Origin of the sequence: Actinomadura soli (genome assembly GCF_005889715.1) — a bacterium.
GTDB classification, from domain to species: Bacteria; Actinomycetota; Actinomycetes; order Streptosporangiales; family Streptosporangiaceae; genus Spirillospora; species Spirillospora soli.
The window spans coordinates 1-53,649 of record NZ_VCKW01000020.1 but is presented as its reverse complement, the minus strand read 5'-3'; the positions used below and the strand labels follow the sequence as shown (position 1 = coordinate 53,649).

General features: G+C 71.9%; 46 protein-coding genes. 27 read left to right on the top strand and 19 right to left on the bottom strand.

Going from position 1 to position 53,649, the window contains the following annotated elements:
• Positions 1-116: 116 nt before the first annotated feature.
• The 3 genes from ETD83_RS06160 to ETD83_RS06150 form a co-directional block, all read right to left on the bottom strand.
• Positions 117-1,289, bottom strand: a complete 1,173-nt coding sequence (locus ETD83_RS06160) for an acyltransferase family protein (protein WP_138644070.1) — start codon at positions 1,287-1,289, stop codon at positions 117-119.
• Positions 1,290-1,302: 13 nt separating this feature from the next.
• Complete coding sequence (locus ETD83_RS06155) at positions 1,303-2,733, bottom strand: LCP family protein (protein WP_138644069.1); 1,431 nt, start codon at positions 2,731-2,733, stop codon at positions 1,303-1,305.
• 128 nt (positions 2,734-2,861) lie between these two features.
• Positions 2,862-3,701, bottom strand: coding sequence for a TIGR03089 family protein (locus tag ETD83_RS06150; protein ID WP_138644068.1), 840 nt, complete (start codon positions 3,699-3,701; stop codon positions 2,862-2,864).
• A 98-nt stretch (positions 3,702-3,799) separates the two neighbouring features.
• Here ETD83_RS06150 and ETD83_RS06145 point away from each other — a divergent pair, with 98 nt between their 5' ends.
• The 3 genes from ETD83_RS06145 to ETD83_RS06135 all read left to right on the top strand — a co-directional run bounded on the left by ETD83_RS06145 (position 3,800) and on the right by ETD83_RS06135 (position 8,071).
• Positions 3,800-5,821: a hypothetical protein gene (locus ETD83_RS06145; RefSeq protein ID WP_138644067.1), complete on the top strand. Its 2,022-nt coding sequence runs from the start codon at positions 3,800-3,802 to the stop codon at positions 5,819-5,821.
• A 152-nt stretch (positions 5,822-5,973) separates the two neighbouring features.
• A complete protein-coding gene (locus ETD83_RS06140) occupies positions 5,974-6,909 on the top strand; it encodes a glycosyltransferase family 2 protein (protein WP_230420721.1) in 936 nt (311 codons plus the stop codon).
• A 10-nt stretch (positions 6,910-6,919) separates the two neighbouring features.
• Positions 6,920-8,071, top strand: a complete 1,152-nt coding sequence (locus tag ETD83_RS06135) for a glycosyltransferase family 4 protein (protein ID WP_138644065.1) — start codon at positions 6,920-6,922, stop codon at positions 8,069-8,071.
• On the opposite strand, the gene trxA is transcribed toward ETD83_RS06135, so the two are convergent.
• Positions 8,052-8,375 carry a thioredoxin gene (gene trxA, locus ETD83_RS06130; protein WP_138644064.1) on the bottom strand — a complete coding sequence of 108 codons (324 nt, stop codon included), beginning with the start codon at positions 8,373-8,375 and terminating at the stop codon, positions 8,052-8,054. The two genes, ETD83_RS06135 and trxA, sit on opposite strands and share 20 nt — an antisense overlap.
• Positions 8,372-9,352 (bottom strand): lysylphosphatidylglycerol synthase transmembrane domain-containing protein, encoded by a 981-nt coding sequence (locus ETD83_RS06125; RefSeq protein WP_230420720.1) that lies wholly within the window; start codon positions 9,350-9,352, stop codon positions 8,372-8,374. Before ETD83_RS06125 ends, trxA begins: the two co-directional genes overlap by 4 nt.
• Before the next feature lie 65 nt (positions 9,353-9,417).
• Here ETD83_RS06125 and ETD83_RS06120 point away from each other — a divergent pair, with 65 nt between their 5' ends.
• The 5 genes from ETD83_RS06120 to ETD83_RS06100 all read left to right on the top strand — a co-directional run bounded on the left by ETD83_RS06120 (position 9,418) and on the right by ETD83_RS06100 (position 14,662).
• Positions 9,418-10,122, top strand: coding sequence for a class I SAM-dependent methyltransferase (locus ETD83_RS06120; protein ID WP_138644063.1), 705 nt, complete (start codon positions 9,418-9,420; stop codon positions 10,120-10,122).
• An 88-nt stretch (positions 10,123-10,210) separates the two neighbouring features.
• Positions 10,211-11,344 carry a glycosyltransferase family 4 protein gene (locus tag ETD83_RS06115; protein ID WP_138644062.1) on the top strand — a complete coding sequence of 378 codons (1,134 nt, stop codon included), beginning with the start codon at positions 10,211-10,213 and terminating at the stop codon, positions 11,342-11,344.
• A gap of 28 nt (positions 11,345-11,372) precedes the next feature.
• Complete coding sequence (gene manB / locus ETD83_RS45255) at positions 11,373-12,440, top strand: mannose-1-phosphate guanylyltransferase (protein WP_138644061.1); 1,068 nt, start codon at positions 11,373-11,375, stop codon at positions 12,438-12,440.
• Positions 12,441-12,479: 39 nt separating this feature from the next.
• On the top strand, positions 12,480-13,427 hold the full coding sequence (locus tag ETD83_RS06105; RefSeq protein WP_329602676.1) for a DNA-3-methyladenine glycosylase family protein: 948 nt from the start codon (positions 12,480-12,482) through the stop codon (positions 13,425-13,427).
• Positions 13,428-13,717: 290 nt separating this feature from the next.
• Positions 13,718-14,662, top strand: coding sequence for a LysR family transcriptional regulator (locus tag ETD83_RS06100; protein ID WP_138644060.1), 945 nt, complete (start codon positions 13,718-13,720; stop codon positions 14,660-14,662).
• Here the strand turns inward: ETD83_RS06100 and ETD83_RS06095 are convergent, their stop codons facing one another.
• The 3 genes from ETD83_RS06095 to cofD form a co-directional block, all read right to left on the bottom strand.
• A complete protein-coding gene (locus ETD83_RS06095) occupies positions 14,663-17,212 on the bottom strand; it encodes a bifunctional FO biosynthesis protein CofGH (protein WP_138644059.1) in 2,550 nt (849 codons plus the stop codon).
• A 93-nt stretch (positions 17,213-17,305) separates the two neighbouring features.
• The gene (locus ETD83_RS06090) at positions 17,306-18,592 is read right to left on the bottom strand and encodes a coenzyme F420-0:L-glutamate ligase (RefSeq protein ID WP_138644058.1); all 1,287 of its coding nucleotides are present in this window, start codon (positions 18,590-18,592) and stop codon (positions 17,306-17,308) included.
• Positions 18,589-19,542 (bottom strand): 2-phospho-L-lactate transferase, encoded by a 954-nt coding sequence (gene cofD / locus ETD83_RS06085; protein ID WP_138644057.1) that lies wholly within the window; start codon positions 19,540-19,542, stop codon positions 18,589-18,591. Before cofD ends, ETD83_RS06090 begins: the two co-directional genes overlap by 4 nt.
• Positions 19,543-19,909: 367 nt before the next feature.
• Here cofD and ETD83_RS43530 point away from each other — a divergent pair, with 367 nt between their 5' ends.
• From ETD83_RS43530 to ETD83_RS06065, 4 genes are all read left to right on the top strand, one after another.
• Positions 19,910-20,899 carry a hypothetical protein gene (locus ETD83_RS43530; RefSeq protein ID WP_205717512.1) on the top strand — a complete coding sequence of 330 codons (990 nt, stop codon included), beginning with the start codon at positions 19,910-19,912 and terminating at the stop codon, positions 20,897-20,899.
• A gap of 207 nt (positions 20,900-21,106) precedes the next feature.
• Positions 21,107-21,370 (top strand): WhiB family transcriptional regulator, encoded by a 264-nt coding sequence (locus tag ETD83_RS06075; protein WP_021594342.1) that lies wholly within the window; start codon positions 21,107-21,109, stop codon positions 21,368-21,370.
• Between the two features lie 178 nt (positions 21,371-21,548).
• On the top strand, positions 21,549-24,806 hold the full coding sequence (locus ETD83_RS06070) for a glycosyltransferase family 2 protein (protein ID WP_138644056.1): 3,258 nt from the start codon (positions 21,549-21,551) through the stop codon (positions 24,804-24,806).
• Positions 24,803-26,398, top strand: a complete 1,596-nt coding sequence (locus ETD83_RS06065; protein WP_138644055.1) for a DUF5719 family protein — start codon at positions 24,803-24,805, stop codon at positions 26,396-26,398. Before ETD83_RS06070 ends, ETD83_RS06065 begins: the two co-directional genes overlap by 4 nt.
• Here ETD83_RS06065 and ETD83_RS06060 read toward each other — a convergent pair.
• Complete coding sequence (locus tag ETD83_RS06060; RefSeq protein WP_230420717.1) at positions 26,395-26,877, bottom strand: metallopeptidase family protein; 483 nt, start codon at positions 26,875-26,877, stop codon at positions 26,395-26,397. The genes ETD83_RS06065 and ETD83_RS06060 overlap by 4 nt on opposite strands.
• A 167-nt stretch (positions 26,878-27,044) precedes the next feature.
• On the opposite strand from ETD83_RS06060, the gene ETD83_RS06055 reads away from it, so the two are divergent.
• From ETD83_RS06055 to ETD83_RS06025, 7 genes are all read left to right on the top strand, one after another.
• Positions 27,045-27,425: a DUF3499 domain-containing protein gene (locus ETD83_RS06055; protein ID WP_138644054.1), complete on the top strand. Its 381-nt coding sequence runs from the start codon at positions 27,045-27,047 to the stop codon at positions 27,423-27,425.
• 131 nt (positions 27,426-27,556) lie between these two features.
• Positions 27,557-28,912: a phosphomannomutase/phosphoglucomutase gene (locus ETD83_RS06050; RefSeq protein ID WP_138644053.1), complete on the top strand. Its 1,356-nt coding sequence runs from the start codon at positions 27,557-27,559 to the stop codon at positions 28,910-28,912.
• 63 nt (positions 28,913-28,975) lie between these two features.
• Positions 28,976-29,158: a Trm112 family protein gene (locus ETD83_RS06045; RefSeq protein WP_138644052.1), complete on the top strand. Its 183-nt coding sequence runs from the start codon at positions 28,976-28,978 to the stop codon at positions 29,156-29,158.
• A complete protein-coding gene (locus ETD83_RS06040; protein ID WP_138644051.1) occupies positions 29,155-30,300 on the top strand; it encodes a bifunctional phosphoglucose/phosphomannose isomerase in 1,146 nt (381 codons plus the stop codon). The genes ETD83_RS06045 and ETD83_RS06040 overlap by 4 nt, the downstream gene beginning before the upstream one ends.
• Positions 30,301-30,302: 2 nt before the next feature.
• Positions 30,303-31,262: a cation diffusion facilitator family transporter gene (locus ETD83_RS06035; protein ID WP_138644050.1), complete on the top strand. Its 960-nt coding sequence runs from the start codon at positions 30,303-30,305 to the stop codon at positions 31,260-31,262.
• Between the two features lie 424 nt (positions 31,263-31,686).
• A complete protein-coding gene (locus tag ETD83_RS44230) occupies positions 31,687-33,315 on the top strand; it encodes a sensor histidine kinase (RefSeq protein ID WP_230420716.1) in 1,629 nt (542 codons plus the stop codon).
• 42 nt (positions 33,316-33,357) lie between these two features.
• Positions 33,358-34,032 (top strand): response regulator, encoded by a 675-nt coding sequence (locus tag ETD83_RS06025; RefSeq protein WP_138644049.1) that lies wholly within the window; start codon positions 33,358-33,360, stop codon positions 34,030-34,032.
• Between the two features lie 20 nt (positions 34,033-34,052).
• Here ETD83_RS06025 and ETD83_RS06020 read toward each other — a convergent pair whose 3' ends face one another.
• Positions 34,053-34,406, bottom strand: a complete 354-nt coding sequence (locus tag ETD83_RS06020; RefSeq protein ID WP_138644048.1) for a MerR family transcriptional regulator — start codon at positions 34,404-34,406, stop codon at positions 34,053-34,055.
• A gap of 195 nt (positions 34,407-34,601) precedes the next feature.
• On the opposite strand from ETD83_RS06020, the gene ahcY (ETD83_RS06015) reads away from it, so the two are divergent.
• The 3 genes from ahcY (ETD83_RS06015) (at position 34,602) to ETD83_RS06005 (ending at position 38,072) form a co-directional block, all read left to right on the top strand.
• On the top strand, positions 34,602-36,032 hold the full coding sequence (gene ahcY / locus ETD83_RS06015) for an adenosylhomocysteinase (RefSeq protein ID WP_138644047.1): 1,431 nt from the start codon (positions 34,602-34,604) through the stop codon (positions 36,030-36,032).
• A gap of 201 nt (positions 36,033-36,233) precedes the next feature.
• Positions 36,234-37,490: an adenosylhomocysteinase gene (ahcY, locus tag ETD83_RS06010; RefSeq protein ID WP_138644046.1), complete on the top strand. Its 1,257-nt coding sequence runs from the start codon at positions 36,234-36,236 to the stop codon at positions 37,488-37,490.
• Between the two features lie 3 nt (positions 37,491-37,493).
• Positions 37,494-38,072, top strand: coding sequence for a hypothetical protein (locus ETD83_RS06005; protein WP_138644045.1), 579 nt, complete (start codon positions 37,494-37,496; stop codon positions 38,070-38,072).
• Between the two features lie 13 nt (positions 38,073-38,085).
• Here the strand turns inward: ETD83_RS06005 and ETD83_RS06000 are convergent, their stop codons facing one another.
• The 4 genes from ETD83_RS06000 to ETD83_RS45250 form a co-directional block, all read right to left on the bottom strand.
• On the bottom strand, positions 38,086-38,715 hold the full coding sequence (locus ETD83_RS06000) for a hypothetical protein (RefSeq protein WP_138644044.1): 630 nt from the start codon (positions 38,713-38,715) through the stop codon (positions 38,086-38,088).
• Positions 38,712-39,395, bottom strand: a complete 684-nt coding sequence (locus tag ETD83_RS05995; RefSeq protein WP_138644043.1) for a putative 2OG-Fe(II) oxygenase — start codon at positions 39,393-39,395, stop codon at positions 38,712-38,714. The genes ETD83_RS06000 and ETD83_RS05995 overlap by 4 nt, the downstream gene beginning before the upstream one ends.
• A gap of 189 nt (positions 39,396-39,584) precedes the next feature.
• A complete protein-coding gene (gene bfr / locus ETD83_RS05990; RefSeq protein WP_138644042.1) occupies positions 39,585-40,082 on the bottom strand; it encodes a bacterioferritin in 498 nt (165 codons plus the stop codon).
• Between the two features lie 530 nt (positions 40,083-40,612).
• The gene (locus ETD83_RS45250) at positions 40,613-41,707 is read right to left on the bottom strand and encodes an RDD family protein (protein ID WP_138644041.1); all 1,095 of its coding nucleotides are present in this window, start codon (positions 41,705-41,707) and stop codon (positions 40,613-40,615) included.
• Positions 41,708-41,780: 73 nt separating this feature from the next.
• Between ETD83_RS45250 and ETD83_RS05980 the strand changes: the two genes are divergently transcribed.
• The gene (locus ETD83_RS05980) at positions 41,781-42,776 is read left to right on the top strand and encodes a stage II sporulation protein M (RefSeq protein WP_138644040.1); all 996 of its coding nucleotides are present in this window, start codon (positions 41,781-41,783) and stop codon (positions 42,774-42,776) included.
• An 8-nt stretch (positions 42,777-42,784) separates the two neighbouring features.
• Here ETD83_RS05980 and ETD83_RS05975 read toward each other — a convergent pair whose 3' ends face one another.
• From ETD83_RS05975 to ETD83_RS05955, 5 genes are all read right to left on the bottom strand, one after another.
• Entirely contained in the window at positions 42,785-44,077 is a 1,293-nt protein-coding gene (locus ETD83_RS05975; RefSeq protein ID WP_138644039.1) for a DUF58 domain-containing protein, read from the bottom strand.
• Complete coding sequence (locus ETD83_RS05970; RefSeq protein WP_230420718.1) at positions 44,077-45,015, bottom strand: AAA family ATPase; 939 nt, start codon at positions 45,013-45,015, stop codon at positions 44,077-44,079. The genes ETD83_RS05975 and ETD83_RS05970 overlap by 1 nt, the downstream gene beginning before the upstream one ends.
• A gap of 98 nt (positions 45,016-45,113) precedes the next feature.
• Positions 45,114-46,337 carry a DUF4350 domain-containing protein gene (locus ETD83_RS05965; protein WP_138644037.1) on the bottom strand — a complete coding sequence of 408 codons (1,224 nt, stop codon included), beginning with the start codon at positions 46,335-46,337 and terminating at the stop codon, positions 45,114-45,116.
• Positions 46,331-47,038: a DUF4129 domain-containing protein gene (locus tag ETD83_RS05960; protein ID WP_230420715.1), complete on the bottom strand. Its 708-nt coding sequence runs from the start codon at positions 47,036-47,038 to the stop codon at positions 46,331-46,333. Before ETD83_RS05960 ends, ETD83_RS05965 begins: the two co-directional genes overlap by 7 nt.
• Positions 47,035-48,135 carry a glycerophosphoryl diester phosphodiesterase membrane domain-containing protein gene (locus tag ETD83_RS05955; RefSeq protein ID WP_138644036.1) on the bottom strand — a complete coding sequence of 367 codons (1,101 nt, stop codon included), beginning with the start codon at positions 48,133-48,135 and terminating at the stop codon, positions 47,035-47,037. Before ETD83_RS05955 ends, ETD83_RS05960 begins: the two co-directional genes overlap by 4 nt.
• Positions 48,136-48,579: 444 nt before the next feature.
• Between ETD83_RS05955 and mtrA the strand changes: the two genes are divergently transcribed.
• From mtrA to ETD83_RS05935, 4 genes are all read left to right on the top strand, one after another.
• The gene (gene mtrA / locus ETD83_RS05950) at positions 48,580-49,257 is read left to right on the top strand and encodes an MtrAB system response regulator MtrA (RefSeq protein WP_067453668.1); all 678 of its coding nucleotides are present in this window, start codon (positions 48,580-48,582) and stop codon (positions 49,255-49,257) included.
• 177 nt (positions 49,258-49,434) lie between these two features.
• Complete coding sequence (gene mtrB / locus ETD83_RS05945; protein WP_230420714.1) at positions 49,435-51,060, top strand: MtrAB system histidine kinase MtrB; 1,626 nt, start codon at positions 49,435-49,437, stop codon at positions 51,058-51,060.
• Complete coding sequence (locus tag ETD83_RS05940) at positions 51,057-52,886, top strand: LpqB family beta-propeller domain-containing protein (RefSeq protein WP_230420713.1); 1,830 nt, start codon at positions 51,057-51,059, stop codon at positions 52,884-52,886. The genes mtrB and ETD83_RS05940 overlap by 4 nt, the downstream gene beginning before the upstream one ends.
• A 75-nt stretch (positions 52,887-52,961) precedes the next feature.
• Positions 52,962-53,649, top strand: a 688-nt coding sequence (locus ETD83_RS05935) for a ComF family protein (RefSeq protein ID WP_138644034.1), incomplete at its 3' end; no start/stop codon positions are given.

Below are 53,649 nucleotides of genomic sequence, written 5' to 3'. Positions count from 1 at the left end.
GGACGGAGGATGCCGGTCATGTCTCCGGAGATCTCATCGGGTACGTGCACGTGGGAGCACGGCGACTCTAGTCGCCGATCGGGGGCGGCCGTGGCCTGATGTCGTGAGGCGGCACGCTAGCGCATCCGGCCCCCAGGTCTGCGCAGGGGGGTGAACACCCAGGTCATCTTGGGTTCCAGCGCCCAGCTCATGCACCGGACGACCGGCCTGGTGCACAGCGCCGTCCCGGCCGCGACCGCGCCGCCGAGCACGATGGCGACGCCGGGCACGGTGTGCATCCAGTCCGCGTCCCACCAGCCGGTGAAGTCCAGCAGGCGGATGACGAACCCGTGCAGCAGGTAGGCGTACAGCGTCGCCGCGCCGAGCCCGGTGAACCAGTGCCGGCGGCGCGGGATCTGCGTGAGGAACGCGGCGACGAGGACCATCGCGCAGGCGAACATGGCGAGCCGCATCAGCGTGCCGGTGACGTTGCCGACGCCCATCTCGGCGTGCGCGTGCTTCCAGTAGATCCAGTTCCGCGACATGCGGTCCATGGCGAGGTAGGCGCCGCCGAGCCCGGCGGCCAGCACGACCGCGCCGATCGGCCGCGCGACCGGCTTCTTCAGCAGCTCGAAGTGGTGCGGCTTCAGCGTGAGCCCGAGGACGTAGAACGGCAGCAGCCCCAGCACCCGGTGGATGTCGAACGTTCCACCGAGATCGCTCATGTACGACAGCAGCGCGAACCCCACCGCGACCGCGAGCGGCCAGCGGATCTGCTGCCAGACCGGTGTGGAGAGCCGCCACATGAACAGCGCGCAAAGAAACCACGTCAGGTAGTACGGGTTCAGCAGGCTGATCTCCAGCTCATTGCGTCCGGCGAGCCAGTCGTACAGCGAGTAGGCGAATTCGAACACCACGTAGGGGACGCCGACATTGGTGATGAGTTTTCGGGCCTTGCCGCCGGCGAACGTCCAGTTCCGGGAGAAGTAGCCGGTGATCACGATGAACAGCGGCATGTGGAACATGTAGACGAAGATGTACAGACCCTTCGCCAGCGGGACGTTCTGCAGGTTGGCCAGGGAATGCCCCGCCACGACCAGGAGGATGGCGAAGTACTTCGCGTTGTCGAAGAACGGGTCGCGCTGCTTGCGCTGACCTTCCGCGGAGCCCCGCGCCTCCGGGACGCCGTCAGGCCCGTCCGGGGAGGGCCCCGGTGCCTCCGGGACCAGACCCGCCGCAGGGTCCTCGATGAGCGGCCGGTCGTCACGCTGTGCCGTCTCGGCCCCGGAGGGCCTGGTGGTAGAGCTCATACGGGGTGCCCGGTCACGTCTCCTTGCAGATGTTGTCGCTGGCGCGGATCTCGCCCTGTTGCTTGGGGATGCCGCCGCCCGCGCTCTTCAGGTTCGTCCAGTCGCTGCCGACGATCAGGTCCACGACGCCGGGGGTGCCGCCGCTGGTGCGCGCGGCGGGCAGCGGCTTGCTCGGGATCAGCGCGGCGAGCGACCGGGCCTGCTGGTCGGCACCGGAACCGTACATCACCTTGGTGGCGGACGTGGGCGCGGAGGCGTTTCCGCCGACCGTGACGTGGAAGCCCTGCGACTCCAGGTCGTCGGCGACGCGGCCGGCCTGACCGTCGATGCCGCTGCCGTTGTAGACCCGCACCCGGATCTGGCTCGGCGGGATCTTCACGTCGCCGGGCTTCTCTTCCTTGGGGATGGTCTTGTCGTTGCGGACGGCCGCGAAGAACGGCTGCGCGCCGGCGTTGAGCGCCACGCGGTTCGGGTCCTGCGGGTCCGGCCCGGACGGGACGGTCACGAACCGCAGCTTGCCGGAGGTCATGCCCTGCATCTCTTTGGCGATGTCCATCATGACCTGCGGCGTCAGTTCCTTGTCGGTGGTGAGCGACTTGGTGACCGCGTTCATCAGGTCGAGGAGCTTCTTGGGGTTGCTGAGCACGCCGGCGCTCATCGCCTTGTTGGCGAGCGCGCCCATGAACTTCTGCTGCCGCTTGATGCGGTCGAGGTCGGAGCCGTCCCCGAGGCCGTGCCGGACGCGCACGTACGCCAGCGCCTGCTCGCCCTTGATGTTGTGCTGGCCCTTGCCGAGCCTGAGCTTCGACTTCGGGTCGTTGACGGCCCTCGGCAGGCACACCGGGACGCCGCCGACCGCGTTCGTGATGGCCTTGAACCCGTTGAAGTCGACCTGCATGAAGTGGTCGACGCGGACGTTGGAGATGCTCTCGATCGTCTTGATGACGCAGGTCGCGCCGCCGTTGGTGAACGCCGAGTTGATCTGCGCGCGGGCCTGCGCCGGGATGATCTGGCCCTTCCTGCCCTTGCAGGACGGCATCCGCACCATGAGGTCGCGGGGGAAGCTGATGCCCATCGCCTGGCCGCCGCCGGGGGACAGGTGCAGCAGGATCATCGTGTCCGAGCGGGGCGGCTCGCCCTTCATCGACCGGCCGTACTTGGCGTTGGCGCCCTCGCGGGTGTCGGACCCGAGCAGCAGGATGTTCAGCGCGCCGTTCAGCTTCTTCGGCCGGTTCGGCCCGAGCTGGGCGTTGACGTCCTCGTGCGCGATGTTCCCGAACGCCCTGCGGTACAGGCCGTAGGCGGTGAGGGAGCCGGCCACCATGACCGCCGACAGCCCGATGCACACCCATCCGAGGATGCGCCAGCCGCGTCGAGGCGCCGCCGACTGCTGCCGCGGATCGGCGTCGTCGACGTACTCCATGTACATCGGGTTGCTGTTCATCGGCTCCGAGGTCCGGGGTGCGGCCCGCTTTCGGGGGTCTGGATGGGCGTCGGGTGGGCAGGACGTCTGGTCTGGTGGGCAGGGCGTGTGATGGGCACGGGGCGTCGTCCGAGCAAGGGAAGCGTAGGTCAGGCGAGCCGGCGCGGGGACCCGGATGGGTCATTCCGTCCGGGCGGGCCGGCCACCACCGTCACATGTTCCAGGGTCAGGCGTCGATCTAGTGCGGCTTTGTCGAAGTTTCGTTGGATTATGACGGAAGCACCCGAGGCTAGTGGTGCGAGCAAGCCGGTCAGTACCCCGTCCAATGTGGTGAACGGCATGTCAACCAGAAGGCGGTCCCGCGCGTCCAGATCCCATTTTTCGGCCGCGTCACGGGCCGCGCCGACCAGGTCGGCCGCGCTGAATGTGGCCTTTGTCACAGTGAGCGCGGGCGTCTCCGGCGTCGTTTCCGGCCCCGGGACGAACCTGTCCCCGTAAGCGCGGACCTCCAGGGCGTAGTCGGTGACACCGGTCGGGCAGTCCGCGAGCGGGCCGCCGAGCGCGTGCAGCGACAGCCCGACGAGCTCCTCGGCCCCGCCCGTCCGCGCGTCGTCCGCGATCACGTCCAGCACCTCCTGTGCCGCCGCCAGGAGGTACGGCCCGGAGGTGTCGGACGGTTCAGCGGACGCGCCGTTCCGCACCGCTTCCGGGTCGACGGGCTCCGCCACCAGGCCCGCCGACCAGCACGCCATCAGCCACACGGCCGTCTGCCAGTGCGGCGGCAGGACGAGCGCCACCCGCGTGCCGGGTTCGGCGGCGAGACCGTCCACCAGGAAGTTCGCCGTCTTGGCGACCCAGTTGTCGAACGTCCGGGCGGACAGCTCGACGCGCTCGCCCGTCGCGTCGTCGTAGAAGGTCACCAGCGGGCTGGACGGGTCGTCCGCCACCCGCCGCCGCAACAGCTCGGCGGGCCCGGTGTGTGCGCTCATGGGTCAGAGCGTATGCCCGCATGATCGTCCTGGAGCCATCACCCGGCCGGTGCCGCTACGCTCCGCACGGAACAGGGAGTCTTCACGGGGCGGAGTTCATGGACGCGGGTCGGCTGCTCGTGCGGGTCACGGTGGCCCCGGCACTGCTCATCGCGGCGTGGCTGGCCGTCTCGCTGCCGCTGCTGATGGCGGGCGCGTTCCGTCCCGTCCCGGCGGTCGCGCTGTTCGTGCCCGCCGCGGTGGTCGCGCTGCGGCTCGGGCTCCGGGGCCGGACGGACGAGGCGTTCCGCGACGTGCCCTGGTGGCCGGTCGCCGCCGTGCTCGCGATCACGGCGGCGTTCCTGGTGCTCCAGGTCGTGATGTGCTCGGAGCAGATCATCGTCCGCCGCGACCCGGCGTCCTACGTGCAGTACGCGGCCTGGCTGAAGAACGACGGATCGTTGCCGATCCCGCTGATGGAGCAGGCGTTCGGCGGCCCCGACCGGGCGCTGCGCTTCGAGAGCCCCGCGTTCTACCAGCACGACGGCGCGATCGTCCCGCAGTTCATGGCGGGGCTGCCGCTGGTGCTGGCGCTCGGCGGCTGGATCGGCGGCACGCACGGCATGCTGCTGATGGCGCCGCTGCTCGGCGCGTGCTGCGTCCTCGCGTTCGCCGGGCTGGTCGCGCGGCTCGCCGGGCCCCGCTGGGCGCCCGCCGGGGCGCTGCTGCTGGCGCTGACGCTGCCGATGCTCTACGTCTCCCGCAGCACTTTCAGCGAGCTGCCCGCGATCGTCCTGCTGCTGGGCGGGCTGTCGCTGATGCACGACGCCCGGCGGGAGGACGGGCGGCTCGCCGACCTGAAGGCGTTCCTGGCGGGCCTGGCGCTCGGGCTCATCGTGCTCGTCCGCATCGACGGGCTCCGGGACGTCCTCCCGGTCTTCGTCTTCGCGGGGTTCTACGTGGCGCGCAGGCGAGGCATCGGGTACTGGACGGGCGGCGGGCTCCTGCTCGGCGTCGGCGCGGGGCTGGTGCAGGGCTTCACGATGTCGCGTCCGTACCTGACGTATCTGGGCCCGTCCCTGAACCCGCTGCTGGCCATCGCAGCGGCGGTCGTCGCGGCGACGGGGATCATGGTGGCGCTGCTGCGCTGGGACCGGACGGGCCCGCGCCTCCGCCTCGCCGGGGCGGCCATCGCGCGCGGGAGGGCGCCGGGCGCCGCCGCCGTCCTGACCGTGCTGGTGATGCTCGGGTTCGCGCTCCGGCCGCTGGCGCAGACCGTGCGGCGGGCTCCGGCCACGCGCGATGACGAGCTGAACGTCCAGTTCATCGAGACCGTCCAGAAGATCCAGTACCTTCCGGTGGACGGCACCCGCCAGTACTCGGAGCAATCGCTGTACTGGGTGTCCTGGTACATCGGCATCCCGGCGCTGCTGTTCGCGACGCTCGGCGCGGCGCTGCTGGCGCGGCGGCTCATGCGCGGGCACGCCCCGGAGTGGCTGCTGCCCTACGCCATGATCGTCTGGACGACCACGCAGGTGCTGATCAGGCCCGGGATCACGCCCGACCATCCGTGGGCGTCCCGGCGGCTGATCGGGCTGGTCATCCCCGGCCTGCTGCTGTTCACCGTGTTCGCGTCGGCGTGGACGGTGAAGCGCGTCCGCCGCCTCGGGTACGGGCGGCGGCTGGTCCGGACGGGCGCGGTCGCCGGCGTCGTGGGGATGCTCGTCCCGATCGCGGTGACGTCCGGCGGCTTCCTGGCGACCCGGACGGAGCAGCACGAGGTCGCCGCCGTCGACGGCATGTGCGCCGCGCTGCGGCCGCGCGGTTCCGTCGTGGTCGTGGAACGCTCGACCGCCGACCGCTTCCTGCAGGTCGTCCGGGGCATGTGCGGGCTGCCCGCCGCGCGCACCACCGGCGGCGCCGCGCCCGCCGACGTCAAGCGCGTCGCCGCCGCCGTCACCGCCGCCGGGCGGCGCCCGGTGATCATGGCGGCGAAGCGGGAGCAGGTCGCGCCGTACGGGACGCCGCGGCGGGTCATGTACCTGACGACCCGGCAGGACGGACGCACCCTCGCGGACCCGCCCGGCGGGACGTGGGGCCTGATCGTGGAGGTCTGGATCGCCGAGCCGGAGCGGGGTTGAGGCGACGAGGCCCGTCCGGGCGAGTATCCTCGCGCTGCGTGAGCACCCAGTCTGCCGAGCCGACGCACCAGCCCGCTCCCGAGACCGCGACGCAACCGCCGCCCGCGCACGTGCCCGATCCCGCCTCGGAGTTCGAGGTGGACGCCGCGTACGTGCCCGCGCCCGCGGCCGTTCCCGAGGCCGCGGATCCGGCGTCCGGGCCCGTCCACGTCACGATCGTCCTGCCCTGCTACAACGAGCAGGACCACGTGATCGACGAGGTCGAGCGCATCTGCAAGGCGATGGACAGCAGCGGCAAGACCTACGAGCTGCTCGCGGTGGACGACTGCTCCACCGACGCCACGCTCGCCCGGCTGGAGGATGCGGCGCCGCGCTTCCCGAACATGCGGGTCATGGCGTTCCAGCACAACAGCGGGTCCGGCACCGTGCGGCGCATCGGCTCGCAGCAGGCCCGCGGCGAGATCGTCGTGTGGACCGACGCCGACATGTCCTACCCGAACGAGCGGATCCCCGAGCTCGTGGACGTCCTGGACGCCGACCCGTCCGTCGACCAGGTCGTCGGGGCGCGGACGAGCGAGGAGGGCTCGCACAAGGCGCTGCGCGTGCCCGCGAAGTGGTTCATCCGGAAGGTCGCCGAGCGGCTCACCAACACCAGGATCCCCGACCTGAACTCGGGGCTGCGCGCGTTCCGCCGCGAGGTGTCGCTGCCGTACCTGCGGCTGCTGCCGCCCGGCTTCTCCTGCGTGACGACGATCACGATCGCGTTCCTGTCGAACCAGCACCCGGTCCGGTACCTGCCGATCGACTACGCCAAGCGGGCCGGGAAGTCGAAGTTCCACTTCACGAAGGACGCCTACCGCTACATCCTGCAGGTGCTGCGGATGGTGATGTACTTCAACCCGCTCAAGGTGCTGATGCCGCCCGCGCTGTGGCTGATCGTGATCGGGCTGCTCAAGGGCGTGTTCGACATGGTGGTGCACTTCGGCTACTTCGCCAACAACACCATCATGATCTTCGTGACGGGGTTGATCATCGCGTCGCTGGCGCTGCTCGCGGACCTGATCGTCCGGTCGCGCGGCGACGTCTAGCGGACGCGGGATGCGCATCGCGATCGTCGGCCCGGCCTTCCCCTACAAGGGCGGCGGCGCCCACCACACCACCGAGCTGGCGCACCGGCTGGCCGCCGCCGGGCACGACGTGGTCATCGAGTCGTGGCGGGCCCAGTACCCCGGGTTCCTGTACCCGGGGCAGCAGACGATCTCCGAGCCGGAGGGCGAGCCGTTCCCCGGCACCCGCCGCCGGCTCGACTGGCGCCGCCCGGACGGCTGGTGGCGCACCGGCCGCGCGCTGCGCTCCTGCGATCTGGTCGTCCTGGCGGTGCTGACCCCGATCCAGGTCCCCTCCTACCTGGGAATCCTGGCCGGCCTCCGGCGCCCAAAGGTGTTTCCGGGGGGTGTGGGGGGTCGTCCCCCCTCGGGAAGAACGCCGGTGGTGGCGCTGTGCCACAACGTCCTGCCGCACGAGCGCAAGCCGTACGACGAGCCGCTGATGAAGCGGCTGCTGCGCGGCGTCGACGGCGTCCTCGTCCATTCCGAGGCGCAGGCGGATCTGGCGCGCACGCTCACGGAACGTCCGGTGCGCGTCGCGGAGATGCCCGCCCACCTGCCGACGGCGGAGGCCCCGGTGCAGCACGACGCCAAGGTCAGGCGCCGGTTGCTGTTCTTCGGGATCGTCCGCCCGTACAAGGGCCTGGACGTCCTGCTCCGCGCTCTCGCGGAAGGCCCGGACGACGTCGCGCTGACCGTCGCGGGCGAGTTCTGGGGCGGCCTGGACGACACGCGCGAGCTCATCGGGTCACTCGACCTGGCGTCCCGCGTGGAACTGCGCCCGGGGTACGTCCCGGCCGCGGACGTTCCGGGCCTGTTCGCCGCCGCCGACGCGCTCGTCCTCCCCTACCGGACGGCCACCGCGTCGCAGAACGTCTGGATGGCCCACGAGCACGGCCTTCCGGTGATCGCCACCGATGTCGGCGGTTTCGCCGCGCAGATCCGCGACGGGGTGGACGGTCTGGTCTGCACGCCCGACGACGTCGCGTCCCTGGCCGCCGCCCTGCGCCGCTTCTACTCGCCGGGGGAGCCGGAGCGCCTGCGCTCCGGCGTCCGCCCGGTCGACCACGGCCCGCTGTGGGCCGCTTATCTGGACGCCCTCCTGCAGTTCACGGGCGGGGCGCTCAGAGGTGGGGCTCGATGACCTTCAGCAGGGCCCGCTTCGGCTTGGCGCCGACGACCTGCTCCACGACCTCGCCCTTTTTGAACAGCAGCAGGGTCGGCAGGCCCATCACGCCGAACTTGGTGGGCGTGTCCGGGTTCGCGTCGTAGTCCAGCTTCGCGATCTTGATCTTGCCGTCCTGCTCCGCCGCGATCTGCTCGAGCACGGGGGCGATCATGCGGCAGGGCCCGCACCAGTCGGCCCAGAAGTCGACCAGTACCGGGGTGTCGCTGCTGAGGACCTCGTCCGCGAACGTCGCGTCGGTCACGGTGATGGGGGCCGTCACGGTCCCTCCTTCGTAGGCTGCGTACCCCTCACAAGCTCTTTGGACGGCGGTTCATTCCCGGCGTCCGGGCCCCCGTCCGGCCTGGTCCGGCCGAGGAGGAACGCGACGCCCGCGTTGATCAGGTCGGCGGCGGTCAGCAGCACGCGGGACGCGATCGCGACGACGACCGGCGCGCCCGCCGGCAGCACCGGTGTCAGCACCACCGTCAGCGCGGCCTCCCGCGCCCCGATGCCGCCCGGAGCGATGAACACCAGGAAGCCCGCGACGAACGCCAGCGCGTACGCGCCCGTCGCGACGAACGGGAGCCCCTTCCCGTCACCGCCCACCGCCAGGCACAGCAGCCACGTGTGGACGCCGAAGAGGGCCCATCCGAGGACCGTCCAGCCGATCGCCTTCAGCGTGACGCCGAGGCTCACCGGGTGCTCCAGCGCCGGCCGCCTGATGATCTTGAGCATCAGGCTCAGGCACCACGTCACGACCCTCGGGTGCAGCAGGGCCAGCAGGGCGGGCGCCAGCAGGAACAGGGGCCAGTAGGCATCGCGCGCCGTGGTGGACGTCAGCGGCAGCGTGACCGCCGCGACCGCGAGCCCGCACGCCACCGACGTCGCCACCGCCAGCAGCGTCGATCCGAAGCTGCGCTCCGGCGGCACCTTGTGCTCGCGCGTCATCTCGATCTGCGTGACCAGCGCCCACACCTTGCCCGGCACGTACTTGCCGAGCTGGGAGATCCCCGAGATCCGGAAGATGGCCCGCACCGGCAGCGGCGAGCCGAGGCCGCCGAGGAACTCCCGCCAGCCCAGCATCCAGGCGAAGAGCCCCGCCAGGCCCACGGCCAGCGCCCCGGCGAGCGTCGCCCACGACATCTGCCGGAACGCCTCGACGGTCGCGTCCCATTGGGACGCGACGCTGTAGGCGCAGAAGGCCAGCGCGAGCATCACCAGCAGCGCGCGCACGGCCCGCACGGCGACGACCTTCATCTTCACGCGCCCAGCGTAGGCGAACGTGGCCGCGCGACCCGCCGGGCGTCCTACAGTTGGGAACGATGAAGATTTCGGATGTGGTCGCCTTCATGGGCCACCAGGTGCACGTGTGCCGGTACCGCGAGGCGGGGACGCTCCTCGCCTGGATGGGCCGCGACCTGCACGGCAAGCGAGTTCTGGACGTCGCCGGCGGCGACGGCTACTGGGCCGGCCAGGCCCGCAGGCGCGGCGCGGACGCCGTCTCGATCGACCTGGCCCGCGGCAAGATGGAGTACGGCCGGACGCTCGCGCACGCGCCCGCGCTGATCGAATGCGACGCGCTGCGCCTCCCGTTCGGCGACGGCTCGTTCGACGCGATCCTGTCCGTCTGCGCGATCGAGCACTTCGACGACGGCGGCAGGTCGCTGGACGAGATGGCGCGCGTCCTCAAGCCCGGCGGCGAGATCTTCATGTCCGCCGACGTGCTGAGCCGCGCCGACGCGTGGCCGAAGCTGCGGGACGCCCACAAGGCCAAGTACCACGTCCAGCACACCTACACGCACGACAGCCTCAGCGAGCTGATGGACGAGCGGGGCCTCGACCTGGTCAGGCACAGCTACCAGTTCCGCACGGCCGCGACCGAGCGGCTCTACCTGTCGCTGTCCACCTACGGCGGGAAGGTCGGTTTCAACGCGGCCGCGCCGCTGACGCCCCTGGTCGCGCTGGCCGACCGCAAGGCCCCGAACGAACGGGGAAGCATCGTCTTGGTTCAGGCCCGCAAACGCTGAATGAGGTCCCGCAAAGCGGGCATCGGCGGGCGTAGGCTCGAACTGTAAAGGGTGATCTACGCCACCGCGCTGGATGGGGGAGTGGACCGTGGCGCCTCGGATTCTGCTCGACGCCACCGCCGTGCCGGCCGACCGCGGCGGGCTCGGCCGGTACGTCGACGGCCTGCTGGTCGCCCTGCACGCGCAGGGCGCCGATCTCGCCGTCGCGTGCCAGCGCGCCGACGAGAAACGCTACGAGGGCCTCGTGCCCGGCGCGCGTGTGGTGGCGGGCCCGGCGACGCTGTCGCACCGCGCCACCCGCCTGGCCTGGGAGCAGTCGGGCCTGCCGCACGTGGCCGAACGCGTCGCCGCGGACGTCATCCACCTGCCGACGTACACGATGCCGGTGAGCGCGGTGCTGCCGACGGTCGTGACGATCCACGACGTCACGCTGTTCGCCGAGCCCGAGGTGCACGACCCCGTCCGGACCAGCTACATCAAGTCCGCGACCCGCACCGCCGCGCGCCGCGCCACCCGGCTGATCGCGCCGTCCCGGGCGACCCGCGACGAGCTGGTCCGCGTCCTGCACGCCGACGCGACCCACATCGACGTCGCGTACCACGGCGTCGACCACGACGTGTTCCACCGGCCGTCCGAGGCGGAGATCAAGCACGTCTCCGACCGGCTCGGCCTCCACGGCAGCCCCTACGTCGCGTACCTGGGCGCGCTCGAACCGCGCAAGAACGTCCCGAACCTGATCCGCGGCTGGGTCCTGGCCTGCAAGGGCCGTCCCGACCCGCCCGCGCTCGTCCTCGCGGGCGGCGGAGGCTGGGACGACGAGGTCGACGCGGCGCTCGCCACCGTTCCGCTCGACCTGCGCGTCCTGCGCCCCGGCTACCTGCCGTGGCCGGTCCTTCCCGGCTTCTTCGGCGGCGCCCTGGTCGTCGCGCACCCGAGCCGCGGCGAGGGCTTCGGCCTGCCCGTCCTGGAGGCCATGTCGTGCGGCGCGCCCGTCCTCACCACGCGCCGGGGGCCGCTCCCCGAGGTCGGCGGCGACGCGGTCGCCTACACCGAGACGGAACCGTCCGAGATCGGCACCGCCCTCGGCGGCCTCATCGACGACCCGTCCCGCCGCGCCGAGCTGGCCGAGGCCGCGCACACCCGCTCGCTGCAGTTCTCGTGGTCCTCGTCCGCGAGGGACCACATGGCCTCCTACCAGCGGGCCGTGGACACGTCCCGCTAGGCTCGCTGCACCCCCAGAAAGGAACCGAGTGGAAGCGATCCTCCTGGTGGGAGGACAGGGCACCCGCCTGCGCCCCCTGACCATCTCCACCCCGAAGCCGCTCCTCCCCACGGCCGGCGTGGCGTTCCTGGCCCACCAGCTCGCCCGCGCCCACGCGGCGGGCGTCGACCGCATCGTGTTCGCCACGTCGTACCGGGCCGAGATGTTCGAGGCGGCCTTCGGCGTCCACGCCCACGGCGTCGACCTCGCCTACGTCAGCGAGGACGAGCCGCTCGGCACGGGCGGCGCCATCCGCAACGCGTCCCGCGCCCTCACCGGCGGCCCGGACGACCCCGTCCTGATCCTCAACGGCGACATCCTGTCCGGCCACGACGTGCGCGCCCAGGTCAAGCTGCACGAGGAGTCCGGCGCGGCGGTGACGCTCCACCTCACCGAGGTCGACGACCCGTCCCGCTTCGGCTGCGTGCCGACCGACTCCGCCGGGCGGGTCACCGCCTTCCTGGAGAAGACGCCCCATCCGGTGACGAACCAGATCAACGCCGGGTGCTACGTGTTCCGCCGCTCCGCCATCGACGCGATCCCCGAGGACGAGGTGGTCTCCGTCGAGCGCGCGACGTTCCCCTCGCTCATCGCGTCCGGCGCGATCGTGATGGGGCACGTGGAGTCGGGCTACTGGCTGGACGTCGGCACCCCGGAGGCGTTCGTCCAGGGTTCGCGCGATCTCGTCCTGGGCGCGCTGTCCTCACCCGCGATGCCCGGCGAACCGGGCGAGCGGCTCACCCTTCCCGGCGCGGCCGTCGCGCCGGGCGCCGTCGTCCGGGGCGGCACCACCGTGGGCCGGAACGCGGTGATCGAATCCGGCGCCACGGTGATCGGCAGCGTCCTGCTGGACGACGCGTCCGTGGCCGAGGGCGCGACCGTCCGCGACTCCGTCCTGAGCCGCGGCGCCCGCGTCGGGCCCGGGGCCGTCCTGGACGGCGTCGTTCTCGGCGACGGCGCGGTCGTCGGCCCCGGCAACGAACTGCGTGCCGGCCTCCGCGTCTGGCCCGGCGTGGAACTCCCGCCGACCGCCATCCGCTTCTCCGCCGACGCCTGATGGCCGCCGCGACCCCTCTCCGCACCTGCGAGCCGCACTTTGCTTGATTCATCGTCCGGGCCGCCGCCGTCCGGTGCGGCCGGGGAGAAGACCGCTGGGCGTCTCCCCGGCCGGACCCGGGAATGGCGGCCCCATTGGCCGCTCGACCTGCTGGACGTGCTGTCCCCGCACCGGCGAGGTTCCGGCGACCCGGCGTTCCGGGTCGAGCGGGACGGTTCGGTGTGGCGTGCGTCGCACACGCCGGAGGGGCCGGGAACGGTGCGGCTCGGGTGGAGCGGGGACGTCGTGGAGGCGACCGCCTGGGGAGCCGGGGCGGACTGGCTGCTGGACGGGGTGCCCGAGCTACTCGGGGCCGCCGACGAGCCGGACGGGTTCGTCCCGCTGCACGACGTCGTCCGGGAGCAGGCGCTGCGGCGGCCCGGGCTGCGCATCGGGCGGACGCGGCGCGTCTTCGAGGCGCTCGTCCCGGCGGTGATGGAGCAGAAGGTGCTCGGGCAGGAGGCGTGGCGCGGCTGGCGGTACCTGCTGCGGAGGTTCGGGGAGCCCGCGCCCGGCGCGCCGCACATGCGGGTTCCGCCGCCGCCCGGGGTGTGGGTCCGGATTCCCTCGTGGGAGTGGCACCGGTCCGGACTGGAGGCCGTCCGGGCCCGGACGATCATCGGCGCCGCGCGCGTCGCCGGGCGGCTGGAGGAGGACGCCGGGGAGGCGCGGCTGCGGTCGCTGCCGGGCATCGGGGTCTGGACGGCCGCCGAGATCAGGCAGCGGGCGGCCGGCGATCCCGACGCCGTCTCCGTCGGCGACTACCATCTGCCCGGCCTGGTGGGCTGGGCGCTGGTGGGCCGCAAGGTCGACGACGCCGGGATGCTCGAACTGCTGGAGCCCTATGCCGGTCATCGCTACCGGGTCACCCGGCTGCTGGAATCGTCCGGCAGGCGTCCGCCGAGGCGCGGCCCTCGGTTGCCCGTCCGGGACTACCGGTCGTTCTGACCGGGTCCGGGGCCGGACGGCGGCGCAGCCGGAAGTTGTCGGGGGTCCAGTCGAGGCCGTCGCGGCTGTCGGCTCCGAACAGGGGGCCGAGGACGGCGAGTGCGGTGAAGATGCCGAGCACGTACAGCATGGGTCCTGTCCTTTGGGATCGCAGTTAAGGAGCGTTCCCGCGCGGGGCGATCGGCTTGGGCGGGGTGTCCGCCCTTCTCCGTCGCATCATCAGTTTGACTCAGTCCAACGTTCAGGTCCAGCGACTGTTTCTGCAGGGATTGTGTAAGAATCTCTTCACTATGTTGGATCTCGGCAGGTTGCGGGTGCTCCGCGAACTCAAGCTGCGCGGGACGCTCGGGGCCGTCGCCGACGCCCTCGGGTACACGCCGTCCGCGGTGTCGCAGCAGCTCGCTCAGCTGCAGAAAGAGGTCGGCGTCCCGGTGGTCGAGCGGGCGGGGCGGCGGTTGCGGCTGACCGAGGCGGGCGAGGTGCTCGCCGAACACGCGGACGTGCTGCTGGCGCGGGCGAAGCGCGCGGAGGAGGCGGCGCTCGCGGCGAGCGGGCGGGTCGCGGGCGTCGTGCGGCTGGTCGGGTTCCAGACGGCGCTGCTGCACGTTCTCGCGCCCGCGTTGCCCCGGCTCGCGGAGGCGTATCCGGAGCTTGTGGTGGACGTCCTGGACGAGGAGTTCCACCGCGTGCTCCAAGCCCTGGTGCTCCAGGAGATCGACGTGGTGCTGACGGACGAGTACTCGCACCTGCCGCGTCCACGGCGTCCGGAGCTGAGGGCGGAGGTCCTCATCACCGAGGTCATGCGGGTCGGGCTGCCGGAGGACCATCCGCTCGCCCAGGACGGCGGCCCGGTGCGGATGGTCGACCTCGCCGGATGCCGGTGGGCGACCGGGCACGTCGGCACCAACCACGGCGACCTGCTCGAACGCACCTGCGTGGAGCTCGGCGGCTTCCGGCCGGACGTCCGCTGTCGCTCGAACGACCTCATGGTCATCTTCGCGATGGTCGCGCAGGGCGGCGCCGTCTGCCTCATCCCCGACCTGGCGCTCGCCGAGCAGGAGGAGGGCATCGTCGTCCGGGACGTGGCCGACGCCCGCGTCGACCGCCGCATGGTCCTGTGGACGCGGGTCGGCGCGGACGTCCGGCCGTCGGTCAGGGCCGTCCTGGAAGAGCTTCGCCGCTCGGCGGACGCGCTGGCCGAACGCCGTCCCAGCTGTATCCGCGGTGCCCGCTGATCAGGTGCCGACGAGCGGCAGCCGCCTCCCGAAATCGCCGATGCCGTCCGTGCGGCGGGACGCCTCCAGGCGCTCGGCGGGCACCTCGCCGTAGAGCGTGGTGCGCTGCTTGGCGGGACGGCCCGCGCGCGCCGCAATCGCCTCCAACCCGCTGATGGGCTTGAACGACCCGTTCTCCGACCCCGCCATGCGGCTGATGGTCTCTTCCATCAGCGTCCCGCCCAGGTCGTTGACGCCTCCCTGCAGGACGCGCGTGCACAGTTCGTCGCCCAACTTCACCCACGACGTCTGGATGTTATGGATCGCGCCGTGCAGCAGTATCCGCGCCAATGCGTGGACGGCCACGTTCTCCCGGACGGTCGGCCCCGGACGCGCCAGCCCGGCCAGATAGATGGGCGAGTTGTGATGGACGAACGGCAGCAACACGAACTCGCTGAATCCGCCCGTCCGTTCCTGGATCGAGCGGAGCAGCCTGATGTGCGCGACCCAATGCGACGGGGTGTCGACGTGCCCGTACATCATCGTGGACGTCGTTGGAATGCCGAGCTCGTGCGCGGTGGTGACTACCTCGACCCATTGGTCGGTGGGCAGTTTCCCCTTGGTCAGCACCCACCGGACGTCGTCGTCCAGGATCTCGGCGGCCGTCCCGGGAAGCGAGTCGACACCGGCCTCCCGCGCCGCCTCCAGCCATTCCCGGATCGACAGGTCCGTCCGGGACGCGCCGTTCACGACCTCCATCGGGCTGTAGGAATGCAGGTGGATTCCGGGGGCCCGGCGCTTCACCTCGCGGGCGAGGTCGAAATAGGCGGTGCCCGGAAGGTCGGGGTGGATTCCGCCCTGCATGCAGACTTCGGTGGCGCCCGCGTCCCATGCCTCGTCCACGCGGTCACCGACCTGGCTCAGCGAGAGCGTGTAGGCGTCGGCGTCCGTGCGGCGCTGCGCGAACGCGCAGAAACGGCAGCCGGTGTAGCAGACGTTCGTGAAATTGATGTTCCGGGTGACGACATAGGTGACGTCGTCGCCGACCGCGTCGCGGCGCAGGTCGTCGGCCAGTTCGGTGAGCGCGTCCAGCTCTGGGCCGTCGGCGTGGAGCAGAGCCAGTGCCTCATCGTCCGACAGCCCCGCAGGGTTCTGCTCGGCCCGCGCGAGGGCCGCCTTGACGTCGGCGTCGAAGCGCTGTGGGGCGGACATGCGGTCGCGTAGCGCGTCCCAGTCGCCGTAGACCTCGTCGAAGTCGTCGCGCCGGTCGCCGGTCCGCCCGGTCGTGTCGATCTCGGTGTGCAACTCGGTCCGCCCGAACGCCTCGAAGCCCCCGTCAGGCTCCTGCCACGGACGTCCCTCAACGACGGCGTCCTCCCGCGCGAGACCGGTCGCCGGGTCCGCGAGGGCGGCGACATGCGCGGTCAGCCGCGGGTCGAGCCACGGCTCGCCGCGCCGCACGTACTCGGGATAGATCGTCAGCCGCTCGCGCAGCTCGAACCCGGCCTCGGCGGTCCGCGCGGCCAGCTCGTCGATCTGCGGCCACGGCCGTTCCGGATTCACATGGTCGGGCGTCAGCGGGGACACGCCGCCCCAGTCGTCGATGCCGGCCCGCACCATCAGCGCGAACTGGTCCGCGACCAGGTTGGGCGGCGCCTGGACGCGCGCCCTCGGGCCGAGGACGAGCCGCGCCACCGCGATCGTCGCGGCCAGCTCCGCCAGCTCCGCGTCCGGGGTGTCGCGCATCTTGGTGTCGGGCTTCGCGCGGAAGTTCTGCACGATCACCTCCTGGATCGCGCCGTACTCCCGCATCGTCCGCCGGATCTCGAAGATCGCGTCCGCGCGCTCCTCGGCCGTCTCGCCGATGCCGATGAGGATGCCCGTCGTGAACGGCACGTTCGTGCGGCCCGCGTCCTCCAGGACCCGCAGGCGGACGGCCGGGTCCTTGTCCGGCGACCCGAAGTGCGGGCCGCCGCGCTCGCTGAACAGCCGCGTCGCCGTCGTCTCCAGCATCATCCCCATGGACGGCGCGACCGGCTTCAGCCGCTGGAAGTCGCGCCAGGTCAGCACGCCGGGATTCAGGTGCGGCAGCAGCCCGGTCTCCTCCAGCACCCGGATCGCCATCGCCCGGACGTAGGAGAGCGTGTCGTCGTAGCCGTGCGCGTCCAGCCACTCGCGGGCCTGCCGCCACCGGTCCTCGGGACGGTCGCCGAGCGTGAACAGGGCCTCCTTGCAGCCCAGCTCCGCGCCGCGCCGCGCGATCTCCAGCACCTCGTCGGGGCTCAGGTAGGGCGCATCCAGCTTGTGCGGGACGGTGGCGAACGTGCAGTACCCGCAGCGGTCCCGGCACAGGCGGGTCAGCGGGATGAAGACCTTGCGGCTGTAGGTGATGACGCCCGGCCGCCCTGCGGCGTCCAGACCGGCGTCCCGGGTGCGGGCCGCGTGGGCGAGCAGCTCGTCGAGCGCCGCCCCGCGGGCGCCCAGCAGTGTCGTGGCCTCGGATCGGTCCAGTGTCTTGCCGTCACGCGCGCGGGCCAGCGCCCGGCGAAGCGCGGAGCTCATGGCGTCCATGCGGGCACTCTATGCCAATCGTCATATTCCGCACCGGCCCGGGACCCCGGGGCATCCGGCCACAGCCCCAACCGCCCGCGATCTATTCCCGCCTCAGCGGATCTCGATGAAGTCGTCCGGGCTCCGCGGCGGGCGTTCGCGCGGCGGGGCGGCCGGGTGGCCGACGCCGACGGCGCCCATCGGGTCCCAGCCGCCCGGCAGGTCCAGTGACGCGCGGACGACGTCGCGGCAGAACATCGTGCTCGACACCCAGCAGGAGCCCAGCCCCTCCACCGCCAGCGCGACCAGGAGGTTCTCCACGCCCGCCCCGGCGGCGACGACGAACATCTCGCGCTCGGCGCGGGACCGGCGCTTGTCCGGGTAGTCGTGCGAGCCGTCCATGACCAGGCACGGCACGACCAGGTACGGGGCGCGCCGCAGCACCTCGCCGCGGCGCAGCCGCTTGGTGATCGACTCCTCGGAGAAGCCGTCGCGGCGCAGGTCGGCCTCCCAGGCGTCGCGCATCGCGTCCAGCAGCCGCGTCCGCGACTCCGCCGACTCCAGCAGGACGAACCGCCACGGCGTCGTGTGGTGCGGCGCCGGAGCGGTGATCGCGGCGGCGACGGCGCGCCGCACCGCCGCCGGGTCCACCGGATCGCCCGTGAACTCGCGGATCGTCCGCCGCGCCCCGAGCACCTCCGACGGCCCGAACCGGAACATGTCCTCCTCGGGCGGGCGGACCAGCGCCCGCGCGCCCGGCCCGTCCTCCCGCGTGACCAGCCGGGACAGGCCGCGCACGACCGCGACCGGCACCCTGTCGAGCTTGCCCTTCACCAGCTCCGCCGCGGCCGCGATCTCGTCGGCGACCGCGGTGATCGTGGCTTCGAGCCGGTTCCCGTGCGCGTCGTCCCGCTCGCGAAGGTCATGCAGCGGCTCCAGGCCCGCGACACCGATCGCCGCGTCCGTCAGCCCGATCCGCCAGGGCCGCCCCAGCGTGTCGGACACGATCACGGCGACGTCCACCCCGGTCTTCTCCCGCACGCCCGCGCGGATGCGGCGGGCGGAGGCGTCCGGGTCCTCGGGCAGCAGCAGCACCGTGCCGGGCGCCGTGTTGGACGCGTCCACCCCGGCCGCAGCCAGGACGAGCCCCTGCCGCGTCTCCACGATCCGCGTCTCGCCGCGCGCGTGGGCGCGCCGCGCCACGACCCGCACCGTCTCGGCGTCGATGGCCTTCTCCCGGTCGCCCGCGACCAGGATCCGCCCCTCCGCCTTGCTGACGATCTTGGACGTGACGACGAGCACATCGCCGTCCGCCACCGTCCCGGCCGGGATCAGCGCGGCGATGTCGTCGCCCGCCGCGACCTCCGGCAGCCCCGGGACCCCGAAGACCTCCAGCTTCACCGCGCCTCCTCCGCCCGCTTCAGTTCCACGGCGAGATCGACGGCGGCCCGGGCGATGGCGGCGGTGGCGTCCGGATCGCTCATCAGCAGCGGCCGCGGCCGCACCTCGATGCCCTCCACCCGCACGTCCGCGTCGGCCTCGTCGACGAGCCAGCCGTCCAGCAGCCCCAGCCCGTACAGCTCGGCGACCGCGCGGGCCGACGTCTCCACGCCGATCGCCGTCAGGCAGGCGTCCGCCATCCCGCGCACGGGCGCGCCCCCGATGATCGGCGAGACGCCGACGACGGTCTTGGCCGCGATGGCGTCGCGGATCCCGGGGACCGCGAGGATCGTCCCGATGCTCACCACCGGGTTGGACGGCGGGAACAGCACGACGTCGGCGCCCTCGATCGCCTCCAGCACCCCCGGCGCGGGCTTGGACTCCTCCGCCCCGACCGCCGCGATCGACAGCGCCGGCACGGACGCCCGCAGCCGCACCCACCACTCCTGGAAATGGATCGCGCGCCGGCCGCGCTCGTCCTCGATCACGACGTGCGTCTCGACCTGGTCGTCGGTCATCGGGATCAGCCGTACGCCCGGCTTCCACCGGTCGCACAGCGCCTCGGTCACCGCCGACAGCTTGTACCCGGCCGCGAGCATCTGCGTCCGGACGATGTGCGTCGCGAAATCGCGGTCGCCCAGCCCGAACCAGCCCGGCCCGGCGCCGTACGCGCCGAGCTCCTCCTTGACGGTGAACGTCTCGCCCGCCCGTCCCCAGCCCTGCTCCTCGTCGATGCCGCCGCCGAGCGTGTACATCACGGTGTCCAGGTCGGGACAGACCCGCAGCCCGAACAGGGAGATGTCGTCCCCGGTGTTCCCGATCACGGTGATCTCCGCCTCGGGCACCGCGGCCCGGAGCCCGCGCAGGAACCGGGCCCCTCCGATCCCGCCCGCCAACGCCACGATCTTCATAAGATCACTGTATTAGCCATAGGAGCGACCCCGTGGACAGGACCGCAGCCGCGGTCACGGGCCGCGAGGCCGAAGGCGCTCCAGCGCCGGAGGAAAGCCTCAGCCGCGGTCACGGCTCGTGCGGCCGGAGGGCCTCCAGCGCCGGAGGAAAGCCTCAGCCGGGGTCACGGGTCGTGAGGCCGGAGGGCGCCCAGCGCCCGGAGGTCGCACGACCCGCCGGTCGGGGGGCCGTTTCGCGAGACGCGCCAGCGGCTCGGGAAAGGGTCGCTCGACCGTGACGGGGGTTCCAGGGGGTCGCCCCCCTGGGGGATAAGGTATGCAAAGCTTTGCCGTGTAATCGGATTGCCTCGGTCTGGGAGAATTCACCGTGAACAAGGAAGCCGTCCAGCGCCTGCGCGAACCGGCCGCCTGGGTACTGATCGCCTCCGCGGGTTTGCAATTGCTCGCGGGCATCATCTCGCTTCTCGGCGACGACGGCCCCTTCACCCTCAGCGCGCTGGTCGAGACCCGCGACGGGATGTTCCTCCAGATCGGGACGGTCGGTCTCCTCGTCCTGGCGGTCCTGCTGGTGACGTGGGGCGAGACGCCCACACCGCAGGCCCGGACGATCGTCATGGGCGCGCTCGGCGTCCTCGGCGGCGTCGCCCTGTTCGGCGTCATCTGCTGGCTCGCCGGAATGCTCACCGACTCCGAGAGCACGAAAGCCCTCACGAAATTGTCGGTGTTCCTGTTGGGCGCCGGGAAGATCGCCATCGTGGGCCTCGGCGGATGGTTCGCCTACACCGTGTTCCAGGGCCTGCAGCCGGCGCGCCCGCAGATGCCCATGCAGCAGGGCTATGGCGAATTCGGCTACCAGCAGGGCCGGCCCGGCCAGCCCGTGCAGGGCCAGCAGGGCTACGGCCAGCAGTCCTACGGTCAGCAGCAGTACCAGCAGTATCAGCAGTACGGCCAGCAGCAGCCGGGCGCGGAGGGCCAGCAGGCGGCGCAGCCAGGCTACGAGCAGCAGCAGGGCTACGAGCAGCAGGCGCAGCAGGGCTACGAGCAGCAGCAGTACGGCCAGCAGGCGTACGGCCAGCCCCAGCAGCAGTACGGCCAGCAGCAGGACTACCAGCAGCAGTACGGCTACCAGGCGGGCCAGCAGGGCTACGAGCAGCAGCAGGGTCAGCAGGGCTACGAGCAGCAGGCCCAGCAGCCCACCGAGCAGGACGAGATGGGCGAGTGGACCCGCGCGTACGGCGGCAGCGGCGGCCAGGAGCAGGGGCCGCAGGGCACGCAGCCCGCGCCGCCGCAGCCGGGCGCCGGCGAGCAGGAGGGCGGCGACTGGTACCGGGACAACCGTCCCCCGCCGCCGCAGTGACCCGCCCCCGGATTTTGTGATCTTCGACCAAAGGTCGTCCCAGCCCATCCCGGCATAACCCGCTTTGTCGCCCCGGAAAGCTCTATCGGCTTGACGGGGCGGGCGCTACACGCGTGTAATTTCGTCGGTGTAGTTTCAATGCCTTCTCGGGGGAAGTACCGAAGGGGAGGCGTTGACCAGGGGGTTCCACGGGCAGGGAGGTGCGCTGTGAGCGAGGTGGTCATCCCGCTGGCGCACGGCACAGACGGCGAAGAGTTGGGCTGGCAGGAGCGCGCCCTGTGCGCGCAGACGGACCCGGAGGCGTTCTTTCCGGAGAAGGGCGGCTCCACTCGCGAGGCCAAGAAGGTGTGCCGGGCGTGCGAGGTGCGTACGGAGTGCTTGGAGTACGCGCTGCAGCACGACGAACGTTTCGGCATCTGGGGAGGGCTCTCCGAGCGGGAGCGCCGCAAACTGAAGCGCCAGGCCGTCTGACGCCGTGCCGGGACGCGGCCGGGTAGGGGAGACCCGGTCGCGCGACCCGCGGATCTTCGAGATCCGAGGCGTCTCCCGGGCGGCCGCGCGTACAGTTATCAGCCGTGTCGGCCCCGAGGGCCGGCACGGCTGCTGATGCTTCAGCGATGAACCCGTCGTCCCACAGATCGAGCGATCCTTGCCCCCCACACTCGATCGCCATGTCGTCACGGCCGTCCTCGTCGCGCACGACGGTGCGCGGTGGCTCCCGGAGACGCTCAAGGCGCTGCTGACGCAGGCGCGTCCCGTGCAGCGCCTCGTGACCGTCGACACCGGAAGCCGCGACCGCGGGCCCGCCGTCCTCGCCGAGGTCGTCGGCGCGGAGAAGATCCTCACGCTGCCCCGCACCACCGGGTACGGGGAGGCCGTCGCGGAGGCGCTCCAGCAGGACGCCGCGTCCACCCCCGTCCCCGAGGACGAACCCGGCCCCGCCGACCAGACCCAAGCGGCGTCCAAGCCCCGCACCGAATGGATCTGGCTGCTCCACGACGACTCCGCTCCCGCCTACGACGCCCTCGCGCAACTCCTGCGGACCGCGGACACCGACCCCAACGTCGCGGTGCTCGGCCCCAAGGTCCGCGACTGGGACGACCGGCGCGTCCTGCGTGAGGTCGGCGTCACGGTCGACGCCGCCGGACGCCGCGAGACGGGCCTGGACCGGCACGAGTTCGACCAGGGGCAGCACGACGGCGTCCGGGACGTGCTGTCCGTCGGCAGCGCGGGGATGCTGGTCCGCCGCGACGTGTGGGACGAGCTCGGCGGCTTCGACGCCGACTACGGCATCTTCCGCGACGACCTCGACTTCTGCTGGCGGGTGCACGCGGCCGAGCACCGGGTCGTCACCGCGACCGACGCGGTCGTGTACCACGCGGAGGCGTCCCGGCGCGGGCTCCGCGAGATCGGCATGACCGCCGAGCACCCGGCCCGCCGCGACCGCCGCAACGCCGTCCAGACGCTGCTCGCCAACCTGCCGCTCGGCGCGATGCTGCGGTCGCTGCTCCGCAACGTGTGGGCCTCCCTCCTCCACGCGCTCTTCCTGACGGCCACGAAGCAGCCGGTCGCGGCCCGCGAGGAGCTCCGCGCGCTCGGCGACGTCCTGCGCGACCCGGGCCGGGTGCGGGCGGCCCGCGCGGCCCGCGCGGACGGCCGCAAACGCGTGTACCGCACCATCCGGCGCTTCCAGCCCCGCTGGGTCGTGATGCGCCGGACGTTCGAGGCGATCTCCGAATACCTCGCCGCCCACGAGCGCGAACGCGAGAACCGCGATGAGGAGGAGGCCCCGTCCGACGAGCCGGGCCCGATCCGCCGCCTGCTCGCCCGCCCCGGCGTCATGATCGTCCTGGCCCTGGCGGCGGTCGCGGCCGCCGCGGAACGTTCCCTTCTCACGGCCGCCGGGCGGCTCGGCGGCGGCGCGCTCGTCCCGGCGTGGGGCGGCGCGAGCGACCTGTGGGCGCAGTACCTGTCCGGCTGGCATCCCGTCGGGCTCGGCAGCGACGCGGGCAGCCCGCCGTACGTCGGGGTGCTCGCCGTCCTGTCGACGGTGACGCTCGGCAAGCCGTGGCTGACGGTGTCGGTCCTGCTGCTCGGCAGCGTGCCGCTCGCGGGCCTCACCGCCTACCGCGCGTCCCGGCTGCTGGTGACCGTGGTGCCGATGGCGGAGCCGCCGCGGACCGGGCGCCGCGCCCGCGCGACCGGCCGCCGTGTCCCCGTCTCCGCCGTCCGGGTCTGGTTCGCCGCCGTGTACGCGCTGCTGCCCGCCGCGACCGGCGCCATCGCGGGCGGACGGCTCGGCACTGTCGTCGTGCTTGTTCTGCTCCCGCTGATCGCCGTGAACGTCGCCCGCGTGTACGGGCTGCCGCGCTCGGAGGCCGCCGCGCTCGACGTCCGGACGCGGCGCAAGCGCGCGGGCCGGGCGGCGTGGGCGGCCGCGCTGCTGCTCGCGGTCGCGATGGCGTTCGTCCCGCTCACCTGGCTGATCGCCGTGATCGCCGCCGCGACCGGGTGGGCGCTGTTCGACCGTCCCGGACGGCGCGCCCGCCGCAACGTCGCCATCGCGCTCGGCGTGCCGCCGCTGCTGATGCTCCCGTGGACGGCCGGTCTCGTGCTGAACCCGTCCCGCTTCCTGGTCGAGGCGGGCCTGCACCGGTGGTTCGAGCCCGCCGCCGCGGCCGGCCTGCTCGCGCTCGACCCGGGCGGGCCCGGCACGCCCCCGCCGTGGGCGATGGCCGGGCTGCTCGCCCTCGCCGTGTGCGCGCTGCCGCTGCGCGGCCGCCGCTCCATCGTGCTGGCGGGCTGGCTGCTGGGCGTCTACGGGCTGCTCGTCGCGATCCTGGTCAGCGCCGCGACCGTGACCAAGGGGTCGGACGAGGCGCCCGGCTGGCCCGGCGTCGCGCTGATCTTCGCGGGCGGCGGGGTGCTGCTCGCGGCGACCGCCGTCGTCCAGCGCGCCACCGAGGTCCTGACGGGCAAGCACCTGATCTACCGGGCGGGCGGGGCCGTCGTCATCCTCGCCGCGCTCTCCGCGCCCGTGCTGGCGGCCGGGTTCTGGGTGGCCGGGGGCGCGGGCGGCCCGCTGGGCAAGGTCGACCCCGACGCCGTTCCCGCGTTCGTCCACGGGCCGGGCGGGCAGAGGACGCTCGTCCTGCACCGGGAGCCGAGCGGACGCGTCTCCTACACCCTGCTCAGGGACGCGCGTCCACGGATCGGCGAGGCCGAAGTCGCGGACGGCGGCGAAGCCCACGACCGCCTGGACGACCTCGTCGCCGGACTGGCAGCCGGACGCGAAGGCGATGACGGGCCTGCGCTGACGCGGATGGGCGTCCAGTACATCCTTGTGCCGCATCCCAGGAAGGACCCGGTCACCGACGTTCTCGACGCGGCACCTGAACTGACGCGCCTCAGCCGCACGGAAACGTTCGCTGTGTGGCGGCTCCAGTCGCCCACTGCCCGCATGATGCTTCTGGAAGGGGCCACCGTCACGCCCCTTCCCGCCGGACGGATCGACGCCCGCATGCAGATCCCACCCGGAAGCGGAACCCGCACGCTCCTCCTCGCCGAACCGTCCGACGGCGGCTGGGAGGCCACCTTGAACGGCGACGACCTCAAAGAACGCCAAGTGGACGGCTGGGCTCAGGGCTACGACATTCCCGCGTCCGGGGGCGAGTTCCAGCTGTCCAGGTCTATGACGATGCGTCACACCTGGCTCGTCATCCAGGGCATCGCGGTACTGGTCGTCGCCGTCCTGGCCCTGCCCGGCGCGCAGGTGGACAACCTCGTGTTCACCGGGGAACGCGAACGGCGCCGTGGACGGCGCGGGCGCCGCCGTGGGAGCCATGTCCGCGTCCAGCACGAGCCGCCGCCTCCCGTGGAGGAACCGAAGCCGGAGGAGGTCTCGTGACCGCGCGCAAGCTCGCGAAACCGCGCAAGCTCGCGAAACCGCGCAGGTTCGCGAAGGTGCGCAAGCTCGCGAACGCGCGCAAGCTCATGGACCCGCGCAAGCTCATGAAGGCGCGCACCCTCGTGAACACGGACAAGCCCGTCGACACGGACAGGGTGCTGCGCGTCATCGGCATGCGGTACGCGTCCGCCGCGCTCATGCTCGTCGGCGTCGCCGCGCTCTACGGGGCCGCCGCGTACTCCCGTCCCGGGGGCCCCTCGGCGAACGGCCGCGACGCCCCGATCACCTCAGCGGTGATGGTCTGCCCCGGCCACGACGGCGGACGGCTCGCCGTCCAGTCCCTGGCCGCGCCCAGGAAGGCCGGCCGTGTGGACATGGCGCCGACGAAGGGCGGCGCCGCGATCGCGTCCATGACGGCGCCGGGCAAGGGCTGGGAGAAGGACACCGAATCCGGCGACGGCTCCTACACCCTCCGCGCCACCGGCACCATGGCCGCCGGGCTGGAGGCCGAGCAGACCACCTACGAGGACGGCGGCGACGACCGCGGCCTCGCCGGCGCCCGCTGCGCCACGCCCGCCACCGACCAGTGGTTCATCGGCCCCGGACCCGTCGCCGCGGACGAACTCGACCTCTACCTCACCAACGTCGACTCCCAGCCCGCGTCCGTGGACCTCACCGCCCTGTCCGGCGAGGGCCCCCTCGACACGACCGAGGGGCGCGGCACCCGCGTCGACCCCTACACCACCCGGGTCGTGAAGATCGGCGGCTCGGCCGAGGGGCTCGGCGACATCGTCAAGAGCGCCGCCGACCTCGCCCTGCGCGTCCGGACCAACGGCGGGCGGGTCACCGCGTCCCTGCGCGTCCGCGCCGGGGAGGAGAAGGGCATCGAGTGGCTGCCCCGGTCGCCCGCGCCCGCGTCGTCGGTGGTCGTGCCCGGTGTGCCGGGCGGCTCCGGCAAGCGCCGGCTGCTGGTCTCCGTGCCCGGCGAGGCCGACGCCCGGATCAGGACGCAGGTGATCACGAAGGACGGCGCGTTCGCCCCGCAGGGCCAGGACGTCCTCGACGCGCCCGCCAAGACCGTCACGTCCCTGGCCCTCGACAGCGCCCTGCTGGGCAAGGCCGCGGCCGTCCGGCTCGTCGCGGACCGGCCGATCGTCGCGGGCTTCGCCGCCGACCGCGGCTCAGACATCGCCTACGGGACGTCCACGCCGCCGCTCGACGCGTCAGGGCCCGGCGTCGTGGCCGACAACCGGTTCGACTCCTCGCTCGTCCTCACGGCCCCGTCCGGCGCGGCGACAGTCGAGGTGACGACCATGAACGCCACGGGCAAGAGCGCCCCGCAGAGGATCGAGATCCCGGCGGGCCGCACCGTCGAGACCGCGCTGGCGGCCCCGAACGGGGACGCCAAGGACGGCACCGCCTACGGCGTCGTGATCATCCCGAAGGCCGGCTCGGGCCCGGTCCACGCCTCCCGGACGCTCTCCAAGGGCAAGGACGACGACTACCTGTTCACCGTCCTGCCGATCACTCCCGCCGCGACCACCGTCCACCTTCCCGGCACCGCGGACTCCCAGGGCTCGCTGATCCCCTAGTCGTCCGGCGAGTCGTAGCTGGGGTCGACGGACTCGGGGGAGAGGCCGAGGAGGTCGGCGACCTCCTCGACCAGGAGGTCGCGGATCAGGCGTGCCATCTCGGCCTCACCCTTCGCACGCGCCTCGACGGGACGCCGATACACGGTGATGCGCACGGGACGCTTGCCCTCGCCAGGAGTGATCAGCCGGGCGGAGCCCGCCGGTTGATCGGTGGCGGGCGGGGGCTGCAGGACGGTCTGGCCGAGGGGGACCGGGCCGTCGAACCAGGGCTCGACGCTCGGGACCTCCTCGACGGTGAACCGCACCCGGGCCAGTTCGCGGCCCCAGCGGCCGCCGAGCCGCCGCACCTCGTCCTCGACGAGGTCGTCGAACCGTTCCGCGCGGGTACGTGAGACCGGAGCCTGCGGGGGCGTCAGAGGACCACGTACGCCACGGCCGTGCCGATCGCGGCGCCGTACGCCTGCCACACGGGATCGCACGCCACAAGCGTACCTCTCCACCTCGCCGAACACATGTGCGGTGGCCACACGGTGAGAGTTGGAGACCACACGGAATGTAGTTGTTACCTCGGAAATCCACCGGTAACGGCGACACGTTGCGGCCGGGTGGTGGCGGAGCCGGTGGGAGGGAGGTACGGTCAGCCATCGTGAGCCCCGTCCGCACCTGCTCTCGCACCGCCTGCAAGGCGCCCGCAGTGTTCACGCTCACGTACGTCTACCGCGATTCCACCGCGGTGCTGGGTCCGCTCGCCACGTACGCCGAGCCGCACTGCTATGACCTGTGCGCGGAGCATTCGGAGCGGCTCACCGCCCCGATGGGATGGGAACTGGTGCGGCTGCCCGTCGAGGAGGAGTCCGAGCCGAGCGCGGACGACCTGGAGGCCCTCGCCGACGCCGTCCGCGAGGCCGCGAGGCCCGCCCCCGGAACCGGCCACGAGCCGGTCGGGCAGGGCACGGAGGTCGGGCGCCGCGGCCATCTGCGGGTGCTGCGCTCGGAGCCCGCGGGAACCCAGCCCGGCCAGGAGTGACCTCCGGGCGCGAGCCCGTTGCGAGATCGTCCGGCGGCTCGGCGGCGTCGCGGCAGGGCGCGTCCGCCCTTCCCGGTAGGCTCGTGAACCCCCGTTTCTTTGGGACAGGGCTCAGCGGACAGGGAGCAGGAGTGGGCGACCTCGCCAAGATCTTCAAGGCGTACGACATCCGCGGCGTCGTACCGGACGAACTCGACCCCGCGACGGCCGAGGCGGCCGGGGCGGCGTTCGTGCGGGTGACGGGCGCGGACGCGATCGTCACCGCCCACGACATGCGGGAGTCGTCCGTGCCGCTGGCCGAGGCGTTCGCGCGCGGCGCGACGTCCCAGGGCGCGGACGTGATCGAGGCCGGCCTCGGCTCCACCGACCTGCTGTACTACGCGAGCGGCAGCCTCGACCTGCCCGGCGCGATGTTCACCGCGAGCCACAACCCCGCCAGGTACAACGGGCTGAAGCTGTGCCGCTCGGGCGCCCGGCCGGTCGGCCGCGACACCGGCCTCACCGAGATCCGCGACATGATCGAGAACGGCGTCCCGGCCTACGCCGGCGAGCCCGGGACGGTCTCGCGCCGCGACATCCTCAAGGGCTACGCCGACCATCTGAAGACGCTGGTCGACCTGTCGTCGATCCGCCCGCTCAAGGTCGTCGTGGACGCCGGCAACGGCATGGGCGGCCACACCGTCCCGTCCGTGTTCGAGGGCCTGCCGATCGACCTCGTGCCGCTCTACTTCGAGCTCGACGGCACCTTCCCCAACCACGAGGCCAACCCGATCGAGCCGGAGAACCTGCGCGACCTGCAGGCCGAGGTCCGCGAGACGGGCGCCGACATCGGGCTGGCCTTCGACGGCGACGCCGACCGCTGCTTCGTCGTGGACGAGCGCGGCGAGATCGTCGCCCCGTCCGCGATCACGGCGCTGGTCGCGACGCGGGAGCTGGCCAAGCACCCCGGCTCCTCGATCGTGCACAACCTGATCACGTCGCGGGCCGTCCCGGAGATCATCTCCGCGCACGGCGGGACGCCCGTCCGGACGCGGGTCGGGCATTCGTTCATCAAGCAGACGATGGCGGAGACGGGCGCGGTGTTCGGCGGCGAGCACTCGGCGCACTTCTACTTCCGCGACTTCTGGTTCGCCGACTCCGGCATGCTGGCCGCCCTCCACGTCCTCGCCGCGCTCGGGGAGCAGGACGGGCCGCTGTCCGAGCTGCTCGCCGAGTACACGCGCTACGTCGCGTCCGGCGAGATCAACAGCGAGGTCGCCGACCAGGCCGCGGCCACCGAGAACGTCCGCGCGGCCTTCGCCGGGCGGCCCGGGGTCGCGATCGACGAGCTCGACGGCCTCACGGTGAGCGATGACGCCGCCGGCTGGTGGTTCAACCTGCGGCCGTCCAACACCGAGCCGCTGCTGCGCCTCAACGCGGAGGCGGCCGACGACGCGACCATGGCGGCGGTCCGCGACGAGGTCCTCGCCCTGGTGCGGAAGAAGTGACCGGCTGCGGGAGAGAGCGACCCGGTGCGGGAGAAGTGACCGAGAGGGAGAAGTGACGCTGCTATGACGTTGAAGCTCGACTCCTGGCTGCTGGAGATCCTCGCCTGCCCCAACTGCGGCGGCGACCTGCGCGCCGACGAGGAGGCCGCCGAACTGGTGTGCACCGGGTCGTGCCGCTACGCCTACCCCGTCCGCGACGACATCCCCGTCCTGCTCGTCGACGAGGCCAGGACCCCCGCTCCGTGACCTCGGGGCTCGATCCCTCGCGGCTGGACGACGCCGTCGCGGCCGAGGAGGCCGATCCCGGGGGGATGCTGCGGCAGGTCGCGTCGTCGGCGGCGCAGGTGCGGGAGGCGCGGCGCGCGGCGGCCGAGGCGGGCATCGACCGCCTCGCCGAGGACGGCAGGCCCCGCGCGATCGTGGTCGCCGGCATGGGCGGCTCGGGCATCTCCGGCGACGTCCTCGCGGCGGTGTGCGGCGTGGGCTGCGCGATCCCGGTGACGACGGTGCGCGGCTACCGGCTGCCCGGCTGGGTGGGCGCCGCCGACCTCGTCATCGCGGTCTCCTGCTCGGGAAAGACCGAAGAGACCCTCGAAGTCGCCGCGGAGGCGGCCCGCCGCGGATGCAGGCTGCTGTTCGTCGGCGGGCCGGAGTCGCCGCTCGCGGAGCTGTCCGACAGGAGCCGCGGCCTGTTCGTGCCGGCGCGTTCGGTGGGGCAGCCGCGCTCGACGCTGTGGGGCCTCACGATCCCGCTGGTCCTCGCGGCGCGCACGCTGGGGCTCGCGGACGTGCCCGAGATGGTCTTCGAGTCGACGGCCGCGCTGCTGGAGGACGTCGCGCACCGGTGCCGTCCGTCCAGCGAGCCGTTCGTCAACCCGGCCAAGCGGATGGCGCTCGACCTCGCGGGCGACGTCCCCCTGGTGTGGGGGTCGTCCCCGCTCGCGGCCACGGCGGCGTACCGGCTGTGCTGCCAGCTCAACGAGAACGCCAAGTACCCGGGCGTCTTCGGCGAGGTCCCGGAGGCCGGCCACAACCAGGTGATGGCGTTCGACGGCCGCTTCGGCCGCGGCGGCACACCGTCGTCGTCCGACCCCGACGACTTCTTCCGCGACCGGGTGGACGACCCCGAGCACGGCCTGCACCTCGTCCTCATGCGGGACGTGGAGGAGCACCCCCAGGTGCGCAAGCGGTGCGACGCGTCCGCCCAGATCGCCCGCGACCGCGGCGTGGCCGTCACCGAGATCGGTGCCGAGGGCGAGCACCCGCTGGAGCGGATCGCGACTCTGATCGCGCTGGCCGACTATGTCACGGTTTACTTGGCTATCGCGCTGGGTGTGGATCCCACTCCCGTGCCTGCCATTCAAGAGCTAAAAGCGAGGATTGCTTAGAGATGAGTGCTGAGGGTGGAACCAAGGCCATCGTCGCCGCGCTGGCCGCCAACCTCGGGATCGCGGCGTCGAAGATGGTCGCGTTCGCGTTCACCGGTTCGTCGTCGATGCTGGCCGAGTCGATCCACTCAATGGCGGACTCGGGGAACCAGGGGCTGCTGCTCATCGGCGGCAAGCGCTCCAGGCGCGAGCGGACGCAGCAGCACCAGTTCGGCTATGGCCGCGAGCGCTACTTCTACGCGTTCGTCGTCGCGGTGGTGCTGTTCACCGTCGGCGCCGTGTTCTCGCTGTACGAGGGCTACCACAAGATCTCCCACCCGGAGGAGGTCAAGGCGCCGGGCTGGGCGTTCGGGGTGCTGATCGTCGCGATCGTCATGGAGATCTTCTCGTTCCGCACCGCGATCGTCGAGTCGAACCGGGTGCGCGGCGACCAGTCCTGGTGGGCGTTCATCCGCCGTGCCAAGGCCCCCGAGCTGCCCGTCGTCCTCCTGGAGGACCTCGCCGCCCTCATCGGCCTGCTCCTCGCGCTGTTCGGCGTCTCGATGGCCGTGGTGACCGGCGACGGCATCTGGGACGGCATCGGCACCGTGGCGATCGGCGTGCTGCTCGCCGTGGTCGCGACGATCCTGGCGATCGAGACGAAGAGCCTGCTGATCGGCGAGGGCGTCACGCCCGAGCACGAGCGGGCGATCGCCGAGGCGCTGGAGTCGGTCGAGCAGGTCGACCGCCTCATCCACATGCGGACCGAGTACCTCGGCCCGGACGAGCTGCTCATCGCCGCCAAGATCGCCGTCAACCACGACGACACCGCGGCCGACGTGGCCCGGGGCATCGACGCCGCCGAGGCCAAGATCCGGGAGCGGTTCCCGGAGGCGAAGCTGATCTACCTGGAGCCCGCGCTGGACGAGGCCGCGGGCAGGGCCCCCGCCGGCTCGGCGGCGCCGAACCTGGAGAAGGACTGACCCGGCGGCCTCAGAGGCCCCCGCGTGAGACGCGCGCCAGGTGAGGCGCGGCCGCGCGGGGCCTGAGGAACATGGGACCCCTCGCCGGGCGGCCGACGCCGTGCCGGTCAACCCCAGCCCAGGCAAGACCGGCGAGTGCCTCCGCAGAGGCGCGAACCACGGCCGTCCGGCGAGGTGCTTTCCCATGCCTCCCCGCCCGGACCCCTGAACACCGGGCGGTTCTGGTGTGACCGCGGCAGCCGCCCCGAACCCCCTACGCCGGAGCCGCTGCCGTCGCGGTCACGGTTAGAACATTACGTTCGCCGCGGTCTCCCGCACGTCCCCCTCAAGGAGGGAAAGTGCGTGGTACTCCAGATGGAGCCGCTCGGCCCGCATACATCCGCGCGGTGAGGTGAGAGCACGCCTCAGCGGTCAGTATTGAGTCGTGAGCTCCGATGACAAGGCCCGGACCGGACCCGGCCCCGCGGGGTTCGGCCCTGCCGTCGCGCACCACGCGTGGCGGCTGTCCGGCCGGATCGTAGCGGGAGTCGGGCAGCTGCTGCTGTGGATCCTCACCGGGATCGGCACCCTGCTGCGTCCGCTGGCGGTGCGCCTCGTCGCACGGCTGAACGGCGGCGCGGGCCGCCGCCCGGGCGCGCCCGGCATGCAGGGTCCCGCGGGCGCGGACGGGACGACCGCGCCGCTGCCCCGCTGGATCAACACCTGGCGCGAGGTCGTCGGCTCCTGGTACTTCGCGCCGCTGACCGGCCTCGCCCTCACCATCGCCGCGCTCGCCGAGCTGGCGCCGCGGGCCGACACGCCGCTCAGCCTCGCGGGCGGGTTCGCGGTCGCGTCCACGCTCCCGCTCGGCTGGCGGCGGGAGAACCTGCGCCCGGTCGCCGCCATCGTGCTCGGCGCGGTCGCCGCGGCCCTGCTCACCGGGCAGACCTTGCTGGTCACCACCGGCTTCGCGGCCCTGTACACGCTGTACGCGCTCGGACGGCAGCTGCCGCGCCAGTCCACCGGCGTCCTCGCGTTCGGCAGCGCGGTCACGCTCGCGGTCGTCTACCTGGCCACCTCGACGCTGGACGACGTCCCATGGCCGGCCGTGTTCATCGCCGTGCTGGCCGCCATCGGGCTCGGCGACGCGCGCCGCGTCGTGGAGTCCGCCAGCCAGACCGAGGCGAAGGCCGCCGAGCGCACCAACGAGACCCTGACCCGGCTCACCGCCGTCCAGCGGGAGCAGGCGGTCATGCGGGAGCGGGCCCGCATCGCCCGCGAGCTGCACGACGTCGTCGCGCACTCCGTCTCCATGATCGCGGTGCAGGCGGAGACGGCCCCGTACACGATGGACAACCTGTCGCCCGAGGCCCGCGCCGGCTACACCGAGATCGCCAAGACCGCGCGGGAGGCGCTGGTGGAGATGCGGCGGCTGCTCAGCGTGCTGCGCGCCGACGCGAAACCGGAACCGGACGCGGCCAACTCCCCGCAGCCGCGCCTGGACCGGCTGCCCGACCTCATCGAGCAGCACCGCGGCGCCGGCGGCCACGTCGACCTCGCCGTGCACGGCGACCCGCGCCTGCTGTCCACGACGGTCGAGCTGTCGGCGTACCGGATCGTCCAGGAGGCGCTGACGAACGCGCGGCGGCACGCGCCCGGGGCGGGAGTCCGCGTCGACCTGACGTTCCTGCCGGACCGGCTGGCCGTGCGCGTCCACGACAGCGGGGCGTCCGGGCCCGGGCCGTCGTCCCAGACCAGGGTCCTGAACCGCGACGACCCCGCCTCCCGTACCGCCGTACTGGACGACCCCGCGGGCCCCACATCCGTGGACGCCGGGAAGACCCGCCTGGAGACGCCGCAGCCGGGTGCCCCGCAGGAGCAGGCCGGTCTGCACGGGTCGGGTGGCGGACATGGCCTCGTCGGGATGCGGGAACGTGCGACCATGCTGGGCGGGCGGTTCTCCGCCGGCCCGGCCGCGCAGGGCGGGTTCCTGGTGGAGGCCGAGCTTCCGCTGTCGAGGGAAGGGAATTCCACCCGTGGACACGGTTCCGAGGCGCCTCCCGGCGGCGCCTGACCCCGTCATCGACGCCATCGGCGCGCCCGCGGGGCGGCAGCGGTGATCAACGTGCTGATCGTCGACGACCAGACGATCGTCCGGGCGGGGTTCGCGGCCCTGCTCGCCGCCCAGGACGACATCACCGTCATCGGCGAGGCCGGGGACGGGCGCGAGGCGGTCCGGATCGCCGAGCGCAGCCGCCCCGACGTCGTCGTCATGGACATCCGGATGCCCGGCATGGACGGCATCGAGGCCACCCGGCGCATCCTGTCCCTCCCCGGGTCCGAGAACGTCCGGGTGCTGGTGCTGACGACGTTCGACGTGGACGAGTACGTCTACGAGGCGCTCGCCGTCGGCGCCAGCGGCTTCCTGCTGAAGGACGCCACCGCCGACGAGCTCGTGTCCGCCGTCCGGGTCGTGGCGCGCGGTGACTCGCTCCTCGCCCCGCAGGTCACCGGGCGGCTCATCCGCGAGTTCACCAAGCAGCGCCGCAACCGGCCGCAGGCGCCGTCGGAGCTGGCCACGCTGACGGCCCGGGAGACCGAGGTGCTCGTCCTGATCGCGGGCGGGCTGTCGAACGGCGAGATCGCGCAACGGCTCGTCGTCAGCGAGCACACGGTGAAGACGCACGTGGCCAGGGTCTTCACCAAGCTCGGTCTGCGCGACCGGGCCCAGGCGGTCATGCTCGCCTACGAGTCCGGCGTCGTCGTCCCGGGCGAGAGCGCCCCCGGCTGACACCGGTCCTACCGACGCCGTCACCGCCGGCGGAGCAGGCGCATCGCCTTCTCCTTCTCGAAGTCGAGCGCGCGGGCCGGGGGCGCGGACAGCCGTCCGATGCGCTCGCCCAGCTCGCGGACGTGCGCCTGCACCTGCGGCTCGGCCAGCACGCGCAGCCCGAACGCCAGCTCCGCCGGGCCGATGTCGTAGCGCTTCTCCAGCGCGAGGGCGAGCGCGACGGCCCGCAGCTCGGCGTCGCCGAACCGGCGGTGGCCGCCGCCGCGCCTGGCCAGCGCCGCCTCCCGGGTGACGGGCAGCAGCCCGAGGGCCTCGCGGTAGCGGAGCATGCGGGGCGAGGTACCGAGCCGCCGGGCGGCCTCCGTGATGCGCATGAGCTGATTCTGACAAATTTGTGTTAGAAAGTCGCCTCCGACCGTGCCCGCGGACGGTCGCCGCCCTTAGACTCACGGACGTTGACGCAGGCGCCCACCCTGGCGTCGACCCCGCGTGCAGTACCCCGGGCACTGCCGCGCGTGCCGAACCTCGCGTACCGACCCGCCATCCGCGGACCAAGGAGCAACGAAAGCATGGACTACAAGGTCGCCGACCTGTCGCTGGCCGATTTCGGGCGCCGGGAGATCCGGCTCGCCGAGCACGAGATGCCGGGCCTGATGGCGGTGCGCGAGGAGTACGCCGCCGCCAAGCCGCTGCGCGGCGCCAAGATCATGGGCTCGCTGCACATGACGATCCAGACCGCCGTGCTGATCGAGACGCTGGTGGAGCTGGGCGCCGACGTCCGCTGGGTGTCCTGCAACATCTTCTCCACCCAGGACCACGCGGCCGCCGCGGTCGTCGTCGGCAAGGACGGCACCCAGGACGACCTGAAGGGCGTCCCGGTGTTCGCCTGGAAGGGCGAGACGCTCGAAGAGTACTGGTGGTGCACCGACCAGGCGCTCCAGTGGCCGGACGGCACCGGCCCCAACATGATCCTGGACGACGGCGGCGACGCGACCCTCCTCGTCCACAACGGCGCCGAGTACGAGAAGGCCGGCGCCGTCCCGACCGCCACCGAGGACGACCCCGAAGAGCTGGGCATCGTCCTCGACACCCTCCGCCGCACCATCGCGGAGAGGCCGGGCCGCTGGACGGAGACCGCCGCCGCCATCAAGGGCGTCACCGAGGAGACCACGACGGGCGTCCATCGCCTCTACGAGATGGCGAAGGCCGGCACCCTCCAGTTCCCGGCGATCAACGTCAACGACTCGGTCACCAAGTCGAAGTTCGACAACAAGTACGGCTGCCGGCACAGCGTGATCGACGGCCTGAACCGCGCCACCGACGTGCTCATCGGCGGCAAGGTCGCGGTCGTCTGCGGCTACGGCGACGTCGGCAAGGGCTGCGCCGACGCGCTGCGCGGCCAGGGCGCCCGCGTGATCGTCACCGAGATCGACCCGATCTGCGCGCTGCAGGCCGCGATGGACGGCTTCCAGGTCACCACCCTGGACGACGTCGTCGAGACCGCCGACATCTTCGTCACCACCACCGGCAACTTCAACATCATCACGGCCGCCCACATGGCCCGGATGAAGCACCAGGCGATCGTGTCCAACATCGGGCACTTCGACAACGAGATCGACATGGCGGGCCTCGCCAAGACGCCCGGCATCGAGAAGATCGAGATCAAGCCGCAGGTCGCCGAGTGGCGCTTCCCGGACGGCCACTCCATCATCGTGCTGGCCGAGGGCCGCCTGATGAACCTCGGCTGCGCCACCGGCCACCCGTCGTTCGTGATGTCCAACTCGTTCACGAACCAGGTCATCGCGCAGATCGAGCTGTTCACCAAGACCGAGGAGTACCCGGTCGGCGTGTACGTCCTGCCGAAGCACCTGGACGAGAAGGTCGCCCGCCTCCACCTCGACGCCCTCGGCGTCAAGCTCACCGAGCTGACCAAGGAGCAGGCCGCCTACATCGGCGTCCACGTCGAAGGCCCCTACAAGCCGGACCACTACCGTTATTAGGCTCAACCACCACGATGACCACGTGGCAACCTGCCTTCGGTCGCGATCGCGACCGAAGGCAGGTTTCGAGCTTGCGAGAAACCTGATCGCGCAGCGAGCCGCCAGGCGAGTCGAAGCGATGCAGCGATCGCACGCGTTTCTCGACGATGGAGGGCCGCCAAGGCCCGAAGGAGGAGAGAAACGCCATAAGCAGGGGAGCTGATGAGCGATATTGCGGACGCTTCGCTGGCGTATGAGGGCGTCAAGCGGATCGAGTGGGCCGACCGGAGCATGCCCGTGCTGCGCCAGATCCGGGAGCGGTTCGCTGACGAGCGTCCTCTGGACGGCCTGAAGGTCGCCGCGTGCATGCACATCACGACCGAGACGGCGGGGCTCATCCGGACGCTCCAGGCGGGCGGTGCGAGTGTCGCGCTCGCGGCGTCCAACCCGCTTTCGACGCAGGACGACACGGCGGCCGCGCTCGTCCAGGAGTACGGCGCAGAGGTGTTCGCCCGCGCGGGGACAGACCGCGAGGGTTATTACGCGCACATTCACCAGGCGTTGGAGACGGGGCCTGACCTCGTCCTGGACGACGGGTGCGACCTGGTCAACACGCTGCACATCGACCGCACGGACCTGCTCGGCACGGTCAAGGCGGGTTGCGAGCAGACGACGACCGGTGTCATCCGCCTGCACCAGATGGCGCTCGAAGGCGCGCTCCGCTTCCCCATGGTCGCGGTGAACGACACCGACACCAAGCACATGTTCGACAACCGCTACGGGACGGGCCAGTCGACGCTGGACGGGATCATCCGCGCGACCAACACGCTCCTGGCGGGCAAGACGATCGTCATCGCGGGCTTCGGTTTCTGTGGGCGCGGCCTGGCCGAACGGGCCCGCGGCCTAGGGGCCCGGGTCGTCATCACCGAAATCGACCCTGTGAAGGCGCTCGATGCCGCGTTGCAGGGTTTCGCCGTCCAGCCCATGGCCGAGGCCGCCGCGAACGGCGACGTCTTCATCACCGTTACGGGCAACCGTGATGTCGTCAACGGTGAGCACCTCGCCGTTATGAAAGACGGCGCGATCCTTGCGAACTCGGGGCACTTCGACGTCGAGATCGACGTTCGCGCGCTGGGCGAGATGGCCGTCGAAGTGCATCGCGGCAGCCGTCCGCAGACCGAGGAGTACGTGATGGCCGACGGGCGGCGTCTCGTCCTCCTCGCGGAGGGCCGCCTCGTCAATCTGGCGGCCGCCGAGGGCCACCCGGCCGCCGTGATGGACATGTCGTTCGCCGACCAGGCCCTCACGTGCGCGTGGCTGGCGACCGCGCACGCGACGCTGTCCCCGGCCGTCCACGACGTCCCGAAGGACATCGACACGGAGGTCGCCCGCCTCAAGCTGGCGTCGATGTCCATCTCCATCGACCGGCTCACCCAGGACCAGGAGGACTATCTGCACTCCTGGCGTCTCGGGTCCTGACCCGTGCCGTCCGGGACGTACGTGCACGCAGGCGAGGGCCTTGAGGAACGCTTCCAGTGCGCGCCCGGCCCTGGCGGCTGGCGTTACATATCCCAGCGTCCGGACGGCGTCCGCACGGATCTGGTCGTGGACGCACGGTGGCGCCAGATCCGCGTCGAACTCCTCACCCCGACCTGGTGGGTGCGGGGAGGCGTCACCGGTCGCGAGGTCGCCTGGGTACGCGCCGCCGCAGAGACGGGCACCGAACACGCCGAACGGGCGTCCGGCTTCGTAGGCGAGTCGCCCGGTTTCCTCATCGCGGTCGCCCGCTCACTGGAACTTGACGAGAACGCGCAGGCCGATGTCCGTCTCGTCCAGTTGAGCGGTCCGTCCCTCTCGCCGCTCACCAATACCTGGCGCTGGCGGCGAGCAGGAACGGCCGTGTACGAGACCGAGACGGAACCGCTCCCGGTCTCGCAGTACGAGGTCACGGATCTCTCCACGGGGGAGGTCGAAAGCGTCCACCTGGCGGGCGACGTCGTTCTCTCCGCCCCGGGCATCGAACTCACCGAGTTGGAGTCCCCGCCCAACCTGCTGGGCTAGCGCCCTGCCCCGGTCACCGGAGGCTTGAGGCGATCGCCACAAGGACGTGCTGGCCGCGTTCCAGGGGCGTCACCGACGAGGCGAGCCAGCCCGGGACGGCGACGTGCGCGCCGGTCACGGGCCGGACCACGAGGTCGCGTCCCCAGGGCCGGCCGGGCGCGGCGGCCCGCGGGGAGCCGGTCCGGGGGTCGGCGAAGGCGATGGCGCCCGCTCCGGTGAGCGCGGCGGAGGGGCCCGCGTCCAGCACCCACCACGCGACCAGGTCGGCGGGGTGCCTCGCGGCCGGCCGCTCGTAGCCGTGCCGCCAGACCTGGACGTCGATCGCGACGCCGCCGACGGGCGGCGCGAGGCCGGGCCCGCAGGAGTCCGCGAGCGCGCCGAACGAGCGGCGGAACCGCGCGGCGGCCGCCTCCAGGTCGGTGATGATCTCGCCGGGCGGCAGCGTCTCCATCGCGGGCCCCTCGGCCCCGACGTCCGCGGCGGACGAGGACAGCAGCCCGGCGGGGTCGAGCGTGGCGAAGGCGACGGGCGTCCCCCAGTGCTGCTGGACGGGCGACACTGCGTTGCCGCAGCTGCGCCGGTCGCGGCTGGAGGAGGGGACCGCCGCGGGGACGGGGACGTGGGTGGTGGTGGTGATCGTCATGAGACTCGGCTCCAGCGCTCGTGGTAGGCGATGTTCCAGGCGATCGCGATCCGCAGCCGGGAGTCGGCGGCGGTCGCCCTCATCCAGTGGGCCTGCCAGCCCGGGAAGGCGATCATCCGGCCGGGCACCGGGGAGTAGCCGACCGGTCCCGGGGAGGCGGTCCGGGTCGTGGCGGCCGGGCGCGGATCGAGCAGCCGCAGGTATCCGGCGTCGCTGTCGCCGCTGGGCTCCGCGGCGACGGACAGGATGCCCGACCAGGCCGAGTCGTGGCGGGTGTGCGGGCGCAGCGAGTCACCGGCGCGGCAGACCACCGCCCACGCCTCGGCGCTGACGTCGTCGTCGCCGATCTCGCCGGCCGCCTCGCCCAGCGCCGCGTGGGCCAGCGCGTCCCCCGCGACGCCGATCTGGTGCCTCAGCCAGTCGATCGAGGGATGCCGCCAGGTCAGCATGGTCTGGGACGACTTGATCACGTGGACGCGGCCGGCGTCGGCGGCGAGCCGGTCGGCCTCCTCCGCCTCCAGGATGAGCTCCCGCAGATTCGGGAGATGCTCGGCGGCGCCGGCGCAGTCGGCCTGGTAGACGGGGGTCCGCCACATCTGCAGGACCAGCCGTTCCGCGGGGTCGGCGCGGCCGGCGTCGGCGCCGCTGAGCGTGTCCTCGGCATTGCTTGTCTCGGTCACGGTCGTGCTCCTTGTCGATCCGGTCAGGGTGGTACGGCGCGCACCGGGCCGCCCAGGGTCGTCCGATCCGGCCTGGGATCGATCCAGCCTGGGATCGGTCCGGCCCCTCAGCGCCCGGTACGCGCGTGGGGTGGTCATGGGGACGGCGCCGGGAACCGGGCTGATGGGTGGGCCCGGCGGGCGCGGGGCTCAGACGGGCTCGGTGAAGTCCTCTCCGGGCGCGTCGGTGAGGCGCTGCAGGTAGTTGTGCTCGCCGATGGAGTCGATGAGGCTCAGCTCGGTCTCCAGATAGTCGACGTGCTCTTCCTCGTCGGCGAGGATCTCCTCGAAGATCCGGGCGGACGTGATGTCGCCGCGCTCGCGCATCAGCGCGACGCCGGGACGCAGCCGGGCCACGTTCTCCATCTCCAGGGCGAGGTCCCCCCGGAGCTGCTCGGGAACGTCCTGCCCGATCCGCAGCGGGTTGAGTTTCTGGTAGTTCGGCATGCCCTCCAGGAAAAGGATCCGTTCGGTGAGCCGCTCGGCGTGCTTCATCTCGTCGACGGATTCCGAGCGGGTGTGATTGGCGAGCCGGACGTAGCCCCAGTCCTGCTGCATCTTCGCGTGCAGGAAGAACTGGTTGATCGCCGTGAGTTCCGCAGTGAGCTGCTCGTTGAGCAACCCGATGATCTCTCTGTCACCTTCCATGACGTTCACGCTGACATGGCGGGTGACGGTCCACCAGCTTAGAAAATTCGACTTCAATTTCCTTCTCGCGGCGAATTCGTCGGCTGTCCTGCGATGATCGGCTCGGGCGCTCCCGGGCGGGGCTGCCAGTGGTGGCCGAAGTGGAGATTCTCGCCGGGAGTGCGGGGCCGCGGGTGCCGGAAGTGGACGGCGGCTTGAGCCCGCAGGTCATTGTGCCGCGTCCCGCGGTATTCGTCGGCTGTTCGATGGACGTGCCTTCTGCGGGACGCGAATACCGCCTTTAATAGAAGGGCGTCCCAACAATTCTTAGGATTGCCTGACCTTATTTAGGCTAGGCTAGCCTAAATGATTGTGAATTGTTCATAAAGGTCGCGGCAGTGCGTGCTGTCTTTGTGGTATACGGCAATCTTTGATGGTCATGCGATGGCCGTCGCCATTCCCGAGCGCGGTCCCGGGTGCGCGCTCGGCATCGGGCGCGACAAGCCGTTTCCTGAGCCTTCGGCGATGTGCGGCGACGGAACGCCCGAGGGTCAGCGGGCCGGCGGGTACGGGCCCTGCGGGGGCGGACCGGGCGGCACCGCCCCAGGAGGCGGATACGGGCCGCCCGGGCCCGGGCCGGTGGTCGAGTAGCCCCCGGACGGGTACGGACCCTGAGCGGGCGGACGAGGGGCGTTCAGGACGTGCTGGTACGGCCCCGCGCCGTAGTTGGGCGGCGGAAGGAACTGCGGCTGCCCCTGCCCGGGGGCGCTGAACGGGGGCGGCGCCGGAGGGCCCTGCCGGGGCGGGCCGGACGGCGGAGGCCCGGCCATCGCCATGGCGGGGGCGGGCTGCGGGGTCCAGGCCGTCCAGCCGAGGCGCTGCATGCGGCGGGCGCGGCGCTGGGCGAGCCGCCACTCCTCGCGGTGGCGGCGCTCGGCGAGGACGGCCGACAGCAGGATCTCCGGGCGGACGCCCGGCGGCGGAGGCGGGCTCACCACCGCGACGACCTGTGACGCGATGCGATGCCCCAGCGAGTCGCGGACCTCCGGCAGCAGCTCCCAGAAGCGCGACAGGTACTGCCGGGCCGTCATCGCCAGCTCGTCCGACAGCTGCGACAGCTCCAGCGAGCGGCCCCACCAGGCGAGCTGCGGCGGCATCACGGCGACGGGACCGAAGAACGCCGACGCCGGGACCCGTTCCTGGATGACGATCGTCCCGGCGAACAGGTCGCCGAGCCGCTTGCCGCGCTGGTTGCAGAACGAGGTGATGAGCGCGGGAGAGCCGTAGAACGTCCAGAACTCGATGACGCCCGCCAGTGCCCGCACCAGGGCCTGCCGGAACCGGATCGGCCCGCCGTCGTCGGCGACGACGCGCAGGCCCACGGCCATCTTGCCCAGCGTCCGTCCCCGCGACAGCGTCTCGAACACGCACGGGTACCCGACGAGGACGGTCACGACCGCGAGGAGCGTCAGCCCGACCGTCCACGCCTCGTCCGCGACGAGCGACGTCATGGCCGTGAAGTAGATGGCGATGTTGAGCAGCACCATCTGGAAGAGCAGGTCGAGCAGTATGGCGCAGCCACGGCTGGCCAGGCGCGCGACCCTGATGTCGAGCGCGACGGCCTCGCCGGTGACGAGTTCGGCCATGTCCTGATCCTCCAATGGCTGGGGTCCGGTCCATTTTGCCGGTTGGACGGAGCGAGGCGTTAGTCTCCCTCGGGTGGACGTCGACGCCTATGTGGCCGCGCACAACGCCGACTGGCAGCGCCTGGAGTGGCTCATCAACCGCGGCCGCAGGCTGACCGGCGCGGAAGCCGACGAACTGGTCGAGCTCTACCAGCGGACCGCGACCCACCTGTCGGTCGTCCGTTCGAGCTCTCCGGACCCTCAGCTCGTAGGCCGGTTGTCGTCCCTCGTGGCACGGGCCAGGGCCGCTGTGGCCGGCGCCCAAGCCCCTCTGTGGCGGGACGTTACACGCTTCGCGACGGTGTCGTTCCCGGCGGCCGCCTACAGGATGAAGTGGTGGTGGCTCGGCAACGCCGTCCTGGGCAATCTGCTGGCTCTGGCCTTGGCGATCTGGGTCGTGCACAGCCCGGAGGTCCAGGCGAGCATCGCGACACCGGACGAGATCCGTGAACTCGTCGAGCACGACTTCGCGAACTACTACACCGAGCATTCGGCGTCGTCGTTCGCGTTCCAGGTATGGGTCAACAACGCCTGGGTGTCGGCGATCGCGCTGATATTCGGCATCCTTCTCGGCATCCCCACCGTGTACGTCCTGATGCTGAACCAGATCAACCTCGGCCTCACCGGCGGGCTGATGTTCGCCTACGGCAAGGGCGACGTGTTCTTCGGGCTGATCCTCCCGCACGGCCTCCTGGAACTCACCGCCGTCTACCTGGCCTGCGCCGGCGGCCTCAAACTCGGCTGGACGGTCATCGACCCGGGCCGGCGCCGCCGCGGCCAGGCCCTCGCCGAGGAGGGACGGGCCGCCGTCAGCATCGCCATCGGCCTCGTCGCCGTCCTGCTCGTGTCCGGCCTCATCGAGGGCTTCGTCACCGGCTGGGTGCACACCACCTGGCTGCGCATCTCCATCGGCGTCGTCGCAGAGGTCGCGTTCCTCGCGTACGTGATCGTCCTGGGCCGCCGCGCCACCCGGAAGGGCGAGACGGGCGACGCCGACCTCCGGCCCGACCTGGCCCCTGTCGCCGGCTAGCCCAGGGGTTAGAGGCGTCCCGCGGCTTTTAGGGCTAGGTAGGCGTCGGCTAGCGCGGGGGCTATCTCCTCGGGAGGCGCGTCCACGACCTCTACGCCGTGGCCGCGCAGCTCGGCGGTGAGGCGGCGGCGGTCGGCGCGCGCGCGTTCCGCGGCGGCGGCGTCGTACACGGAGGCGAGGTCGCCCCTTGCGGCCGCCATCTCGCCGACCCGCGGATCGGACACCGCGGCGATCATGACGAGGTGGCGGGCGGTGAGCTGCGGCAGCAGCGGGAGCAGGCCCTCCTCGATCGCGGCCGTGTTCAGCTCGGTGAGCAGCACGACGAGGCACCGCTGGCGGACGCGGGCCATCAACGTCGACACCATTCCGGCGGCGTCGCATTCGATCAGCTCCGGCTCCAGCGGCGCGAGGGCGTGCACCATCGCGGGCAGCAGGTCGGTCCTGGACGCGCCCTCGACGCGGGCACGGACGCGCCGGTCGTAGGCGAGCAGGTCGACGCGGTCGCCCGCGCGGGACGCCAGGGCGCCGAGGAGCATCGCCGCGTCCATCGAGCAGTCGAGCCGGGGAATGTCACCGACGCGGCCCGCGGACGTACGGCCCGTGTCGAGCACGAGGTAGATCCGCCGGTCGCGTTCGGGACGCCACGTGCGGACGACGATGTCGTTACGGCGCGCGGTGGCGCGCCAGTCGATGGAACGGACGTCGTCGCCGTCCACGTACTCGCGCAGTGAGTCGAACTCTGTGCCCTGCCCACGGATGAGAGCGACGTGCGCCCCGGTGAGTTCGCGCAGCCGTGCGAGCTTGGCGGGCAGGTGGCGGCGGGACGGAAACGCCGGCAGGGCACGGACCGTCCAGGGCGCGGCGCGCGAAAGCTGCCGGGCGGCCAGTCCGAGCGGTCCGACAGAGCGGACGACGACGGTGACGGCTTTGCGGTCGCCGCGCCGTGTCGGCGTCAGCGTCATCTCCACGCGTCGCCGTTCACCGGCGGGCACGTCCACCTTGACGCTGCGGGGCGTGGCTCCGGCGCTGGGCGGCCACACGTCCCGGAGGCGGGCCTTGAGGCGTCGCCGTCCGAGGTTCTCTACGATCAGCGACACCTGGGCCGTCCCGCCGAGGCGGACGTTCTTGTCGCCGGAGCGGTGGAAGCGCAGCGCGCGCACGTTCCCGGCGAGGGCCAGGTCGGCGGCGACGCCGAGCAGCAGGACGCCCCACACGATGAGCAGCGTCCACCAGCTCGGCGCGAAGAGCGGGATCGCCGCACTGAGCAGCGCCAGGAGCCCGAGGCGTCCGGTCAGGGCCATCAGCGCGGGGCGGGGACGTGGGCGAGGATGCCCTCCAGCACGCCGTCTGCCGTCGCGCCTTCCAGCTCCGCCTCGGGACGGAGCTGGACGCGGTGCCGCAGCGTCGGCCGGGCCAGCGCCTTCACGTCGTCCGGCGTCACGTAGTCGCGGCCGGACAGCCACGCCCACGCGCGGGACGTGGCCAGCAGCGCCGTCGCACCACGCGGCGACACGCCGAGCTGGAGTGACGGCGACTGGCGGGTCGCCCTGCACAGGTCCACGACGTAGGCCGCGACCTTGGGGTCGAGGTGGACGGCCCTAACTGCGGCTCGTCCAGCGGCCAGTTCGCTCGCGCCCGCGACCGGCTGCACCGCTGACAGATCACGGGGGTCGAAGCCTGCCGCGTGCCGTTGAATCATGGCGATTTCTTCGTCCCGCGTGGGCACGGGCACGGTCAGCTTGACCAGGAACCGGTCGAGCTGGGCCTCGGGCAGCGGATAGGTGCCCTCGTACTCGATCGGGTTCTGCGTCGCGCACACCACAAACGGGTCGGGCAGAGCGCGCGCGGAGCCCTCCACGGAGACCTGCCGTTCCTCCATGGCCTCCAGCAGGGAAGCCTGGGTCTTCGGCGGCGTCCGGTTGATCTCGTCGGCGAGCAGGAGGTTGGTGAAGACCGGACCCTCGCGGAACTCGAACTCCGACGTCCGGTTGTCGTACACCAGCGATCCGGTCACGTCCCCCGGCATCAGGTCAGGGGTGAACTGGACGCGCTTGAAGTCCAGGTCGAGGGCGCGTGACAGCGTCTTGATGAGCAGCGTCTTCGCCGTCCCGGGGACGCCTTCCAGCAGCACGTGGCCGCGGCAGAGCAACGCTATGACCAGACCGGTCACCACGGAGTCCTGGCCGACGACCGTCTTGGCGACCTCGCCGCGCAGAGCCGTCAGCGCCGCGCGGGCGATCTCGGCCTGGCGCTGCGACTCCGCGGACGGCCCCGGCGGAGTATCGCTTTCGCTACTCGTGCCGGGCACGTCGTCCTTCCCAAGCTCTACTGGGCGGTTCAAGACTGCCGTACCTGCCTTTCCAGGTCGTCGAGGACGTCGCTGAGAGCGATGAGCCCCGCGTCGTCCAAGGGTTCAGGACCGTACAGGGCCGCGCCGACGTACGTCTCGTCGTACGTCGTGCGGCGGGCGACCGCCGTGACGATCTCCTGTGCGGCGGATGGGTCCTGCGCGCGGCTGCGGGGCAGGCCGAGCAGCGGGACGACCCGTTCGCGGGCGCCCGACCGCAGCGCGTCGGAGGCGCGGTCACGGGCGTGCCCGGCGCGGTAGAGGCGGGCGCGTCCCTCGACCGTCTCGGCGGAGCGGACGATGACCGGCAGCGCCTCCGCGACGACCGGGCCCAGGCGGCGGGATCGCCACAGCGCGACCAGCACGACCGCGACCAGGAGTTCGAGGAAGAACAGCTTGACGCCGAACGGCAGCAGGTCGGTGAGCGACTCCTGTCCCGCCCCAGAGCCGGACTCTGGCAGATCCGGGACGAGCCACACCACGGAGGAGCCCGTGGCGGCGCCCGCCAGGTTCATGCCCAGTGCCGCGTTGCCCTCTTCAGTGAGGCGGCGGTTCGTCAGCGGGGAGGCCGAGCCGAGCACGGTGACGGTGTGCGCACCGTTCTGCACCTGGACGACCCGTGCACTGCCGTACTCCGTCTTGTAGCACTCCGTGGCAGAGCCGCCCCTGACCTCGTAGGTCTCCGACTCGTGGAACGCGACCGCTCCCGCGAGGGTCGCCGCCTGGAGGGAACAGCCCGGCTCGTCGGCGTCCTCGAACGTCGGCCCGTCCTTGCGCACCCGTGGCGCCAGGTCGGCCAGCGCGAACGACGTGGGCCGGACGAGCAGAAGATCGGCCTGCGCGTTGCTCAGGAGGATCAGGTCCTCGTTGGTGAGCCTCTCGGTGCGGGTCACCACCATGACCGTCCCAGGACCGGCCGCCTCGACGGCGTCGTCCGCGTGCCTGGCCACGGTCACCTGCGCCCCGTTCTGCCGGAGGATCTCCGCCAGGGCGCGGCTGCCGTCCTGTTTGGGCGACTCGGGGTCGAGCGCCTGGGCCGACGTCGAGGGACGCAGCGCCGCCAGGATGATCGCTATCACGACCATGGCGAGGATCACCGCGACGACGCCGCGGGCCGACCGCCAGCGGCGCCCCGCGACCTGCCGCGCGGACGGCTCGGCGCCCGTGGGTCCGGCCTGCCCCGCCCCGCTCCGCGGGGGCGTCTGCGTCACCATCGCGGGCCTCCGTCCTCACCGGCGCCCGCCGGCATCAGGTCATCGGCCTCCAGCGGCTTCGGCTTCGCCGCCCGCAGCTTCTCGTCCACGTCCTTGACCTGCGCGTATCCCTCGGCGGTGCCCGGACGGTCGCCGTACCAGACGTCGTCGAAGATCCGCACGGCGACGCGCAGGTCCTCGGCCAGCTCCGGCACGGCCTCGCCCGTCTCCTGCGCCAGCTCGTCGGCGGTACGGCCGGGACGCGCGGCCAGGACCGCCCGTTCCTCCAGGTCGCGGGCTATCGCGCGGAGCCGTTCGCGGATCGCCTCCGCCCACTGCCCGGCCGCCGCGTGACGTTCCGCCGCGTCCCTGTGGTCGAGCGCGGTGGACGTCTCGTCCTCCAGCAGGGGGTCGTTCCGGGAGCGCAGGTTGCGGCGCCCCCGCATCAGCCACGCGACGATCGCCACCGCGATGAGCACCACGACGATGATGACGACGATCGACGCCCAGCCGCTGCCGCTCCCTTGCGTGTCCGGCGCAGGGGACCCGTTGAACAGATCCTGCAGCCATTCGGAGAAGTCGTCCCAGGTGCGTTGCAGCCAGGACGGCTTGTCGCGCTGGTAGACCTGCTTCTCCAGCTCGCGGCGGGCCATCTCGCGTGCCTCGTCCCTACCGACGGGATCGAGAGCCGCGGAATCGAGCAGCGTGGGCATGCGCGTCATGGGTTCGCTCCCGTTCCCGGACGTGCCGGCTGCGGACCGGTTCGCCACAGGCCGATGAAGCCTTCCTCCTGGCCGTCCTGGTCGTTTCCGGCGCCGTTCTCTGCGCCGTTCCCAGTCCCGTTGCCCGGGGCGGACGAGATGGCGGTGACGGAGCGTCCTCGCGTGCGCAGTTCAAGGTCGAAGCCTTCGCGGCGCATCCGTCTGTCCATGTAGAGCAAGGCGATGACACCGGCGTCGAACGGCAGCACGACCGACCAGCTCACGATCCGGCCGAGCGTGTCCACGGCGAGGGCCGCCATCGTCGAATCGCTGCCAGAAGAGTCACCGAAGACAATCAGCTGCACGAACAGGAACGGGATCCGCAGCGCGAAGAAGCCCATGAACACCGTCACGAGCAGGGCCAGCAGAAGCGTCCCGAACGTCCGGAACCAGCGGCCCTTGGACAGGGTCACCGCCCTGCGAAGCGCACCCCTCACCGTCTGCCGTTCCAAGACGACCGCTGGGACGGCCAGGACGAACAGCAGATAGAGCCACACCATCAGCCCTATGCCGATGGGGAAGCCCAGGATTCCCGCGAGCACGCTCAGCCCCGGATGCGCGTCGGCGGCGATCAGCAGGGCGAACGGCAGGATCGGCAGGACCAGTGCGAGGAGCGAGATACCCATGACGGCCGCCGCGGTCGCGGCCAGCCGGCCGAGGCGGGGCCTGGCGTCCCGCCACGCCTGCCGGGGCGCGATCGGCATGCCGACCAGCTCCCGGCCGTGGATCGGCGCGAGCAACCCGGAGAGCAGGAGAATTCCGTACGCCGACAGCACCAGGCCCATCACCGTCAGCGTGAGCTGCGCGCCGAGCGACTCCATCAGCACGTCCGGGGTGACCTCACCGCGGGCCTCGTCGCCGATGAAGAAGTACGCGGCGACCGAGCTCGCCACCTGGATCACCGTGCTGATCCCCACGGACAGGCCCAGGGACGTGCGCGGGCGCCGCCGGATCCCGGCGATCGCGCCGTCCAGCATCTCCGAGATGGACATGGGACGGAACGGGACGCCCTGCGCGTCGACGTCCGCGTCGTCGTCCCAGCCGTCCGGTCCCGGCATGTCGTGGCTCCCTGCGATCTCTGGCTGGGGTCTTCCGGCGCGCCCGCCGGGTTTCTCCCCAGACCCCCTGACGTCCGGCCGGTCAGGTCATCCTGTCACGGGCGAAGTGCCGCGATTGCCGTCCCCGGCCCGGCGGGTGGCGATCCGCGCGCTCCAGGTGCCGCCGGACCGCCGGAATCTGCCGATCCCGGTCAACCTTGCGCGCGTTTCGGGAGTCACCTCTACAATTCCGTGCCGCGCACCGGATCCCGGGGGAGCCATGTACGACGCAAACGCGGGTAGCCTTGCACGCCAAGGCATTTCTCTCCCTGGCGAGGTGGGGCCGGAGCATAGCGCCGCGGAGAACTTCTCACCCGACGACACGCACGGGCCGGCACCCGCCGGCCCTGGCGAGGATGAGAAGCGCTCACTCCACCGAACCCCGACTTTGTGACGATGAGGGCCATGAGAGGACGTGTACTGGTCGTCGACGACGATCTCGCGCTCGCCGAGATGCTCGGCATCGTGCTGAGGGGCGAGGGCTTCGAGCCGTCGTTCGTCCACGACGGCGACAAGGCGCTCGAGGCGTTCCGGGAGACCCGGCCGGACCTCGTGCTGCTCGACCTGATGCTGCCCGGGGCGGACGGCATCGACGTGTGCCGGCAGATCCGCGCCGAGTCCGGCGTGCCGATCGTCATGCTGACGGCCAAGAGCGACACCGTCGACGTCGTCCTCGGCCTGGAGTCCGGCGCCGACGACTACATCGTCAAGCCGTTCAAGCCGAAGGAGCTGGTGGCGCGCGTGCGCGCCCGCCTGCGCCGCACCGACGAGCCCGCGCCGGAGACCCTCCAGATCGGCGACATCACCATCGACGTCGCCGGCCACTCGGTCAAGCGCGGCGACAAGCACATCCCGCTGACGCCGCTGGAGTTCGACCTCCTGGTGGCGCTGGCCCGCAAGCCACGCCAGGTGTTCACCCGCGAGGTCCTGCTGGAGCAGGTCTGGGGCTACCGGCACGCCGCCGACACGCGCCTGGTGAACGTCCACGTGCAGCGCCTCCGCGCCAAGATCGAGAAAGACCCGGAACGTCCCGAGATCGTCGTCACCGTGCGCGGTGTCGGCTACAAGGCCGGGCCCGCCTGACCTCGCGGTGTCCCGATGACACACCACAGGACGGCACCGCGATCGCCGAATTCCATGACACCGCCGTAGTTTCCGCCAGGGCCGTATCCCCCGTGACACGCCGATGACCGTCCAGCACTCTCCCGGAGCCCTGCGTTCAGGGCCACGCCGCATCGCGGACCTCTCATGAAAGCCGACATGAAGAGGGCGATGCGGCCTGCCCGGCGCGGCCTGCGCGCGCTTCGGCGCGTCCTGCGCACCGCCGCGCGGACGGGCTACACGAGGTGGCGGCGTTCGATCCAGGTACGCATCGTCACGTCGACCCTGTTCATTTCGGCGATCGTCGTGGCGATCCTGGGCGCGTTCCTGATGCAGCAGGTGTCGTCGGCCCTCATGGACGGCAAGGTCAAGGCGGCACGCCTCCAGTTGGACGACGGCCTGGCGCAGGTACAGCGCGACTTGGGGAACTCGCCCGAGGACGGCAGCAAGCTCAATTCGACGATCGAGCGGCTCAAGTCGCGTAGCGGTCCGTCCGGGTTGTACGAGGTCTACATCCGCGACACCACAGACCAGTACTTCGACGGCTACACGACCAACGAACTGCGGCAGGAGAGCGTCCCACGGCGGCTTCGGGAGGAACTCAGGAACGCGCCCGCGGGTGCACGCGCCTACACCTACGGCAAGCTTTCCTATGTCGATGACCGTCCGTCCGAAAGCGGCCTCATCGTCGGCGGCACGACCGGCCGGTTCGAGCTGTACTACCTGTTCCGGCTTGAGGAGGAACAGCGGACCCTGACCAATGTGGGTCGGTCCATGGCCGGGGTGGGTATCGTCCTAGTGCTGCTTTTGGCGGCGATCGCCTCGCTGGTGACGCGGCAGGTCGTCATTCCCGTGCGGCTGGCCGCCCAGGGCGCGCAGAGGCTCGCCGCCGGACGGCTTGAAGAGCGCATGAGGGTCCGCGGTGAGGACGATCTGGCGCGCCTTGCCCGCTCCTTCAACGACATGGCCGCGAACCTGCAGGAAAAGATCGGCGAACTGGAAGACCTGTCGCAGGTGCAGCGCCAGTTCGTCTCCGACGTCTCCCATGAGCTCCGCACGCCCCTGACCACCATCAGGATCGCCGCGGACATGCTCTACGAATACCGCGACACCTTCGACGACCCGGCGGTCGGCCGCTCCGCGGAGCTGTTGCAGAGCCAACTGGAGCGGTTCGAGTCGCTCCTGGCCGACCTGCTGGAGATCAGCCGGCACGACGCGGGCGCGGCGACGCTGGACGTCGAGTCCCTGGACATGCGCGACCTCGTCCTGCGCGTCGTGGGCGACATCCAGGGGCTGTCCGAGCGCAAGGGCAGCAAAGTCGTCCTGCAACTGCCGGGCGAGCCCTGCATGGCGGAGGTCGACCGCCGCCGCGTCGAGCGCATCCTGCGCAACCTGCTCGTCAACGCCGTGGAGCACGGCGAGGGCGAGGACATCATCGTGTCCGTGGCCGCAGACCGGGACGCCGTCGCCGTCGCCGTCCGCGACCACGGCGTGGGGCTCAAGCCAGGGGAGGGGCAGATGGTCTTCGACCGCTTCTGGCGCGCCGACCCCGCCCGCGCCCGCACCACCGGCGGCACCGGCCTCGGCCTGTCGATCTCCCGCGAGGACGCGCAGCTGCACGGCGGGTGGCTGCAGGCGTGGGGAGAGCCCGGTGCGGGCTCCCAGTTCCGTCTCTCGCTGCCTCGCACCGCCGGGGCCGAACTCAGGGGCTCCCCCCTCCCGCTCGTCCCTCCAGGGGCCGGTGACGCCCGCCCGCTGTACGCCGAACTGGAGGCCGGAGAGTGACCACGCGCGGCCACGCCAGGCCCGGCCGGATGTCCGGCCGCGCCGGGCTCGGCCGGGTGATCGGCCGGCTGGCGGTCGCCGCGCTCGTCCTCGGCGGGGCCGGATGCGCGTCCCTGCCCAGCGGCGGCCAGGTCATCACCGGCAAGCCCGCCGAACGCGCCGAACGCGTCGACGACCCCTACGTCCGGCTGATCCCGGTGAAACCGCGTCCCGAATGGGGGCCCGCGCAGATCGTCTCCGGGTTCCTCGCGGCGTCCGCGAGCTTCGACGACAACCACAAGGTCGCCCGGATGTACCTCGGCGGCCAGAGCTCCTGGAACCCGGGGCTGCGGCCGTCCGTGACCGTCCTGACCAGCCGCATCACCGAGCCGCAGGTCGTCAGGGTGTCCGCGAACCAGGCGACGGTCAAGGTCCTCGGCGAGGAACTCGGCACCATCTCCACCGACGGCCAGTACACCGCCTCCCCGAAGGGCCTTGAGGCCACGTTCCTGCTCGCCAAGACGCCGCAGGGTGTCTGGCGCATCACCAGCGTGCCCGGCGACGACAAGACCGGGCTGCTGCTCTCCAAGGACGACGTAGAGCGCGCCATGCGCACCGTCAACCTGTTCTTCTTCGCGCCCAACCAGCAGACCCTCGTCCCCAACGGCATCTTCCTGCCCGTCGTGAACCGGCAGACGCTGCCGACACAGCTCGTCCAGGCCCTGCTGGACGGGCCGACGTCCTGGCTCAACGGCGCCGTCCACACCGCCTTCCCCGCCGGGACCCGCCTGCGGCACGGCGTGCAGGTCGACAAGGAGGTCGCCACCGTCGACCTCACCAAACAGGCCCGTGCCGGAAGCGTCGAGCAGATGTCGGCACAGCTCAGCTGGACGATGCGTCAGCTCTCGGAAATCAAGCGGTGGCGGCTGAGGATCGACGGCGAGACCGTCACTCCCGAGGGCATGGAGTCGACCCATCCCGTGCACGCCTGGGAGCCGAACTCGCCCGACGGTCAGGTTCCGCAGGGGGAGTCCCACCAGAACGCGTACGTCGTGGGCCCGTCCGGCTTCCTGGGCACCCTGCAGAGCGACCGCGCCCAGCCCGTCGTGACCGGTGCCGCCGGGCGCCTCTCCCGTCCCGCCATCGCGCCCGACTACCGGGAGTTCGCCGGTCTCAGCTCTGCGGGCGACCAGGTCCTGGTGGCCGCACCCCTCACCGGTGCGCCCGCCCCGCGCGTGCTGCTCAACGCGCAGGCGGGGTCCCGCTTCACCGCCCCGACCTGGAGCCGTGACGGCACCCTGTGGGTCGTGGAGAGCAAGAAGGACGAATCGTGGCTCTGGGTACGTCCGCGTGGCAAGCCACCTGTCCGCGCCGCGCACTGGGGGCTCGGCGGCCGTGAGGTCAGCGCCTTCCGCCTGGCCCGCGACGGTGTCCGCGCCGCCGTCATCGCCCACATCGACGGCCGCCCCCAGGTCCAGCTGGGTCGCATCGCCCACGCGCCCGACGGCTCCCTGGACGTCGGTTCCTTCCTGCCAGTGAGCTCCGAACTCCAGGACGCGGTCGATCTCGCCTGGCGCGACTACAACACCTTCGCCGTGCTCGGCCGTGCCAAGCGCGACTCGCAGACCCTCCCGTTCCTGATGCCGATCAGCGGCAGCGCCATCACGTCGCTCGGCGTCGGCTCCCTCGGCGAGCCCCGGACGATCGCCGCCGCCCCCGGCGCCCCGATCCTGATCGGCACCCGCTCGTCCGGGAAGGACCAGGTCTGCCGCCAGCGCGCCCCGAGCAACTCCTACAGCCCGTGGATCTGCCCCACCCCGGCCAAGGACCCCAACTACCCCGGCTGACGCCGCGTTTCGCGGGTTATCCACAGTTCGCGGAGTCCGGGACGAGGGCGTGACGGCGCGGGCATCGTCGTACCCATGAACCTGCTCGCCGACCTGATCGACCTGCTGCTTCCCGAACGCTGCGCCGGATGCGGCGGGGAGCCCGTCCTGCTCTGCGACGCCTGCGCGATGCCCCTGCAGGGCCCCGCAAGGCCCGCGAGAACGGCACCGGACGGCCTCCCGCCTCCCTGGACGATCACCACCTACGACGGCCCCCTACGGACGATCCTGTCCGCCTACAAGGAACGCGGCCGGACGGCCCTGGCCGTCCCACTCGGCGAGGCCCTGGCAACGGCCATCCAGGCCGCCCTGACAAGGCTTGAGCCGCCTCACACGGTGGTGTGGGTGCCGTCCAGACGCGGGTCATTCAGGCGGCGGGGCCATGACCCCTTACGCGGAACGGTCGCCGTCGCGCTACACCGCCTACGCGCCGAAGGCATACCGGTAACCGGCCTGGACGCGCTGAGACAACGAAGACGGGTAGACGACCAAGCGGGTCTGACGGCCGCACAACGCCTCACCAACCTCGACGGCGCCCTCGAAGCGACGCCACCCGGCATGGCCGGCCGCCAGGTGATCCTGGTGGACGACGTCGTCACCACAGGCGCCTCCTTAGCCGAGGCGGCTCGTGCCCTGCGCGCCGCAGGAGCCATCCCCTGTCTCTTATACACCTCTGACGCTGCCGACGAATTAGACGGTGTAGATCTCGGCGGTAGCCCCATCA

Coding starts and splice junctions, on each gene's coding strand:
- ETD83_RS06160 (WP_138644070.1), bottom strand. CDS start 1,289: ATGAGCTCTACCACCAGGCCCTCCGGGGCCGAGACGGCACAGCGTGAC.
- ETD83_RS06155 (WP_138644069.1), bottom strand. CDS start 2,733: ATGAACAGCAACCCGATGTACATGGAGTACGTCGACGACGCCGATCCG.
- ETD83_RS06150 (WP_138644068.1), bottom strand. CDS start 3,701: ATGAGCGCACACACCGGGCCCGCCGAGCTGTTGCGGCGGCGGGTGGCG.
- ETD83_RS06145 (WP_138644067.1), top strand. CDS start 3,800: ATGGACGCGGGTCGGCTGCTCGTGCGGGTCACGGTGGCCCCGGCACTG.
- ETD83_RS06135 (WP_138644065.1), top strand. CDS start 6,920: ATGCGCATCGCGATCGTCGGCCCGGCCTTCCCCTACAAGGGCGGCGGC.
- ETD83_RS06125 (WP_230420720.1), bottom strand. CDS start 9,352: ATGAAGGTCGTCGCCGTGCGGGCCGTGCGCGCGCTGCTGGTGATGCTC.
- ETD83_RS06120 (WP_138644063.1), top strand. CDS start 9,418: ATGAAGATTTCGGATGTGGTCGCCTTCATGGGCCACCAGGTGCACGTG.
- ETD83_RS06100 (WP_138644060.1), top strand. CDS start 13,718: ATGTTGGATCTCGGCAGGTTGCGGGTGCTCCGCGAACTCAAGCTGCGC.
- ETD83_RS06095 (WP_138644059.1), bottom strand. CDS start 17,212: ATGGACGCCATGAGCTCCGCGCTTCGCCGGGCGCTGGCCCGCGCGCGT.
- cofD (WP_138644057.1), bottom strand. CDS start 19,542: ATGAAGATCGTGGCGTTGGCGGGCGGGATCGGAGGGGCCCGGTTCCTG.
- ETD83_RS06045 (WP_138644052.1), top strand. CDS start 28,976: ATGACGTTGAAGCTCGACTCCTGGCTGCTGGAGATCCTCGCCTGCCCC.
- ETD83_RS06035 (WP_138644050.1), top strand. CDS start 30,303: ATGAGTGCTGAGGGTGGAACCAAGGCCATCGTCGCCGCGCTGGCCGCC.
- ETD83_RS06020 (WP_138644048.1), bottom strand. CDS start 34,406: ATGCGCATCACGGAGGCCGCCCGGCGGCTCGGTACCTCGCCCCGCATG.
- ahcY (WP_138644047.1), top strand. CDS start 34,602: ATGGACTACAAGGTCGCCGACCTGTCGCTGGCCGATTTCGGGCGCCGG.
- ahcY (WP_138644046.1), top strand. CDS start 36,234: ATGAGCGATATTGCGGACGCTTCGCTGGCGTATGAGGGCGTCAAGCGG.
- ETD83_RS06000 (WP_138644044.1), bottom strand. CDS start 38,715: ATGACGATCACCACCACCACCCACGTCCCCGTCCCCGCGGCGGTCCCC.
- bfr (WP_138644042.1), bottom strand. CDS start 40,082: ATGGAAGGTGACAGAGAGATCATCGGGTTGCTCAACGAGCAGCTCACT.
- ETD83_RS45250 (WP_138644041.1), bottom strand. CDS start 41,707: ATGGCCGAACTCGTCACCGGCGAGGCCGTCGCGCTCGACATCAGGGTC.
- ETD83_RS05975 (WP_138644039.1), bottom strand. CDS start 44,077: ATGGCCCTGACCGGACGCCTCGGGCTCCTGGCGCTGCTCAGTGCGGCG.
- ETD83_RS05965 (WP_138644037.1), bottom strand. CDS start 46,337: ATGGTGACGCAGACGCCCCCGCGGAGCGGGGCGGGGCAGGCCGGACCC.
- ETD83_RS05960 (WP_230420715.1), bottom strand. CDS start 47,038: ATGACGCGCATGCCCACGCTGCTCGATTCCGCGGCTCTCGATCCCGTC.
- ETD83_RS05955 (WP_138644036.1), bottom strand. CDS start 48,135: ATGCCGGGACCGGACGGCTGGGACGACGACGCGGACGTCGACGCGCAG.
- mtrA (WP_067453668.1), top strand. CDS start 48,580: ATGAGAGGACGTGTACTGGTCGTCGACGACGATCTCGCGCTCGCCGAG.
- mtrB (WP_230420714.1), top strand. CDS start 49,435: ATGAAGAGGGCGATGCGGCCTGCCCGGCGCGGCCTGCGCGCGCTTCGG.